Below are 53618 nucleotides of genomic sequence, written 5' to 3'. Positions count from 1 at the left end.
TCCACCAGGTCACGGCCACGTGGAAGCCGTAGTCGGCGGCGGACTTCTCAGCCCAGCCGCGCCATTGCTGGTAGGCCTCCATCAGCGGCTGCTGCGGATTCGGGATCACGAAGTCGATGATGGAGGTGGTGCCGCCCGCAAGGCCCGCCGCCGTGCCGCTGAAGAAGTCGTCCTGCGTGACCGTGCCCATGAAGGGCAGCTGCATGTGGGTGTGCGGGTCGATGCCGCCGGGCAAGAGGTACTGGCCGGAGGCATCGAGCGTCTCACAGCCGGCCGGTGCCTCGGCGAGGGCGCGCGTGCCGAGGGCGGCGATCTTGCCGTCGACACACAGCACATCGCTGACGAATTCCTGGTCGGCATTGACGACGGTGCCGCCGCGTATCAAGAGGGCCTTCGTGCTCATGACGTCACTCCTTGGGTTTCTTCGCCATGGCCGCGTAGTAGACGATGGCGGCAATCGCCAGCCCCACGAACCATGCATAGGTATAGACCTGTTTGAAGACCGCTGCCACCTCGGGGAATGCAGCCGGAAAAGCCGCATTCAGGAAGCCCGGCACATTGGGCAGCACACCCAGCGCGAAGGCGGCCACAGCGGCCCAGTTCCAGCCATTGCTGTAGCGGTAGGCGCCTTGCTCGCGGTAGAGCTCGTCGACCTTCAGCACCGTCTTGCGGAGCAGGTAGTAGTCGACGATCAGGATGCCTGCGACCGGGCCCAGCAGGGCCGAGTAGCCGATCAGCCAGGTGAAGATGTAGCCCTGGGTGGACTCGAGGATCTTCCAGGGCATCATCACGATGGCAATGCCGGCCGTGATGTAGCCACCGGTCTTGTAGCTGATGGCCCTGGGGTTCAGGGCCGAGAAGTCGTAGGCGGGGCCAACGAGGTTGGCCGCGAGATTGACGCTGACCGTGTCGATCAAGAGCACGATCAGGGCGATCAGCACGGCCGCGCCGCTCATGCGGGCGGACAGGTCCACCGGGTCCCAGATCGCCTTGCCGTAGATCACCACGGTGGCCGAGGTCACGAACACCGCGAGGGCTGCCAGCAGGCCCATGGGGCCGGGCAGTCCGATGGCCTGGCCGATCAGCTGGTCCTTCTGCGACTTGGCGAAGCGGGTGAAGTCCGGGATGTTCAGCGCCAGCGTGGCCCAGAAGCCGACCATGGCCGTCAGCGAGGGCCAGAACACGGCGCCGAACTGGCCAGCCTTCTTGCCGCCTTCGACGAATTGCGAGGGTTGGTCGAGGATGGGGCCGAAGCCGCCGGCCTTGTCATAGGCCCACCAGAGCAGCAGGAAGCAGATGAGGATCTTGACCGGCGCCGTGTAGGTCTCGAGCTTGCGGATCGCGTCGATACCGTGGACGACGTAGTAGAACTGGATGGCCCAGAAGGCGAGGAAGCAGCCGAGCTGGCCGAGGTTGATGCCGAGGCCGGGGAGCTTGTCACCCTCCAGCGGATGGCCAATCAGCACGCCCAACAGCGTGTAGATCATCATGCCGCCGAACCAGGTCTGGATGCCGTACCAGCCGCAGGCGACCAGGGCGCGCAGCAGGGCAGGGAGCTTGGCCCCTTGCGTGCCGAACGAGGCGCGCGCCAGCACCGCGTACGGAATGCCGTACTTGGCGCCGGCATGGCCGATCAGCAGCATGGGCACCAGCACGATCAGATTGCCGAGGAACACGGTCAGCACGGCCTGGCCCGCGCTCATGCCCGAGTCGATCAGGCTGGCCGCCAGCGTGTAGGCCGGGATGCACATCACCATGCCCACCCACAGGGCCGCAAAGTGGTACCAACGCCAGGTGCGCTGCGCCGCGCTGGTGGGTGCCAGGTCTTCGTTCCAGAGTTGCTGGCTGGTCTGCTGGGTCATCCGTTCGCTCCTATCGATGGGTCACGAGGCGCTGCAATGTTTGTGCCTGCCGCGTCCATGCGCCATGCGGACTTGCCCGCTCAAGCCTGAATCAGGCATTCGCTCGCATCGGATTGTTCGGATGCGTGGTCCAGTTCGCGTACTCACCTTTGACCGGCTGGCCGGTGCGCAGGTCGATTTCACCGGGCGCGAGCTTGCGCATCGTGATCGTGTCCGGCACCGGGCAGATCGAGACGCAGAGGTTGCAGCCCACGCATTCGGCCTCGTTGATCTCGAAATGGCGCTTGCCATCTTTCACGGCAAAGATGGCCTGATGCGAGGTGTCCTCGCAGACCACGTGGCAGCGGCCGCACTGGATGCAGGAGTCCTGGTTGATCACCGCCTTCTCGGTGTGGTTCAGGTTCAGCTGGTTCCAGTTCTTGACCGTGGGCACGGCCAGGCCGCGCATCTCGGCTATGTTCTTGTAGCCCTTCTCATCCATGAAGTTGGAGAGGCCCGAGCACATGTCCTGCACGATCTTGAAGCCATAGACCATCGCGGCGGTGCACACCTGCACCGTGCCGCAGCCGAGGGCAATGAACTCGGCCGCATCGCGCCAGGTGGTGATGCCGCCGATGCCGGAGATCGGCAGGCCGGCCGTGGCGGCGTCGCGGGCAATCTCGGCCACCATGTTCTGGGCGATGGGCTTCACCGCCGGGCCGCAATAGCCGCCATGCGAGCCCCAGCCGTCGGTGCTGGGGTTCATGATCATGCGGTCCAGGTCCACGCCGATGATGGAGTTGATCGTGTTGATCAGCGAGACCGCATCGGCGCCGCCGGCCTTGGCCGCGCGTGCAGGCATGCGCACATCGGTGATGTTGGGCGTCAGCTTCACGATCACCGGCAGGCGGGTGTACTGCTTGCACCAGGCCGTGACCATCTGGATGTACTCGGGCACCTGGCCCACGGCCGAACCCATGCCGCGCTCGCTCATGCCGTGCGGGCACCCGAAGTTCAGCTCGATGCCGTCGGCACCGGTGTCTTCCACGAGCGGCAGGATGTTCTTCCAGCTCTCTTCATTGCAGGGCACCATCAGCGAGACGATCATGGCCCGGTCCGGCCAGGCCCGCTTCACGCGCTTGATCTCTTCGAGGTTGGTGCGCAGCGGCCGGTCGGTGATCAGCTCGATGTTGTTCAGGCCGATCACGCGGCGGTCCTGGCTCATCAGCGTGGTGTAGCGCGGGCCGCTGACGTTGACGACCGGCGGGTCCTCGCCCAGCGTCTTCCAGACCACGCCGCCCCATCCGGCCTCGAAGGCGCGGGTGACGTTGATTTCCTTGTCGGTCGGTGGGGCTGAGGCCAGCCAGAACGGGTTCGGGCTCTTGATTCCGAGGAAGTTACTGCTGATGTCTGCCATGTTCAGCTCCGCAGGAAGTTGTCGATGGAAATGGCGGCGACCTTGCCGTGCTCGACGGCTTCGACCGTGAGGTCGCGCCCGCCGAAGCGACAGTCGCCGCCGGCCCAGACCTTGGGGTGGTTCGTGCGCCCGGCCTCATCCGTGGCGATGCGGCCGTTCTTCAAGGCGATCTCGGGCACGTCGGCCGGCTCGAAGCTCTGGCCGATGGCTTTCAAGACCATGTCGGCTTCGAGCACGAACTGCTCACCGGTCTCGACCAGCTTGCCTTCGCGTGTCTCGGTCACGGCGAAGCGCACGCCCGTGACCTTGCCGCCGCTGGCGATGATCTCTTTCGGCGCGGCCCAGGTGCGGAGCAGCACGCCGTGCTTGCGCGCCCAGTCCTGCTCGTAGGTCGAAGCGCTCAGCGATTCCTCGCCACGGCGATAGACCATCGTCACCTCACGCGCGCCGAGCAGGCGGCTCTGCACCGAGGCATCGACCGCCGTCATGCCGCCGCCTATCACCACCACCTTGCGGCCCACGGCCACCGTGGCCGGGTCGGACTGGCGCAGCTCCGCGATGAAGTCCACCGCATTGGCCAGGCCCTTGACCGAGGGCTCGTCCACACCGAGTGCGTTGACGCCGGCAAGGCCGAGGCCGAGGAAGACGGCGTCATGGCTTTGCGCCAGGCCGGCCAGCGTCACATCGCGGCCCAGCACGCAGTCACTACGCACCTCGATGCCGCCGATGGACAGCAGCCATTGCACTTCCTTCTGCGCGAAGTCGCCAGTGGTCTTGTAGGTGGCAAGGCCGTACTCGTTCAGGCCACCGAGCTTGAGGTTGGCGTCGATCAGCGTCACGTCATGGCCGCGCCGCGCAAGGCCATGTGCCGCTGCGAGGCCGGCCGGGCCGGCGCCGACGACGGCGACCTTCTTGCCGGTGTTGGCTTCGCGAGTGAACAACGGTGCCCCGTCCTTGGCGAAGAACGCATCGGTCGCATAGCGCTGCAAGAGGCCGATCTCGACCGGCTTGCTCTCGTTGGCGTTGCGCACGCAGCCCTGTTCGCACAGCACCTCGGTCGGGCAGACGCGGGCGCACATGCCACCGAGTGGATTCGCTTCCAGGATGACCTGGGCCGCGCCGCGCGTGTTGTCCTGCGCGATGCGCTGGATGAAGCTGGGGATGTCGATGCCCGTGGGGCAGGCCGTGGTGCAGGGCGCATCGAAGCAGTAGTAGCAGCGCTCGGCCTCGATCAGCGCCTGCGTGCGGTTCAGGGGCGCGTGCGCGTCGCCGAAGTTCTGGGCGTATTGCTCGGCGCACAGGCGCGCGGCATGCAGGCCTGGCTGGTTCTGGTCCATGGGGATCTCCTGGCTGGGCGGGCGGCAGCGATGGCTGCAGACCGTGAATAATTTACTTATCAGTAAAAAATAACCAGTTGGTAAATTCCCGCATGGCGCACCGGCGACCCCGTGTTGAGATCGAGTCCTGGACGCAGCCGGGATAATTCCTGCCATGCCATTGACGAAAAAGAAGACGGCCCCAGCCCCTCGCCCGCCCCGCCAGGCGCGCGTGCGCAAGGAGGCGCTGATCCGGGCCGAGGCCGAGCGCCAGTTCGCCCAATACGGCTTCGAGGGCAGTTCGCTGGAGATGATCGCGGCCGGCCTCGGCCTCAGCCGCCACAACCTGCTGTACTACTACCCGAACAAGGAAGGCCTGTACCGCGCTGTGCTGGACGACGTGCTGGCCGAGTGGCTGCAGCGCATGGAAGGCCTGGTGGCCGGCACCGACCCCGAGGCCGCCGTGTGCGACTATGTGGCCGCCAAGCTGCGCTTCTCGCGCGAGCGCGTGGCCGGCTCCCAGGTGTTTGCCCGCGAGGTGATGGCCGGCGCGCCGCGCTTTCGCGATGCCATCGAGGCCCGCGTGCTGCCGGCGCTCAATGCCGATGTGAAGACCTTCGAGCGCTGGGCCCGCGAGGGCCGCATCGCCACGCTCGACTTCCGGCACCTGATGTTCAGCATCTGGGCCAGCACCCAGGCCTATGCGGACCTCGGCCCGCAGTTCGCCATCCTCCTGGGCAAGCCTGCGCTGGAGGCCGAGGACTTCGCGGCGGCCGAGGAAGTGATCCTGAAACAAGTGCTGGCCGCGTTGCAGCGCTAGAAAGCGCCGGTGGACGGGTACGGCGAGAATCCGCGCATGCAGAACGAAACTGAGAACCGCCCTGAGGGGTTCGTCCGCGTCAGTCAGGCCTTGAGCGGCAAGGGCCATCCCCATGCGCCGCTGTGGCTGGAGGTCGCGGCCCGCACCTCTCAGGAAGCCGCTGACGCGCTCGGCGTGAGCCTGGGCCAGATTGCCAAGTCAGTGGTCTTCAAGCGGAAGTCGGACGATGCCGCGGTACTGGTGATCACCTCGGGCGACCAGCGTGTGGACGAGGCCAAGCTGAAGAGCCACACCGGCCCCCTGGGCCGCGCCGACGCGGACTACGTCAAGGCACGCACCGGTTTCTCCATCGGCGGTGTCTCGCCACTCGGGTTTGCGCCCGTCGATGGTCATGCGGCGCCCCTGCTCTTTGTGGACCGCGAGCTGTTCCGCTTCGACACCATCTGGGCCGCCGCCGGCCATCCGAACGGTGTCTTCAAGATGACGCCGGCCGAGCTGGAGCAACTCACCGGCGCCCCGGTGATCGACGTCGTGCAGGTGAGCGAATGATGAAGCCCTGCCCACCGCCCGTGGCGATCGGGGTCGCCTCGCCCTGCATCAACATCTGCCGCATGCATGGGCCCACCGGCCTGTGCGAGGGCTGCGCCCGCACCATCGACGAGATCGCCGCCTGGTCGCGGATGGCAGACGAAGGCAAGCGCGCCGTCTGGGCGCTGCTGCCGGCGCGCCGCGAGCGCCTGATTGACCAAGGCGTGTTCACCGCCGCCACCGACGAGGACATGCCATGAAGACCCTGCGTTTCTATTTCGACCCGATCTCGCCCTATGCCGCCTTGGCTTTCGAGCACCTGCCCGAGGCGCTGGCCGACTGCGGCAGCTACCAGGTGGAGTACGTGCCCATCCTGTTTGCCGGTCTCCTGATGGCCCATGGCCAGAAGGGCCCGGCCGAGATCGAGAGCAAGCGCCGCTGGACCTTCCGCCAGATCGCCTGGCAAGCCCACAAGCTCGGCATCCCCATGCAGACGCCGGCCCAGCATCCGTTCAACCCGCTGCCGCTCCTGCGCCTGGCCTGGGCCTGCGGGGCGCCGGGCAGCACGCCCAACCGCCATCAGGTCGAGACCATCCTGCGCCATGTCTGGCGCGGCGAGGGCGCCAATGCGGTTGATCCGCAGCGCCTGGCAAAGCTGACGCAAGACCTGACCCCGCAGCAGGATCCGGCCAGCGAGGCGATCAAGGTGCAGCTGCGTGAAGCCACCGAAGCGGCCCTCCTGAAAGGCGTGTTCGGCGTGCCCACCATCGAGCTGGACGGCCGGCTGTTCTGGGGCCTCGATTCGCTGGAGATGGTGGCTGCCGCCCTGCGCGGCGATGCCTGGTTCGAAGGACCCGATTGGGAGGCTGCGGGAGCAGCGCGCCCGGGCATCCAACGTCATTGATCTGAAGAGAAACGGGCGCCTGGGACAAACCCGCGCCCGGCACTATTTCTCACATTGAGAAACAAAACCCTAGGGTTGCTGCGGAGTTTGTCAGCCAGCGTTCAGCTGCGTGTCAGAGATCGGTCAGAGCCGGCGCCCATCATCGCGCCGTGGAATCACCGGGCGGTGGTTCACCTACAAAAGCTTCACCGGAGACAAACATGGCAACTGCAGCTGCGGTTTCCACCAACACGCCGATGACCGCCGAGGAAAAGAAGGTCATCTTCGCCTCCTCGTTGGGCACCGTGTTCGAGTGGTACGACTTCTATCTGTACGGTTCGCTGGCACCGATCATCGCCAAGCAGTTCTTCACGGCCCTGGATCCCCAGGCCGCCTTCATCGCCTCGCTGCTGGCTTTTGCCGCCGGCTTCATCGTGCGCCCCTTCGGCGCGCTGGTGTTCGGCCGCCTCGGCGACATGATCGGCCGCAAGTACACCTTCCTGGTGACCATCCTGATCATGGGCCTGTCGACCTTCATCGTCGGCTGCCTGCCCAATTACGCGACCATAGGCGCGGCCGCGCCGGTCATCCTGATCGGCCTGCGCATGCTGCAGGGCCTGGCCCTCGGCGGTGAGTACGGCGGTGCCGCCACCTATGTGGCCGAGCATGCGCCGCACGGCAAGCGCGGCGCCTACACCTCCTGGATTCAGACCACGGCCACGCTGGGCCTGTTCCTGTCGCTGATGGTCATCCTCGGTACCCGCGAGTACCTGGGCGCCAACGAGGCGACCTGGGGCAAGGGCGCCTTCGAAGCCTGGGGCTGGCGCGTGCCGTTCCTGGTCTCCGTGCTGCTGCTCGGCATCAGCGTGTGGATCCGCCTGTCGATGAACGAGTCGCCCGCCTTCAAGAAGATGAAGTCGGAAGGCAAGACCTCCAAGGCTCCGCTGTCCGAGTCTTTCGGCCAGTGGAAGAACCTGAAGATCGTGATCCTGGCGCTGATCGGCCTGACCGCCGGCCAGGCCGTGGTCTGGTATTCGGGCCAGTTCTACGCGCTGTTCTTCATCGCCAACGTGCTGAAGGTCGAGGCCTCGACGGCCAACATCCTGGTCGCCGTTTCGCTGATCATCGGCACGCCGTTCTTCGTGATCTTCGGGACGCTGTCCGACAAGATCGGCCGCAAGCCCATCATCATGGGCGGCCTGCTGCTGGCCATCGTCACCTATTTCCCGATCTTCAAGGCGCTGACCGAAGCGGCCAACCCCAAGCTCGCCGCCGCTCAGGCCACGGCCGAGATCGTGGTGACCGTGGACCCCAAGCAATGCTCCTTCCAGGGCAGCCCGATCTCGCGTGACGTGGACTTCACCTCGCCCTGCGACATCGCCAAGCGCTCGCTGGCCCAGGCTTCGGCCAGCTACAAGACGGTGGAACTGGCCGGTGCCCCGGGCACGGTGAAGATTGGCGACAAGGAAATCGCTGCTCCCACCGCCACCACCATCGCCGGCGGCAACAAGTTCTCGGAAGACAGCGCCAAGGCCATCGCCGCCTTCAAGAAGGACGTGGGCGAGGCCATGAAGGCTGCCGGCTATCCGGCCAAGGCCGACCCGATTCCGTTCGGCTCGGCGGCTTGGTGGAAGATCGTGGCACTGCTGAGCATCCTGGTCATCTACGTGACCATGGTCTACGGCCCGATCGCCGCCATGCTGGTGGAGCTGTTCCCGACCCGCATCCGCTACACCTCGATGAGCCTGCCGTACCACATCGGCAATGGCTGGTTCGGTGGCCTGATGCCCACGATCGCCTTCGCGATGGTGGCCCAGAACGGCAACATCTATCACGGCCTCTGGTACCCGATCACGATCGCCGCCATCACCCTGGTGATCGGCACGCTGTTCGTCAAGGAAACCAAGGACGTGGATATTTACGCTGGTGACTGAGTCCGGACATCGTTGAGTCCACTGCGGACTTGACGATGCCTGACCAGGGCCCGGGTGCTTGCAAGCGCCTGGGCTGAACGCAAACAGATCTGACGAAGTTTGAGGCGGCCTGCGGGCCGCCTCTTTTTTTCCTGGGCTGCCCGCTAAGTTCGGTGTCAGCCAGGCGTCGCAAAATGCCGTAACTTTTCTTGATCTTCGAAGGGGTTGATTGCCATGTGGAAGCTGCTTGTTGGTTTCGTCGTCTTTGCTGCCCTCGCCTTGTTCATCCTGTCGCGCGGCGGCGATATCGACATGGGCGGTGAGAAGCATGACGTGGCTGCTGGCCATGCTGAACCGGCTGCCTCGGCCGCTTCGGCCGCAGCCTCAGCCCCCGAGGCTGCAGCCAGCGCCGCCGCCTCGGCTGCGTCGAACTGAGGACGCATAGCGCACACACTATCGATATAGTGGAGCGCCTGGGCCCAGCCGCCACCTGACGCAGATTCGGGGGCGACATCCCTCGGGTCCGTGAAGGGGAGCTCCACATGTTGCTAGATGCCTTGTTCGCGCGCGTGCCCAGCGTGCGAGCCCGTCTTTTTCTGCTCACCGCCATCCTCAGCCTGCTGATGGCGGTCCTGGCTCTCTACAGCTTGCGCTTGCTGCAGAGCTCCAACGAAGCCTTGCGCACGGTCTATGACGACCGTGTCGTGCCGCTGCAGCAGCTCAAAGCCGCCTCCGACCTCTACGCGGTCAACATCGTCGACACCACGCACAAGCTGCGCATGAAGCAGCTCACGCCGGAGCAGGCCCGCGGCCTCATCGATGCAGCCGGCAGCCAGGTCGGCCAGGTCTGGCGGGCCTACACCGCGACCTACCTGGTGGCCGAGGAGAAAGTCCTGGTGGCCGAGGTCCAGCCGCTGATGACGGCGGCCGAGCTGCTGCGCCAGGACCTGCTCCTTGCGCTCGGCAACGAAGCCCAGCTTGAGCGCCTGGCTCGCGAGCGGCTCTACCAGACCATAGACCCGCTGACCGACAAGCTCGGCGCCTTGGTCGACCTGCAGCTCAATGTGGCCAAGCAGGAGTACGAGAGCGGCCTGCAGCGTTATGCCGAGGCGCGCCTGGCCACCTGGCTGGGCCTGCTCGCCGCCATCGGCCTGGGCCTGGCCGTGGCCCTCCTGATCACCGGCCGCATCATGCGTTCACTCGGTGCCGAGCCCAGCGCCGTGCGCGACATCGCCGAGGGCATTGCCGGTGGCGCCCTGAACCAGCGCGTGGTGCTGCGTCAGGGCGACCAGAGCAGCGTGATGGCCTTCATGGGCAGCATGCAGCGCGGCCTGGCCGGCCTGGTCGGCGAGGTGCGCGCCAATGTGGACGAACTCAATGCGGCCTCGGGTCAGATCGCCCAGGGCAACCTCGACCTTTCGGGCCGCACCGAGGAGACCGCCGCCACCACGCAGCGCGCCAGCGCCCGGCTCGATGAGGTGATGCAGCGCCTGCGTTCGCGCATCGGCCATGCGGCCGACGCGCGCGGTCTCGCCGACAGCGCGCGCGAAGTGGCCCGCCAGGCGGGCGGCCAGATGGCCGAGGTGATCACGGCCATGCATGGCATCGACGATTCGGCGCGCCGCATCGTCGACATCATTGCCACCATCGACGGCATCGCTTTCCAGACCAACATCCTCGCGCTCAATGCGGCGGTCGAGGCGGCGCGGGCCGGGGAGTCGGGGCGTGGTTTCGCCGTCGTGGCCTCGGAGGTGCGGGCCCTGGCACAGCGCTCGGCCACGGCCGCGCGCGAGATCAAGAGCCTGATCGCCGACGCCACCGAGCGCACCGCCGGCGGCTCGCAGCAGGTCGATGCCACCGGCCAGACGCTCCAGCAGATGGTCAGCGAGATCGAGCACCTGGGCGCCCTGATGCTGAGCCTCGATGAAAGCTCGGGCCGTGACAACGAAGACATCTCGGAGCTGCAACTGCAGGTGCGCGAGCTGGACCGCGTGGCCCAGCAGAACGCTGCCTTGGTCGAAGAGATGGCCGCCTCCAGCGAGCAGCTGAAAGACCAGGCCGGGCGCCTCGCCCTGGCCGTGCAGGTCTTCAGCGTCTGAGCGAAGGCCTACCTACTTGAGCTGGGCGCCGGTCGAGTCGTAGACGCTCACCGTCACCGGGATGCCGGCGGCCACGCTGCGGGTCACGGTGCAGTAATCCTCGAACGAGGCCAGCACCCGGTCCAGGTGCTGCAGCGAGGCAGCCGGCACGCCGAGACGCAGCTCGGCCTGGATGCCGAGCACACGCACGCGGTTCTCGGGGTTGCGCCCGACCTCGGCCGTGATGCGCGAGCTCAGCGGCTCGGGCGATTGCTTGTACTTGCGCAGCGCAAACAGCAGCGAGTTGGACATGCAATTCCCCACCGCCGCAGCGAGCAGCTGCACCGGCGAAGGCCCGCCGCCCTGGCCGAGCGGCGGCGGTTCATCGGCCAGCAGCGGCGCCACGCCGTTGCCGAATTCGGCCTGGAACTGGTAGTCCTGCTGCTGGCGCAGCTCGATGCTGACGGTGGATTCGCTCATCGCGTTTGTCCTTCCTGTGTTCAAGAGTCTTTCGGGCCGAGCGCTGGGCCGCTCCCGAGCCGGCCCGGGTTGGCGACATGCTTGCCGGTCGAGCCGGCAAGTGTCGCCGTCCCCTCGGGGGACCGACCGAGGTAGTCCTCGGGCGAGGGGCTTCAGTTGCCGGCCTTGAAGCCGATTCGGCGCAGTATCGTCTCCATCAGGCACCAGCGGCTGACGCCGCTCTGCAGCAGATTCACGCCGACGAAGGCAGTGAACGCCAGCCACCATGGGCTGACGAAGATCGGGCTGCCGGGGATGCCGAGGGCCAGCGAGACGAGGATGAAGCTGCCGGCGATCACACGCACGAGTTGCCATGAGGTCATTGAAGTTCTCCTTGGGTTGATTGAAGCAGTTCGGTGCGATGCCGGTAGGCCGTGTAGTACAGGGTCGGAATCACCACCAGGGTCAGCACGGTCGAGACCAGGATGCCGAAGATCAGCGAGATCGCGAGCCCGTTGAAGATCGGGTCGTCGAGGATGAAGAAGGCGCCCATCATGGCGGCCAGGCCGGTCAGCAAAATGGGCTGGGCGCGCGTGATGGCGGAGCTGACGATGGCCTCTTCGAATCCCATGCCGGCGCGCAGCTGCAGCTTGATGAAGTCCACCAGCAGGATGGAGTTGCGCACGATGATGCCGGCCAGCGCGATCATGCCGATCATCGAGGTGGCGGTGAACTGCGCGCCCAGCAGCGCATGGCCCGGCATCACGCCGATCACGGTCAGCGGTATCGGCGCCATGATGATCAGCGGCGTGAGGTAGGAGCCGAACTGCGCCACCACCAGCAGGTAGATCAGCACCAGGCCCACGGCATAGGCCAGGCCCATGTCGCGGAAGGTCTCAAAGGTGATCTGCCATTCACCGTCCCACTTGACCGCATAGCTGCGCAGCGCGTCATCGGGCTGGCGGATGAAACGCTCGTCCAGCACGCCGCCGTCGGGGATGCGCAGTTCGGCCAGCTGCTTGCGCATGCCGAACATGCCGTAGAGCGGGCTGTCCACGGCGCCGGCCATGTCGGCCGTCACGTAGTTCACCGGCAGCAGGTCCTTGTGGTGGATGGGCTGCTCGCGCAGCGAATCGCTGGGCCTCACCAGCTCGCGCACCGGCACCAGCTTGCCGGCAGCCGTGCGCACGCCGAGGGAGAGCAGGCTGTCCAGGTCGCCCTGCGCCTCGGGCGGCAGCTGGATCACGGCGGCGGCCGGGTACTTGCTCTGGTCGTGCAGGTAGGTCGCCGCGCTGCCCGAGAGCCCGGTGCGCAGCGTGGCCACGATGGCCTGCTGCGAGACGCCCAGCAGCGCGGCCTTGGGGCGGTCCACCAGCAGCAGCTGGCGCGGCGCGGCGGCGATGCTGGAGTCGTCGATGTCCACCAGGCCGGCAGTCTTGGCGAAGAGCGCGCGCAGCTGCTTGGCCACTTGCTGGCGGCCTTCGGCCTCGGGGCCGTAGACCTCGGCGACGATGGGCGAAAGCACCGGCGGGCCCGGCGGCACTTCCACCACCTTGACGTTGGCGCCATGGCGCTGGGCGATGGCCTTCAGCTGCTGGCGCACACGCGTGGCAATCGCATGGCTCTTGTCCTTGCGCTCATGCTTGTCCACGAGGTTGACCTGCAGGTCGCCTTGCTCGGGCAGGCTGCGCAGGTAGTACTGGCGCACCAGGCCGTTGAAGTTGATCGGCGCGGCCGTGCCGGCATAGGCTTGGTAGTTCAGCACCTCGGGCACGGTGGCCAGCTCGGCGCCCAGCTCGTGCAGCACGGCGGCGGTCTTCTCCAGTGGCGTGCCGGCCGGCATGTCGACCACGACCTGGAACTCCGACTTGTTGTCGAAGGGCAGCATCTTGAGCATCACGAGACCCGCCGCCGGCAGGGCCAGCGAGACGGCAATCAGGGCAGCTATACCGAGGCCCAGCAGCTTGCGATTGCGGCCGCCGGCCTGGGCGTCAAGCAGCGGCGTGAAGACGCGGCGGAACAGCGGCGCGAGCTTGGCCGAGAGGCCGTGCAGGGCCTCGGGGTCATGGTCGCTGCCGGCCGGCAGGGCCTTCATCCACAAGCGGGCCAGCCAGGGCGTGACCACGAAGGCGATGGCCAGCGACAACAGCATGCCCATCGAGGCATTGATCGGGATGGGGCTCATGTAGGGGCCCATCAGGCCGCTGACGAAGGCCATGGGCAGCAGGGCCGCGATCACGGTCAGCGTGGCCAGGATGGTGGGGCCGCCGACCTCGTCCACCGCGCCGGGGATCAGCTTCCACAGCGGCTCGCCCGGATGGAGCTGCTGATGGCGATGGATGTTCTCCACGACCACGATGGCGTCGTCCACCAGGATGCCAATCGAGAAGATCAGTGCGAACAGCGAGACCCGGTTCAGGGTGAAGCCCCAGGCCCAGGACGCGAACAGGGTGACGGTCAGCGTCAAGAGCACGGCCAAGCCCACGATGGCGGCCTCGCGGCGGCCGAGGGCGAGGAAGACCAGGGCCACAACCGAGGCGGTGGCGAACAGCAGCTTCTGGATCAGCTTGCCGGCCTTGTCATTGGCCGTGGCGCCGTAGTTGCGCGTCTCCTCGACGCTGATGCCGTCCGGGATCACCGTGTTGTGCAGCTGGGCCACGCGCTTCATCACGTTCTCGGCCACATCAATCGCGTTCTCGCCGGCCTTCTTGGTGATGGCGATGGAGACGGCCGGGTACTCGCGGCCCTTCTCGCCATGCCAGACATAGCGGGCCGGCGTCGGTGCGCCATCCTCGACGCGGGCCACCTCGCGCAGGTGGACCGGGCGACCGGCACGCACGCCGACCACCAGCTCCTCCACGTCGCGAGCCGAGGCCAGGAAGGGGCCTGCCTCCAGCTGCACCGCCCGGTTGCCGGCCAGCAGCTCGCCGAGCGGCAGGCCGGCATTGGCCGATTGCAGCGCCTGGTTCAGTTCCAGCACCGTGAGGCCGCTGGCATTGAGCCGTTCGGCGTCCACCAGCACGCGCAGCTGCCGGCCGGGGCCGCCGAGCGTCGTCACCTCGCGGGTGCCCTTCACGCGCTTGAGCTCCAGCTCCAGACTGTGCGCCACGCGCTCCAGGTCGTAGGCACCAGCACCGCCCTTGCGGTCGAACAAGGTGAGCGTGACGATGGGCACATCGTCGATGCCCTTGGGCTTGATCAGCGGGGCGCCCACGCCGAGGCCCTGTGGCAGCCAGTCGGCGTTGGACTGGAGGGTGTCGTGAAGCCGCACCAGCGCCTCGGTGCGTGGCACGCCGACCTTGAACTGCACGGTCAGCACCGCGATGCCAGGCCGCGAGAGCGACATCACATGCTCGACACCGACGATCTGCGCCAGCACCTGCTCGGCCGGGCCGGCCACCATCTGCTCCACGTCCCGCGCACCGGCACCGGGGAAGGGGATCAGCACATTGGCCATGGTCACGTTGATCTGCGGCTCTTCCTCGCGCGGCGTCACCAGCACGGCGAAGACGCCGAGCAGCAGGGCCACGAGGGCCAGCAGCGGCGTGATTTGCGCGCTCTGGAAGAAGGCGGCGATGCGGCCCGAGGCCCCAAGTTGGCGGGTCATGGCGGATCTCACTTCGAAAGGCGGGTCGCGAACTGCGGCTCGGCCACCACGGACTCACCGGCGGACAGGCCACTCAGCACCTCGACCTGCTCGCCCCGGCGCGCGCCCAGGCGCACCTGGCGCAGCAGCGGCCGCCCCTTGGCGTCGAGCACATAGAGCGCATCGAGCTCGGCCCGGCGCACCAGGGCGCTGGCCGGCACGATGAGGGCGCTGCTGGCGCTCGATGCGGCGGTCGTTGCGATGGTCCGGGTTGCCACGCGAGTGGTCACACGCGCGAACTGCCCGGGCACCAGACCGGCGAGCCGGGCCGGCAGGTCCAGGCGCAGTTCCTGGGTCATGGAGCCGGCGTCCACCACAGGCAGCAGCTGGCTGCGCGCCGGCTGGATGGACGCGCCTCCAGCAAGGCCGGGGATCTCTATTTGCCAGGCCGGGTCGGCGGGCAGGGCGGCGGCGGCGCTCTGCGGCAGGGCAGCCGTGACACGCAGCGCCGTGGGGTCGTAGACGGTCAGAAGCGGCCGGCCCGGCATGGCCATGTCGCCGAGCATCACCGAGAGCTCGGAAACGATGCCGTCGTAAGGGCTGCGCACCAGGTACTGGCCGCTCACCGTGCGGGCGGCTGCGGCCTGGGCGATCTGGGCATTCAGCTGGGCGCGCGTGGCCTTGAACTGGGCCTCGGCCTGGTCCAGCGCGGCCTGGCTGATGAAGCCCTTGGCGAACAGCTGCTGCTGGCGCGCGAACTCTCGCTCGGCCAGCTGGAGGCCGGCCTTGGCTGCGGCGGCCTGGGCCTCGCTGGCGCTGGCACCTTGCTCGGCGCTGCGCGCATCAATCTGCAGCAGCAGCTGGCCGGCCCGCACGTGATCGCCGGCCTTGACCTGCAGTTGCACGATGGCGCCCGGCACCTGGGCCGAGAGCACGGTCTGGCGCAGCGCCTCGACGCGGCCTTCGAAGCGAGCGCCCTGCAGCGCCGAGGTGGGGCCGGCCACGAAGCTTTTGAGTGCCGGCTCGGCCGCCGGGCTCGCGCTGGCCAGCAGCAGCCCCAGCATGGCGGCAAGCAGCGGATGCGGGCGGAGAGGGGTCTTGCTCATGTTGTAGGTTCCGGCGTTGAATTGTTGATCTATTATTTAACCAATCATGCAAATAAGCAAGTAAGCAAGATAGAATCACTTCAAGCAAGCCGGCCTCTGGCGCGGCAAAGTGCTCGACCAAATCGCCTGAAAGCGTCCAAAAGCGTTCCATGGAGTCGCCCGCATGCCCAAGAACATGATCAGCCCAGCCGCCGTGATGGAAGAGATGCCGCTGCCGGCACTCGAGAAGGTGGCCGCCTATTTCCAGGCCCTGGCTGAGCCCACGCGCCTGCGTCTCCTGAACCTGCTGCGCGGCGGCGAACGCAATGTTGGCGAGCTGGCCCAGTTGTGCGGCTACACCGCGGCCAATGTGTCTCGCCACCTGAGCCAGCTTCAGCAGCAAGGCCTGGTCGAACGCGAGAGCCGTGGCACCAGCGCCTACTACCGGATCGCCGATGTGGCGGTCTACGAACTCTGCGATCTGGTCTGCGGCCAGATCGCCCGTCAGTCCGAACGCCAGGCCGACGTGCGGGCTGCCTTCATGCCACCGCCGCCGGCCGCTGCCGCCTCCCGATCCAAACGCTGAACTGGGTGTCCACCATGCATGTCCATGACCTGAACCTCGACCCGCCCACCGCCCTGCAACTGCTGGAGCAGGGCCAGACCTGGCTGATCGACGTGCGCGAGCCCCACGAAGTGGCACGTGCCGCCTACGACCACGCGCGCGTGGTGTGTCTGCCGCTCAGCCAGCTGGAGCGCCGCCATGCCGAACTGCCGCGCGACGCCGACCTCGTGATGGCCTGTGCAGCCGGCGGCCGCAGCCAGCAGGCCATGCAGTACCTGCTGCACCAGGGCCATCAGCGTGTGCGCAACCTGGCAGGCGGCATGGGCGCCTGGCGCGCCCATGGCCTGCCGGTGAAGCTGGGCGAATGAAGGTCGAGCAGCGTCTCGTTCTGCAGCGCTGCCTTGCCGACGTGACCCAAGGCGCGCCCCCGGAAGGGCATCACCTGCTGCTCGATGGCCGCGCCATTGGTTGGCTGACGCCCGCCCGGGCCGCGCTGCTTCAGCAGCTCTGGCCGGTGCTGCAAGCCGAAGGCTCGGCCCTGCATTGGCACTCCCTGGGGCGCCCGGCCGAGGCCTTGTCGGATGAGATCGGCGCCATTGCGGAGTCTCTGCGCGCGCGCGGCGCGATCAGCGGCTGGCGCAACGAGCGTTACCGCTGCGAGGCCGATGCCCGCAGTGCCGCGCGTGGCCCTGCCTTGTTCCGGCTCGAGCGCGCAGCCTTCCGCTTCTTCGGCCTGCGCAGCCGCGCGGTGCACTTGAATGGCTGGACGACGGAGGGCCGCCTCGTCTGTGGCCGTCGTGCGCTGAGCAAGGCCACCGACCCCGGCGCGCTGGACAACCTGGCGGCTGGCGGCCTCCCGGCCGACGAGGCCGTGCTGGCCTGCGCGCGGCGTGAGCTGTGGGAGGAGGCGGGGCTTGCCCGCGCGCACAGTCGCCATCTGCAATGGCGCGGCCTGATCCATGCCCGCCGGTTGGAGGCCGAAGGCCTGCACGACGAGTTGCTGCACGTCTACACGCTGCAACTGCCCGCCGGCTTCGAGCCCCGCAATCGCGATGGCGAGGTCAGCGAGTTCCTGCGGCTCTCACCCGAGCAGCTGTGCCAGCGCCTCGCCGAGTTCAGCCCCGATGCGGCGGCCGTGGTCGCGCTGGAGCTGCTATTGCAGGGGCGCTGACGAGGCCTGCTGGCGCGCGAGGGCGTCCAGGGCCAGCAGGTGGTCCTCGATGAAGTCCTTCTCCACGCGTTCGCGCTGCATCAGCTGCACCTGTTCGGCCAGTTGCTGGCGCAGCCGTTCCAGCTCGCCGCGGGCGGCCTGGCCGTCGCGCTCGGCGATCTCGGCGCGCTGGTCGGCATGCCTCAGCATGTTCTTGCAATCGGCCAGCAGCGACTGGCACTGGGCCAGCTGATCCTGCAGCGTCTTGACCTGGCTGCGCTGCTGCAGGCCCTGCTCGGCGCGCGAGCGGCCGGCCTGCCGCTCGGCCTCGTCGGCGCGCTTGCGCGCGGACTCCAGCTCGGTGAGCAGGCGGCGGCGCTGCGTGAGCAGGCGCTCCAGCTCCACCTCCTGCAGGCGGCGCCATTCCTCGTAGCCTTCGGCGCTGACGCCGTCCAGCGATTCGAGCGCGCGCAGCCGGGCAGCGTCGGGCTCGGGCTCGTCGAGTTCGAAGGTCGGCGCCTGAGCCTGGGCTTGTAACGGCTGGCGCTGCCAGGCCACGGCCCGCTCGGCCCGTTCGATCATGCGCATCAGCTCGTGGGCCACGCCCTTGAGCTGCAGGCCGGCTTCGCGCGAATCGGCCAGGGCATGGGCGATGTACTGCTGGCGGCGCAGCTCGTGCGCGTTCATCTTCAGGTAGCCGGCCACGGCAATCACCATGAAGCAGCCGTTGGCGGCCAGCACGCCGACGCTGGCAAGGCTTTCGAGATTCATTGCGTGCTCCCTCAGGTCAGGAAGATGCTGATGCGGCCTTCGCCGATGCCCGGCAGGCGCAGTTCAAAGTCGCTGCGGCCGTTGTTGCGCGCGATCACGGCGGCCAGCTTGTCGAAGGGCTGGCTGCTGAGCTTCGCGGCGTTGAAGGTCGGTATGTCGGTGGCCGTGCGCTTGCGCAGCTGACCGGCCAGGGCCAGCATGAAGCGCTTGGCATGCTCCACATGGGGTTGGCTCGGCTGGCCGCGGGCCAGCGACTTGCGGATCTCGTCCGGCGCATGGCCGGCTGCCATGCCGCCAATCAGGCAGACGGCCGAGGCGTCCAGCAGCCCGAGCGCATAGGCGCCTTTGCGACCGGCGCTGCTGTACAGCGCGACCAGTTGCGGGCATTGCTCGACCCAGGGCGCTTCGTCGAAGCGCTTGTTCAGCTCGTAGCTGCGCGTGCCCAGATGCATGAAGAACAGCTGCTGCAGCTGTGCCACCGACTCGACAGCGGCTGCGCGCGCCGGCCCGGCGGCGGGCGAGGGCGAAGGCGCGGTTCCTGGGGCAGGCGTCGCCTCGCCGCGCAGGCATCGGGCCACGGCATTGCGCAGCATGCGGTCCTCGAAGGGCTTGTGCAGGATGAAGGCCGCGCCATTGCTGCGCGCCTGGCTGAGGCAGTCGGGCGCGGTCTCGGTGGTGACAAAGCCGACCGCCATGTCGGTGTGCCCCATCTGCCGCAAGGCCTGCAGCATCTCGATGCCGCTGACGCCCGGCATGTGCCAGTCTGACAGCACGAGCTCGGGTCGGAAGCTGTCGACCTGGTCCAGCGCCTCGGCACCATTGCTGGCCGTGCGCACCTGGACCGGCTCCATGTCCCCCGATTCAAGAATGCGCCGGATGATGGCCTGGATGGCCCGGCTGTCGTCGACGACGAGCACGCGCCGTGGCGCTGTCTCCGCGCCTGTGTTCTGCACCATGTTCTTTTCGCTCCAGTTCCCGCGGGCTTGTGGCCCAGGGGCTAGTCCAATTCGGAGCTCCCTGACGTCCTGGTGGCCGGCGGCTGCATGGCCGCGCGGTCTCACCGAGCTCAACAATCCTCAACGCCTGCTTTTCTAGTGATGTCGGCCGCTGGTACTGCACGGTCGGGGCGTTGTGGGAGCGGAGTGTGTGGCGAACGCAAGCCCGTGGGGCTAGGGAAAACGGTGCGTTTCGCGCACATGCCGATGTTCCTGGCCGGAAGCGTGCGTTTTGCGCACATCAAAAGCCGGGTCGCCGTTGCTTTGCGACTACGGCTGACGCTGCCAGCGGCCGTCCAGCAGCATCTCGTGCGGGCGGAAGAAGGACTTGTAGGCCATCTTCTGGCTCTCGGCGATCCAGTAGCCCAGGTAGAGGTGCGAAAGGCCCAGCTCCTGGGCCTGGGCGATCTGCCACAGCACGTTGTAAGTGCCGTAGCTGGCTTCGTCCTCGGGGGCGTAGAAGGTGTAGACGGCCGAGAGCCCGTCGCTCAGCACATCGAGGATGGAGACCATCTTCAGCACACCGAGGCCACCGCGCTCGCAAGGCTCGCGGAACTCCACCAGGCGCGAATTGATGCGGCTTTGCAGCAGGAACTGGGTGTACTGGTCCACGCTGTCCTGGTCCATGCCGCCGCCCGAGTGGCGGCCGGCCTGGTAGCGCAGGTAGAGCTCGTAATGCTCGGGCAGGAAGGAGAGCGCCATCACGCGGGCCACCAGGCCCTGGTGGGCCTTCCAGGCGCGGCGCTGGCTGCGCGAGGGGCTGAAGTCGGCCACCGGCAGGCGCAGCGGCACACAGGCGCGGCAGCCGTCGCAATGCGGCCGGTAGGTGAACATGCCGCTGCGCCGGAAGCCCGCCGCCACCAGGCCCGAATAGGCATCGGCATGGATCAAATGGCTGGGCGTGGCCACCTGGGAGCGCGCCAGCCGGCCCGGCAGATAGCTGCAGGGATAGGGCGCGGTGGCATAGAACTGCAGCTGCGCCAGCGGTAGTTCCTTGGGCTTGCTCACGGGTGGTCGGTACGGCGGCTCATGCTGCCCCGATTCTGGCATCGAGCAGGGCCCAGTCGGCCGGGCGGAAACGCCAATCCGCGGGGCTCACCTGGCCCACGCTGCGCGCCAGGTGGGCCTCGAACTCGGCGCGCGGCCGCTCATGGGCTCCGAGCGAAGCCAGGTGGCCGGTGTTCTGCTGGCAGTCGATCCAGCGGATGCCATGGCGGCGGCACAGGCAGACCAGGGCTGCCAGCGCGATCTTGGAGGCATCGGTGCGGCGCATGAACATCGATTCGCCATAGAACATCAGGCCGAGGTTGATGCCGTAGAGGCCACCGACCAGCTCGCCGCCGACCCAGGTCTCGATGCTGTGCAGCACGCCTTCGCCGGCCAGGCGCAAATACGCCGCCTGCATCTCGGGCAGTATCCAGGTGCCGTTCTGGCCTTCACGCGGGCTGCTGGCGCAGGCCGCGAGCACGGCGGGCGTGGCGCTGTCGACGCGGATCTCGCAAGCAGCATCCAGCGCGAAATGCTGCAGCGTCTTGCGCAGCGAACGCGAAAGCTTGAACTCGTCGACCTGCAGCACCATGCGCGGGTCGGTGCTCCACCAGAGGATGGGCTGGCCCTCGCCATACCAGGGGAAGATGCCGCGCGAGTAGGCCAGCTTCAGCCGCTCGGGAGAGAGGTCGCCACCCGCAGCCAGCAGGCCCGGCGCGTCGCTCTCCGGGCCGAGGGCCATCGAGGTGGGAGGGAAGTCGAGGTCGCGCTCGTCCAGCCAGGGAATCATGGGCGCCGATGGTAACGTTCGCACCACCATGACGATCACCCTCTACGGCATTCCCAATTGCGACACGGTCAAGCGCGCCCGCCAGTGGCTGGACGCGGCCGGCCTGGCCTACCAGTTCCATGATTTCAAGAAGGCCGGCGTGCCGGCGCCCGAGCTGCAGCGCTGGCTGGCCGAGCTCGGCTGGGAGAAGGTGATCAACCGCAGCGGCACCAGCTGGCGCAAGCTGGACGACGGGCAGAAGGCCGCCGTGATCGATGCGGCCAGCGCTGCGGCGATTGCCCACGAGCAGCCCAGCGTCATCAAACGGCCGGTCGTGCAATGGGCCGACGGCCGGCTCAGCATCGGCTTCAACGAGGCGCTGTTCGACGCCCACCGCTGAGGCGGCATTCGCCTTGTTGGTGCGTTTTTCGCACCGCGATGCGTCGTTGTGCCTTGCCTTGGTGCGTCTGGTCTCGCGAACCCATGCCCCAAGCTGGGCACCGTTCTTGCTGAGTTGGTGCGTCCGTTCACGCGTGCGGTGCATGAGGCATCGCGGTGGTGGGCGGCTGCAGCGAGAGCCCCCATGGAGAACTTCAAGCACAGCGCCGACGCGCTGTTCATCCTGCTCGGCGCCATCATGGTGCTGGCCATGCATGCCGGATTCGCCTTCCTCGAACTGGGCACGGTGCGCAAGAAGAACCAGGTCAATGCCCTGGTCAAGATCCTGGTGGACTTCGCGGTCTCCACGGTCGCCTACTTCCTGTGCGGCTACACCGTGGCCTACGGCGTGCACTTCTTTACCGGTGCCGAAGCGCTGGCCGCGAGGAACGGCTACGAGCTGGTCAAGTTCTTCTTCCTGCTGACCTTCGCGGCGGCCATCCCGGCCATCGTGTCAGGTGGCATCGCCGAGCGGGCCCGCTTCGGCCCGCAGCTGATGGCCACGGCCGTCATCGTCGGCCTGATCTACCCGCTGTTCGAAGGCGTGGCCTGGAACCAGGCCTTCGGCATCCAGCCCTGGCTGAAGGCGACGTTCGGCGCCGAGTTCCACGACTTCGCCGGCTCGGTGGTCGTGCATGCGGTGGGCGGCTGGATCGGCCTTGCGGCCGTGCTGCTGCTCGGCCCGCGCGCCAACCGCTATCGCAAGGACGGCGCTATCAGCGCCCATCCGCCGTCCAGCATTCCCTTCCTGGCACTCGGTGCCTGGGTGCTGGCCGTGGGCTGGTTTGGCTTCAACGTGATGAGCGCGCAGACGCTGGACAAGATCTCCGGCCTGGTGGCCGTCAACTCGCTGATGGCCATGGTGGGCGGCACGCTGTCGGCCGTGCTGATGGGGCGCAATGACCCGGGCTTTGCCTACAACGGCCCGCTGGCCGGCCTGGTGGCCGTGTGTGCCGGTTCGGATGTGATGCATCCGCAGGGAGCGCTGGTCGTGGGCGCCGTGGCCGGCGCGATCTTCGTCAAGATGTTCACGCTGACGCAGAACCGCTGGAAGATCGACGACGTGCTGGGCGTCTGGCCGCTGCACGGCCTGTGCGGTGCCTGGGGCGGCATTGCCTGCGGCATCTTCGGCAGCACGGCCGGCGGTGGCATCGGTGGCGTCAGCTTCATGTCGCAGCTGCTGGGCACGCTGCTGGGCGTGGCCTGGGCCCTGGCCGGCGGCTTCGCCGTGTATGGCGCGATCAAGCTCTTCTTCGGCCTGCGGCTCTCGGCCGAGGAGGAGTTCGAGGGCGCCGACCTCAGCATCCACAAGATCGGCTCGACGCCGGATCGCGAGGTCAGCTGGTAAGCTTTGCCGCCCCAGTTTCCAGAGCTTTCGCATCCATGTTCACCGGCATCGTCCAGGGTCTCGCCAGCGTTTCTTCCATCACCGAGCGCCCCGGTCTGCGCAGCTTCACGCTGCAGTTCCCGCCCGGCTTTTGCGAGGGCCTTGAGATCGGCGCCAGCGTCTCGTCCGACGGCGTCTGCCTCACGGTCACGCAGTTGCACGACGGTGACCGTGCCGACTTCGATGTGATGCAGCAGAGCCTGAACCTGACGACCCTGTCCGGCCTGACGCAGGGCAGCCGCCTCAACGTGGAGCGCGCCGCGCGCGACGGCGCCGAGATCGGCGGGCATCCGCTGTCCGGCCATGTGGACTTCATGGCCCGCGTCGAGAGCATCCGCCGGCCCGAGAACAACCATGTGCTGCGCATCGCCGTGCCCGCGCCCTGGATGCGCTACATCTTCGCCAAGGGCTATATCGCGGTGAACGGCGCCAGCCTCACCGTGGCAGAGGCCGGCCGCAACGCCGACGGCTCGGGCTGGTTCGAGGTCTGGCTGATCCCCGAGACGCTGCGGATGACCACCTTCGGCGACAAGGCCGAGGGCGCCGCGCTCAACATCGAGATCGAGCGCCAGACTCAGGTGCTGGTGGACACCGTGCGCGCCACCGTGGAGGAGCGCCTCGGCCCCTTGCTGCCGGCGCTGGAAAAGCTGCTGGCCGAGCAGGGCTTGGGCCTGGGCTGATCCATCCACAGGCTTCAGTCGTTGGCGCGCAGCACGCGGTTCAGGGCCTGCGCATCGACCTCCGGGGCGGCCGCCTGCACCCGCTGCACGAAGTCCTCAATGCCGCGAGCCTGCTCGGCCGCCCGCTTGACCACCACCTTGGCGATGGGCCCGAGCTGGCGGCTCAGGTGCTGGACGGCGCGCTGCCGCAGTTCCTCGCTGAGCGGCTCGCCCTGCGCCGGGTCGAGCAGACGGGTCGGTGAGGCGGGCGACAGCGTGGTCGGCCGGGCCTGCGAGCCGCCGGTCACGGCACTGATGAACTGCGCGCGCTTGGCCGGCGCGTCGATGTGCAAGGCCAGCTCCTGCGCGAGGCTGGAGAGGTCGGGGCAGTGGCGGGCGGCATCACGCACCATCACCTTGGCCATGGGCCCGACATGGCTGGCCAGCGAGCGTTCGATGCGCGAGAGGGCCTGCGAGTCCCAGTAACTCGCATTGCCGACGCTGCTGGCACCGGTGTGCGCCGCCGCCTCGCGCGCGGCCGCGGCCTCGACGCTGCGCCGCCATTCAGCGGCCGGCACGATGGCCGTGGCCTCGTCGCCGCCGAACAGCGCCGTCAGCGCGGCGCGGAACTCGGCCGCCGAGGCAAAGCGCTCGTCGGGCCGCTTGGCCATCGCGCGCTGCAGCAGGCCGTCGTAGGCCAGCTTGCGGTCCAGTTGCTGCTCGTGGATCAGCTGGCTCGCGGCGGGCGGCTGCTCATGCAGGATCTTGAACATCACCTGCTCATGCGTGCCGCTGAAGGCTGCCTTGCCGGTGAGGAGGCGATAGAGCAGCACGCCGGTGGCGAAGAGGTCGGTGCGCTGGTCGATGGCCTCGCCCATGTATTGTTCGGGCGCCATATAGCCCGGCGTGCCTATCAGTGCCACGGCGCGGGTCAGGCCCTGGTTCTCGATGCGGGCGATGCCGAAGTCGCTGAGCTTGACCACGCCGCTCGTGCCGATCAGCAGGTTGGCCGGCTTGATGTCGCGGTGCCAGACGCGCTGGCCATGGGCCGCCTCCAGTGCGGCGAGCAACTGGTCCATGATGTTGAGCACCTGTGGCTCGGGCAGGTGGGGTGTGCCGTGCAGCACATGGTCGAGGCTGCGGCCTTCGACGTATTCCATGGCGATGAAGCTGAAGTCACGCTCCTGGCCGAACTCGTAGATCGCCACCACGCCCGGATGGGCGATGCGCCCCACGGCCTGCGCCTCGTTGCGAAAACGCGCGGCAATGTCCTCGACGGCCGCCGCATCGCCGAGCTGGCTGCGGTGCAGGGTCTTGATCGCCACGGGCCGCTGGATGACGGGATCGAAGGCCTTGTAGACCACGCCCATGGCGCCCTGGCCGAGCAGACCACGGACCTCGTACTTGCCGATTCTCTCGGGCAGGGCCATCGGATCAGGCTTCCAGCATTCTCATTGCATGGGCCAGGCTCTTGCGCATGCGCCCGAAGGACTCGGCCAGCACGGCGATCTCGTCCTTGCCCTTGACCGCGAACTCGGGGGCATCGAGGTCGCCGAGGCTCACCTGGTCGGCGAGTCCCGAGAGCCGGCTGACCGGCTGAATCACCAGCTTCCAGAGCATGAAGTTCAAGGTCGCACCGATCAGCAGGAAGACGCCGGCCAGCACGCCGACCACGACCAGCAAGGCCTGGTCGGCGCGCTGCAGCGGCACGGCCATGGGCACGGAAACGAGCTGTACGCCCAGGGTCTCGTCCAACTTCCAGCCGAAGCCGTTGGAGGGGCCGTAGCGTTCGACCAGCGTCGCGGGCGCGGCATCGGGCGTGCTGTGGCAGGTCAGGCAGGCCGGGTTCGTGATGCGGATCGGCCGGGCGATGTAGAGCGAGGTGCCGCTCGGGGTTTCGCGCTGGCCGATGAACTCCTTCAGCTCGGGCTGGTTCTTGAACTGGGCGATCACGTCGGCCTCCCATTCCACCGCCCGGTCGCGCGGGTTGGTCGGGTTCAGCATCGCCGACTTGAAGCTGTAGGCCGGGTAGGACTTCTGCAGCGCATTGATCACCTCGGTGGCCGAGTAGGCCGGTACCGATTGCGGCAGGAAGCTGTACTTCATCTGCGTCTCGAGCAGCGGCCGGATCTGGTTGGCCGTGTAGCTGCTGACCACGCTGGCCTTTTCCATCAGGAGTCGTGCCCGCTCCGCCACGTCTTCACGGGCGGCGCGCTGCAGGAGGTCTCGCGCCACCAGGGTGGAGCCCGCGAGGCCCAGCAGGAACACGAGCAGGAAGATCAGGTTGAACTTGAGCAGCAGCTTCATGGCGGTCCTTGTCAGTGCTTGGGTGCGGCAGAGGCGTGGCCGAGTATCCGTTCGAGCTCGGGGTACTGGCGCAGCGCGGCGCGGAACTCGCTCTGCTGGGCCAGGGCGCGCCAGCGCGGCAACAGGGCCTGGCGGAGCAGCGGGTCGCTCGCCTCCATCCAGGGCAGCAGATCGGCCGGGGTGAGCTCGCCGCTTCGCTTGGGTTCGCGCTCCTTGCCGGCAAAGCGGGCGGCACGCGCCGGCAGGCTGACCTGGAACTCGCGCGGCAGCTGCCGCAGGAACTCGGGTGCGGGGCGGGCGACGGGCCGGGCTTTCTCGGAGGCGGCAGCAGCCACGAACTCGCCAGGCTTGAGCTTCAAGGGCGGGGCCGAGGCGCGCCGCAACAGCAACTCGCCGGCCTCGGCAAAGGCGCGCTCACCAGCCACGGCGATGACGGCATGGCCGCTGGTGCCGGCATCAAAACCCGACAAGGCCAGCAGGGCCTGGCCCTTGGGCGGCGCATCGAGCTTGGCCCAGCCCTGCAGCAGGTAGGCCAGCGGTTCGCCGGCGAGGCGCGGCAGTATCAAGGCCCGGCTGCCTGGGGCCAGCGCGAGGGCGCTGCCGTCCGAGAATTCGATGCGCAGGAGGCCAGCTTGCGGTGGCAGTTCGATGAGGTCGTCCGCCTGCAGCTTCACGCCCTCGGCGAGCAGGTAGCGGCCGGTGTCGCGCAGCAGCAGGGCGGGGCCGTCGGCAATGGTGACCAGCGGCGGTGCAGCGATGGTCGTGCCCGCGAGCAGCAGGATCAGCAGGGCGACGAGAGCTCGGGCCATCGGCGGATTATGAGCAGGCGCCGGCTGCGAATCGAGTCCACCGTTCAGGCGGCAAGATAGGGAAAAGCCCGCGCTCGGCGGGCTTCTGTTCGGGGCAGATGCCGCTTACTTGCCAGGTGTGTAGATCTGGTCGAACACGCCGCCGTCGTCGAAGTGGGCCTTCTGGGCGGTGCGCCAGCCACCGAACAGCTCGTCGATGGTGAACAACTTCACCGAGGCGAACTGCTTGCCGAACTTGGCTGCCACCTTGGCATCACGCGGGCGGTAGTAGTTCTTGGCGGCGATCTCCTGGCCTTCAGCGCTGTAGAGATAGTCCAGGTAGGCCTGGGCCTGCTTGCGCGTGCCGTGCTTGTCGACGTTCTTGTCGACCACGGCGACCGGCGGTTCGGCCAGGATGGACAGGCTCGGGGTCACGATCTCGAACTTGTCCGGTCCCAGTTCCTTGACCGCCAGGTAGGCCTCGTTCTCCCAGGCGATCAGCACGTCGCCGATCCCGCGCTCCACAAAGGTCGTGGTGGAGCCGCGGGCGCCGGAGTCCAGCACCTTGGTGTTGGCATAGATGCGCTTCACGAAGGCCTTGGCCGAATCGGCATTGCCGCCCGGCTGCTTCAGCGCATAGCCCCAGGCCGCCAGGTAGTTCCAGCGGGCGCCGCCCGAGGTCTTGGGGTTCGGGGTGATCACCTCGACGCCGCTGCGCGCCAGGTCCGGCCAGTTGGTGATGCCCTTGGGGTTGCCCTTGCGCACCAGGAACACGATGGTGGAGGTGTAGGGGCTGGCATTGTTCGGCAGGCGCTTCTGCCAGTCGGCCGGGATCAGCTTGCCGTTGTCGTGCAGGGCGTCGATGTCATAGGCCAGGGCCAGGGTCACGACGTCGGCTTCCAGGCCGTCGATCACCGAGCGGGCCTGCTTGCCGGAGCCGCCATGCGACTGCTTGACCGAAATGTCTTCGCCGGTCTTGGCCTTCCATTGCTTGGCGAAGGCGCTGTTGAAGTCCTGGTAGAGCTCGCGGGTCGGGTCGTAGGAGACGTTGAGCAGGGCGCTGCCGGCATGGGCGGCAGCAGAGAACAGGGCGGTGGCGGCGAGCAGGCCGGCAATCAGGGAACGTTTGGCTTTCATGGTTCTCGTCAGCAGGTTTTGGAAGGAATGAACGGACTGTAGAAATCGTGGTGCGCGGCGTGAACCAAGAAGTTCTGCTTTGCTTATCGATGCACTTTGCTTAGCGGGCTTCGTCCACGGCGCGGCGGTTCAAGGGCGGCGCGAAGGTCTCGATGAAGCGGTAGGCGTAGTCGCGCAGATAGGCGTCGCGGCGCAGGGCCAGGCGGGTCAGGTTGTCGGCGAACAGGTGGCGGGCATCGATGGCATGCAGATGACGGTCGCGCTCCTCGTCGTAGGCGATCGAGGCCACGATGCCGACGCCCAGGCCCAGCTCCACATAGGTCTTGATCACGTCGGCATCCATGGCCGAGAGCACCACCTTCAGCGGCAGGGCAGCTGCGGCAAAGGCAGTGTCGATGTGGGCGCGGCCGGTATAGCCGGTCTCGTAGGTGATCACCGGATAAGCCGAGAGTCGCTCCAGCGTCAGCGGTCCGACCGAGAGTTCATGGCCCAGCGGCAGCACCACACTGTGCGTCCAGCGATAGCAGGGCAGGGCCAGCAGCTCCTCGTGCTGGGCCAGGGCCTCGGTGGCGATGCCGATGTCGGCTTCGCCCTCCAGCAGCAGGCGCGCTACCTGCTGGGGCGAGCCCTGCTGCAATTGAAGCTCCACCTCGGGATGCTGGGCGCGGAAGTCGCGCACCACCGGTGGCAGTGCGTAACGGGCCTGGCTGTGAGTGGCGGCGATGCGCAAGGTGCCGCTGCCAGAGCGCGCGAAGTCGGCACCGGCGCGCCGCAGGTTCTCGGCCTGCAAGAGCAGTTGCTCGACGATGGGCAAGACCTGGCGCCCCGGTTCGGTCAGGCCGGTGAGGCGCTTGCCGCTGCGGTGGAAGATCGCGATGCCGAGCTCCTCCTCGAGTTCGCGGATCTGGCGGCTGACGCCGGGCTGCGAGGTGTGCAGGGCCTCGGCCACATCGGTCAGGTTGAAGCCGCGACGCTGGGTCTCGCGGACGGATCTGAGTTGCTGGAAATTCATCGGGGGCTCGTTGGCTTATTCGTTTTTAATTCTTGCCAACGGCCCCGGACCTGTCCTCCAAGAAAATCTGCTGAGCTCTGCAGTCAGAGGGCGAATTGCCATTCACGAAATTCGGCATGCAGCGGCCTCTGCTCACGCGCGGCACGGGAGCGCGCCGCCTCCACCCAGCGCTTGGCCAGCGGGAAGGGGCCGAAGCCTGATTCGCTGTTGATGTGGCCCACGTCGCCGAGGTTGCTGTAGTTGGCGCCCCAGCGCGTGGCCCAGCGCAGGGCGCTCGCAGCGCTCATCCAGGGGTCGGTCTGGCTGGCGATCACGCTGAGCGAGCGGCCGAGGCGACCATGGGGCAGTGCCTCGGCCAGGCCGAAGCGGTCCGGCTCGGCCGGCGCCACCAAGAGGGCGCTGCGGATTGGCGAATCGGGCTGATCGGCCAGGTGGCGTGCCAGGGCCAGGCAACCGAAGCTGTGGGCCACGGCAACCCATTCCTGATCTTCGCCGGCGTGCTCCAGCGTGCGCTGGATGCGCTCGGACCAGCGCTCCAGGTCGGGCGTGCTGAAGTCGCGCTGCTGCACGCGGCGGGCGTCGCGGTACTGCTGCTGCAGCCAGCTCTGCCAATGGGTGGGGCCGCTGTCGCGCAGGCCCGGAATGATCAACAGGCGGGGCGTCTTCATGATGGCAGCCTCAGAGCGTGGCGATGGAAACCTCGGTCGACTTGACCAGGGCCACCACGTCCTTGCCGGGGACCAGGCCCAGTTCCTTGACCGAGCGGGTGGTGATGACCGAGGTGACGATCAGCCCGGACGGCGTCTGCACGTCGACCTCGGAGACCACCGGCCCCTCGATGATTTCCTTGATCGTGCCGCGGAACTGGTTGCGGACGTTGATGGCGGTGATGCTCATGGCGACTCCTGACTCGCTGGTGGCTGAAGAACAAGCCTCTAGCGTAGGAGTGGCGCGTCTTGCGAGGAAGGACGCGTTTCGCGCCGGCTTAGTCGGGGAGCGAATATGCAGGGCTCAGCGTCAGGCCTCGCCGCCCAGCGCCTCGCGCACCGCATCCTCGGTCAACTCGGCCACGCATTCCTGCAGGAAGCGATAGGCATAGCCGCGCAGATAGTGGCCGCGCTTGAGCGCGATGCGCGTGGTGTTCGAGGGGAACAGATGGCCGGCGTCCAGCAGCTCGAGCCCGGCATCGCGCAGCGGCTCGAAAGCCATCGAGGCCACGATGCCCACGCCCAGCCCCACCTGCACATAGGTCTTGATCACGTCGGCATCGAGGGCCGACATCACGATGTCTGGCGCGAGACCGGCAGCGGCAAAGCTGGCGTCAATGCGACCTCGTCCGGTATAGCCCTCGTGGTAGGTGATCAGGGGCTGCTCGGCCAGCAGCTCCAGGGTCAGGTCTTGCCCGGCCAAGGCATGCCCGGCCGGCACCACGACCGCGTGCTGCCAGTCGTAGAAGGGGAAGGTCACAAAGCCGGCGTTCTGGTCCAGGGCCTCGGTGGCGATGCCGATGTCGGCCTGGCCCGATTGCAGGAGCTCGACGATCTCGGCCGGATTGGCTTGCAAGAGCACCAGGTGCACCTTGGGGAAGGCGGCCTTGAAGCGCGCCACCACCTGCGGCAGCGCATAGCGGGCTTGCGTGTGCGTGGTGGCGATGGTCAGTTGGCCCACCTCGGCATCGGCGAACTGGTCGGCGAGGCGCTTGATGTTCCTGGCGTCGAGCAGCATGCGCTCGACAATGACCGCCAGCTCCTTGCCCGGTGCGGTGAGTCCGAGCAGGCGCTTGCCGCGCCGCACGAACAGCTCCACGCCCAGCTCGTCCTCCAGGTCCTTGATGTGCTTGGACACACCGGACTGCGAGGTGAACAGCGCGTTCGCCACCTCGGTCAGGTTGAAGTTCTGCTGCACCGCCTCGCGGATGATGCGGAGTTGCTGGAAGTTCATACCGTCCTCACGCTGCTGCGGCTTCGAAGACGCTCAGGCGCGAAGTGTTCAAGCGAACCAATTGACCACTCTGAAGATTCAGCGCCAGCGCCTGTTCGCGGCTCAGCTCCGCTTCCAGGGGCTGGCCATCGCGGCCGGTCAGTTCCACGCGCGCGGCAGCGCCGAAGCTCAGCACGCGCTCTACCGTCGCCAGCAGGCCGTCGGCCGTCGGGTCGGTGTGGATCTGGATCTCATGCGGCCGGGCGTAGGCCTGCACCGCGCCGCTGGCGATCTGGCCGGGGCCGCTCGCCAACTGCTGGTCGCCCACATGGATGATGCCGCCCTCGGCACGGCCCTCGAAGCGGTTCACCGCGCCGAGGAAGCCGTAGACGAAGGGCGTGGCCGGCTGCTCGTAGACCTCCTGCGGCGAGCCCACCTGCTCGACTTTGCCGTGGTCCATCAGCACCACGCGGTCGGCCACTTCCAGCGCCTCTTCCTGGTCATGCGTGACGAAGATGCTGGTGATGTGCAGCTCGTCATGCAGGCGGCGCAGCCAGCGGCGGAGTTCCTTGCGCACCTTGGCGTCGAGCGCACCGAAGGGCTCGTCCAGCAGCAACACGCGCGGCTCCACGGCCAGGGCGCGTGCGAGGGCGATGCGCTGGCGCTGGCCGCCCGAGAGCTGCGGCGGATAGCGGTCGGCCAGCCAATCGAGCTGCACCAGCTTCAGGAGGTCGTGCACCTTGCGGCGGATCTCGGTCTCTGACGGCCGCTGGCCACGCGGCTTGACGCGCAGGCCGAAGGCCACGTTTTCGAACACCGTCATGTGGCGGAACAGCGCGTAATGCTGGAACACGAAGCCGACCTGGCGCTCGCGCACATGGGTGTCGGAGGCGTCCTCGCCATCGAGCAAGACCTGGCCCCGGTCGGCCGTTTCCAGGCCGGCAATGATGCGCAGCAGCGTGGTCTTGCCGCAGCCCGAGGGGCCGAGCAGGGCGACCAGTTCGCCGGTCGGAAAATCGAGCGAGACGTCGCCGAGCGCGGTGAAGGCGCCGAAGCTCTTGTGGATGTTCTTGACCTGGATGCTCATGGCGCTTCCTTCACTTGGGCGTGGGCACGCCACTCGACAAACTGTTTGAGAACGAGGGTCACCAAGGCCAGCAAGGCCAGCAGCGAAGCCACGGCGAACGCAGCCGCGAACTGGTACTCGTTGTAGAGAATTTCCACGTGCAAGGGCAGCGTGTTGGTCTGGCCACGGATATGGCCCGACACGACGGATACCGCGCCGAACTCGCCCATGGCGCGCGCGTTGCAGAGGATCACGCCGTAGAGCAGGCCCCATTTCACGTTGGGCAGCGTCACGCGCCAGAAGGTCTGCCAGCCGGAGGCGCCCAGCACCGTGGCCGCTTCTTCCTCGTCGCGGCCTTGCGCCTGCATCAGCGGAATCAGCTCGCGGGCGATGAAGGGGAAGGTCACGAACACGGTGGCCAGCACGATGCCGGGCACGGCGAACACGATCTTCCAGTCATGCTCTTGCAGCCAGGGCCCGAACCAGCCTTGCGCGCCAAAGAGCAGCACGTAGACCAAGCCGGCCACCACGGGCGAGACCGAGAAGGGCAGGTCGATCAGCGTGATCAAGAGCTGCTTGCCACGGAAGTCGTGCTTGGCGATGGCCCAGGCGGCGCTGACGCCGAACACCAGGTTCACCGGCACCGAGATGGCGGCGGCAATCAGGGTCAGCTTCATGGCTGAGACCGCGTCGGCCTCGACGAGGGCGGCGAAGTAGACGTCCCAGCCCTTGCGCAGCGCCTCGCTGAACACGGCGATCAGCGGCAGCAAGAGGAAGAGGGCGAAGAACGAGAGGCCGAGGCCCAGCAGTGTCCAGCGAACCCAGGGCTGCTCGCGCGTGGCCGGGTTGCTCTGGTAACGGCCCTGGGGCCGCGCGGTGATGGTGAGAGCGGTAGACATGGCTTACTTGCGGCCTTCCTGCCCGTTGCGCTTGGAGGCCCAGGCCTGCAGGCCGTTGATGCCGAGCAGCAGGGTGAACGAGAACACCAGCATCACGGCGGCGATGGCGGTGGCGCCCACGTAGTCGTACTGTTCCAGCTTGGAGATGATCATCAGCGGCGTGATCTCGCTGACCAGGGGCAGATTGCCAGCGATGAAGATCACCGAGCCGTACTCGCCGACGGCACGGGCGAAGGCGAGGGCAAAGCCGGTCAAGAGCGCCGGGGTCAGCGTGGGCAGAACGACGAGGCGGAAGGTCTGCCAGCGGTGCGCGCCCAGCGAGGCGGCGGCTTCTTCGAGTTCGGTCTCCATGTCTTCGAGCACCGGCTGGACCGTGCGCACGATGAAGGGCAGGCCGATGAAGATCAGGGCCACGAGGATGCCCAGCGGCGTGAATGCCACCTTGATGCCGAGCGGCTCCAGCCACTGACCCATCCAGCCGTTCTTCGCGTACAGCGCGGTCAGCGCAATGCCGGCCACGGCGGTGGGCAGGGCGAAGGGCAGGTCGATCAGCGCGTCCACCAGCTTCTTGCCCGGGAACTCGTAGCGCACCAGGCTCCAGGCCAGGATCAGGCCGAAGATCAGGTTGATGAAGGCAGCCAGCAGCGAGGCACCAAAGCTGAGCTTGTAGGACGCCAGTACCCGCGGCGCGGTGGCGGCGGCCCAGAAGGCGTCGAAGCCATGGCCGGCCGACTTGATGAAGACCGCCGACAGCGGGATCAGCACCAAGAGCGACAGGTAGAACAGCGTGAAGCCCATGGTCGGGCCGAAGCCCGGCAGCACGCGGCGGCGCTTGCGCTTCGGGGCGGATGGCGCCAGCGGCGCTGTGAGCACGGCGGTGTTCATGTCAGCGCTTGATGCCTGCCACGATCTGGTCGTACAGCCCGCCATCGGCGAAGTGCTGCTTGCTCACCTTGGCCCAGCCGCCGAGCAACTGGTCCACGCTGAACAGCTTGATGTCGGCAAAGCGCCGGGCATGGCGCTTGAACACCACCGGGTCGCGCGGGCGGAAGTTGTTCTTGGCGATCAGCTCCTGGGCTTCCGGCGTGTAGAGGAAGTCGAGATAAGCCTTGGCGGCAGCCGTCGTGCCCTTCTTGGCGGCGACCTTGTCCACCAGGGCCACCGGCGCATCAGCCTCGATGGAGACCGATGGGTTGACCACATCGAACAGGCCCTTGCCGAATTCGTTCTCGATCAGTTCGGCCTCGGATTCAAAGGTCAGCAGCACGTCGCCGATGGCGCGTTGGGTGAAAGTGGTGGTGGCGCCGCGGCCGCCGCCGTCCAGCACCGGCACGTTGGCCAGGATCTTGGCCACCAGTTCGCGGGCCTGGGCTTCGCTACCGCCATGGGCGATCACGCTGCCCCAGGCAGCCAGGTAGCTGTAGCGGCCATTGCCCGAGGTCTTGGGGTTGGGAATGATGACGCTGGTGCCCGGCTTGGCCAGGTCGGTCCAGTCCTTGATGCTCTTGGGATTGCCCTTGCGCACCAGGAACAGGATGGTGGAGCTGTAGGGCGCCGCGCCGTTCGGGAAGCGCTTGCGCCAGTCGGCCGGGGTCAGGCCCTTCTCGGCCAGGGCGTCGATGTCGGTGGCCTGGTTCATGGTCACCACATCGGCTTCCAGGCCGCCGATCACGGCGCCGATCTGTTTGCTGGAGCCGCCGTGCGACTGGTTGATCGCGAGCTGCTGGCCGGTCTTGGCCTTCCAGGCGGCGGCAAAGGCCGGATTGACCTGCTTGTAGAGCTCGCGGCTGACGTCGTAGGAGGCGTTCAGCAGTGTCGCTTCGGCGTTCTGGGCCGAGGCAGCGCTGAAGGTGCCGGAGGCCAGCAGGCCGGCGAGGGCAAGAATCGAGGTGCGAAGCATGGTGGGCAGGCGTGGGCTTGAGAAGGCCCGCATCCTGCCCGCCGTTGCTTATTCAGCGAACGACAGTTTTTGTATTTGCTTATCCGGAATAAGCAAATGCTCCAGCGTGGAATGGGCGGCGATCAGGCGGCCTTGGCCGCGCGGCGCAGGGCCACGGCATCAGGCATTTCTCGCAGGCCACGCTGGCGGTCTCGCACATCGAGCGTGAACACCTTGACCGAGTCGGCCAGGATCTGCGCCCGCTCGCGGCTGGCGCCGGCCGAGGCCGCCAGCTGCTCCACCATGGCGGCATTCTGCTGGGTCAGGCTGTCGAGCTGGGCCACGGCCTCGTTGACCTGCGTGATGCCCGTGAGTTGCTCGCGCGAGGCGCCGCTGATGCCGTTGATCAGCTGCGAGACCTCGCCCACATGGCCCACCGTGCGGGCAATGATGTCGGCCACCTGGCCGGACTGACGCACGCCGGCGGCGATGGTGGCGTCGGAGTTCTCGACCAGCGCGCGGATCTCCTTGGCGGCCGTCGTGGTGCGCTGGGCCAGGGCCCGCACCTCGGCGGCCACGACAGCAAAGCCCCGGCCCGATTCGCCGGCACGCGCGGCCTCGACCGCTGCGTTCAGCGCGAGGATATTGGTCTGGAAGGAGATGCTGTCGATCACGCCGGTGATCTCGCCGATGCGGCGCGAGGCGTCGCGGATGGTCTGCATGGTGTCGCTCATCTCGCGCACCGCCTGGGCGCCGCGCTCGGTTTCGCTGGCGGTCTGGGTGGCCAGGCGGGCGGCCTGCTCGGCACCCTCGGCGTTGTTGCGCACGGTGCCGGTGATCTGTTCCATCGAGGCAGCTGTCTGCTGCAGGCTGCTGGCCTGCGATTCGGTGCGGCCCGACATCTCCACATTGCCTGTGGCGATCTCGTTGATCGAGAGATCGATCTGCTGCACCTCGCGCCGGGCATCGCCGACGATGGACTGCAGGTTGACGTTGAGCTGGTTCAGTGCGATCTCGAGCGAGCCTATGGCGTCGCTGCGGTGCGAGTGGAGACTCTGCGTCAGGTCGCCGGCCGCCATGCGGTTGGCAAACACCACCAGCGGCTCCAGCGGGCCCATCACCAGCCGGGCCAGCAACTGGTGGGCCGCGAGGGCCAGCACCAGCACCACGGCCCAGCCCCACCATTGCGAGCCGACACCGCTGCCGAGGCCATAGGCGCCCAGGGCCACGGCCAGCGGCAGCAGGGCCAGTCGGTTGCGGGAGAGGGCGACAGCGACGCGTTGCAGCTGGCCGCGCCAGCCGTTCTGTACCAGCGCACCATGCTGCAGATGCTGGCTCAGCGGCTGCTTGGACTGCTCCTGGCCGCGCAGCTGGCGGTACAGCGCCTGGGCGCCGTCCACCTCATCGCGGCTGGGCTTGGTGCGCACCGACATGTAGCCCACCGGCCGGCCGTCTTCCAGCAGTGGCGTGACATTGGCCTTGACCCAGTAATGCCCGCCGTCCTTGCGGCGGTTCACCACGATGCCGGTCCAGGGCTGGCCGGCGGCCACCGTGTCCCAGAGGTCGCGGAAGGCTTCCTCAGGCATGTCGGGGTGGCGTATCAGGTTGTGGGGCTGGCCGAGCAGTTCCTCGCGGTTGAAGCCGCTCACGTCGACGAAGGCGCTGTTGCAATGGAGGATGCGGCCCTTCAGGTCGGTGGTCGAGACGAGGGTCATGCCCTCGGGGAACTGGTGCTCGATGCCGGTGGTATTGCCGTTGTGTCGCATGGTGTGGGTGGTCCTTCCTGTTGATGGCCGATGCTGACGCTCTGGTTCTTGTTGAGTTTTACGGCCAGTTCAGAGTCTGGGCAAGGTGTTGTACTGGGTGCTTGACGCCAATCAAATTGAAGACCGCTCGTGCGTTGCTCCATTACCATCGCCCGCCATGCGTCACACATTGACCGGCCCACAGGTACGCGACCTCATCGTTGGCCTGCTGAAGGACAGCAGCCTGTGGCAGCTCCCTTTTCCGGATGCTGCGCGGCAGTTGCTGAACGTCGCGGTTCAGCATGCGGGTCTCAGCGTCGCTTCGCTGTGGCTGCGCGAGTTGGGTGGGTCTACCAACCTGCGCTGTGTGGCCGCTGTGGATGCCGATCAGCCCGGCCCGTCGCTCGATGGCCTGCTCATCCAGGGCAACAGTTGCCCCGCCTACATTGCGGCCCTGAGCCAGCACCGCGTGCTGCCGGTCAACGATGTGAGACAGCATCCGGACTGCCTGGAGTTGTTGGAGAGCTATTTCGAGCCGCAGGGCATCGCCTCCCTGCTGGACGCCACGCTGCGGCACAAGGGCGAGCTGGCCGGCGTGCTGTGCCTGGAGCAGCGCGGCCAGCGGCGTGAATGGACCGAGACCGAGATCGGCTTTGCCGCCGACCTCGTTGACCTGATAGGCCAGCTCTGGCTGTTCAGCGAGCTGCGGCGGCGCGGCGAGCTGCAGGCCCTGCTGCTCAGCATCGCGCCCGAGCTGGGGCGTGACCATTCGGTGGAGCAACTGGCGCGGCTGGCGCTCTCCAAGCTGCTGCTGTTTTACCCGGGCATGCGGGCGGCTTTCTTCACCTACGACGCGGCGGCGCAATGCGTGGACCTTGTGGCCTATGACGGCGAAGGCCTGGAGCAGGTCTTCACGCCCGAGCGGCGACGGCTGCCGGTGGCCGGCACGGTCTCGGGCGCGGCGATCGCCGCGGGTCACATCGTGCAGATCGCCAACTTCGAGCAATCGAATCAGGCTCGGTCAGCCACCGGCAAGGTGGCCGCCGGACGAGGCGTGCGCTGTGCCGTGGGCATACCACTGATCCACGACGGCCAGGCCATAGGCACGGTCACGCTGTGGCTGCGCGACCGCAATGCGCTGCGCGACGAAGACCTGGAAGCTTTCGAGCTGATCGCCACCACCTTCTCGGTGGCCCTGGCCAATGCCCATCATGTGAGCGAGCTGCGGCACCGCACGCTGCACGACGCGCTGACCGGCCTTCCCAATCGCCACAAGCTGCTGCTGGATCTGCAGGATCTGATGGACCAGCGCAAGGGGGCTGCACCCGAGCAGGCTCAGATCGTGGGGCTGATGCTGCTGAAGCTGCGCCAGCTGGAACAGGTCCATCATGCGCTGGGCCGCGCCAATGGCGACCGGCTGGTGCAATTGCTTGCAGACAAGGCCGCTGCAGGGGCGGCAGCCCTGGGCTGCCAGACCTACCGCTTGAGTGAGGACGAGCTGGCCATCGTCAACCCCGGTCATCTGGCACCAGGCACGGTGCGCCAGGCCTCCGAGCGCATGCAGGATGCGTTGCAGGAGCCGGTGGAGTTGGGAGGGCTGACGCTGATCATGCGCACCCGTGCGGGATTCGCTCAATATCCAGACCATGCCCAAAGTGCTGGCGAACTGCTTCGATGTGCCGACCTCGCCTTGCAGAAGGCCGTCGAGACCCAGGTCAGGAGCGCTCTGTACAGCCCCGAGATGCAGGGCGCCGGCCCCAAGTCCATGGAGCTGCTGGCCGACCTGAGCAGGGCGCTGGAAGGCGAGGAACTGCAGCTGTGGCTGCAACCCAAGCTGAACCTGGCCACCGGCCGGCTCAGCGGCTGCGAGGCGCTGCTGCGCTGGCCCCATCCACTCCATGGCTGGATCTCGCCGGAGCGCATCGTCCAGGTGGCCGAGAACGGTGACCTGATCGGCCGGTTGACGCTGTGGGTGGCGCGCCGAGCCATTGGCAAGCTGGCGCATTTTTCCAAGGCCGGCCTCGACATCAGCATCAGCATCAATGTGTCCACGCACAACCTGATGGACATGCAGTTCCCCGACAAGCTGCAGCACCTGCTCACCGCGCATGGCGTGGGTGCGCAACAGCTGCGCCTCGAGATCACCGAAACGGCGCTGATGAGCGACCCCGGCCGGGCCGGCGAGGTGGTGGAGCGCTTGGCCGCGCTGGGCCTCGCTGTTGAGGTGGACGACTTCGGCACCGGCTATTCATCGATGGCCTATCTGCGCCGCCTGCCGCTGGCGGCGATCAAGATCGACCGCACCTTCGTGGCCGAGATGGTGTCCAGCGAGGAAGACCGCCTGATCACGCAGGCCATGATCCGCCTCGCTCATGGCCTGCGGCTCTCGGTGGTGGCCGAGGGTATAGAAGACGAGGCCACGGCCGCGCTGCTGCACGAGGCTGGCTGCGACGAAGGCCAGGGCTGGCTCTATGGCAAGGCCATGCCGCTGCCGCAGTTCCTGGCCTGGGCGGCGGCGCGCCGGCTTCTTCAGTAGTGCGGCGGTAGTTCGTCGCGCAGGCTGCGTGCGGCGCCCGGGCCGGCCTCGGGCTGCTGCTGGCGCAGCTGCAGGATCTCGCGCACCAGCAGCTCGATCTGCTGCTGCTGGCGGGCCACGGTGGCGTTCAGGTGGTCGAGCAGGTCTTCCGTATAGCTGGCCTTGATCTCCAGCTCGGTGATGCGCTCTTCGAGGCGTGCGGTATCCATGGCGCTATTGGACCTCATCAGCCGCGCCGGGCCGGGCGGTAGCTCCATCGCGGCATCCACAGCAGCACGGCCACGGTGCCGATGGCCGTGAGGCCGGTCAGCCAGACCGAGATCGAGTCCCAGCTGAAGAAGCCCGGATGGATGCGCCACAGCGCCCCGAGGCCCAGCGCATTGGAGGAGCCGACCAGCAGCGCCGCGCTGTAGTCGTGGAAGCGCCGCGCGCGGTTGGCACCGTCGGCCCAGCTGGGGTCGGTGTTGTAGCTGGGCAGTTCGAGGTGGGCCTCACCCAACCGCTCCAGCGCGGCCAGGAAGTTGCGCAGGTTGGTCAGCGCCAGCTCGGTCTTGTAGTTCAGGAACACGAGGCACAGCGAGGCGACTGGGAAGCCCATGATCAGCCATTCGATGGGCACGCGCGGGCCGCCCGTCTCAGGCCGGAAGGCCACCAGCGCGGCCAAGAGGCCCAGCACCAGGGTGGTGTAGAGCGCCAGCAGCTGTTGGCGCTGGGCGATGCGCACGTTCAGCTCGTTGGCTGCAGCGATGTAGCGGTAGTTGGCGTCGACCTTGGATGTCATGGAATCAATCCCGGGGGCGTGCGTTGAGCCGGTTCTCGAGCGCATAGGCGATGCGAGAGAGCCCGAAGCAGAGGATGAAGTAGCTGAGCGCCAGCGTGCCGAAGATCTCGGCCGGCTTGACCAGCACTTGCGCATTGATCTGGTTGGCGATGTAGCTGAGCTCCGAGAGGCCAATGATGGTGCCCAGCGAGGTCTGCTTGATCGTCGAGACGAACTGGTTCACGAGGGAGGGCAGCATGTGGCGCAGCGCCTGTGGCAAGAGCACCAGGCGCATGGCCTGCGCATAGCTGAGGCCGAGCGAGCGGGCGGCCTGCATCTGCCCGCCCGGCAGGGCCTGCAAGCCGGCGCGCACGATCTCGGCGAGATACGCGGCATCGAACAGCACCAGGGCCGCCAGCATGGTGTTGAACTGGTTGGTCTTGGTGCCGGTGATCACCGGCAGGAAAAAGTAGGCCCAGAACACCACCATCAGGAGCGGCGTGCCGCGCACGACGAACACGAGGCCCGAAACCGGCAAGCGCACCCAGGGCAGGGGGCTCACGCGGCCGAGGCCGAGCAGGATGCCCAGCGGCAGTGCGAGCAGCAGGCCGAGGCTGGCCAGCACCAGGGTGAGCGCGAGGCCGCCCAGCGGCCCGTTCGGATACTGGCCCACGAGGAAGTAGAGCCAGTAGGTGTCGATCAACTCCATCATTATGTGAGCACCCTTGACGCTTCGCGTCGTCCCGCCAGGCGGGAGCATGAGCCCTTGGGGCGGCCCTGCGGGCTCATCGCGCCACCCTTACCGGATAGCGCTGCTGGAAGCCCCAGGCCAAGGCGGTGATGAAGAGGCTGATGGCCAGGTAGGCCACAGTCACGATGGCAAAGGTCTCGAAGCCGCGGAAGCTGGCGGTCTCGACGCGCTGGGCCTGGTACATCAATTCAGCCGCACCGATGACGGTGGCAATGCTGGTGTTCTTCCAGAGGTTCAAGGTCTGCGAGATCAACGGCGGCACCGTGATGCGCAGGGCCTGGGGCAGCACCACGAAGCGCATGCCGCCGAGGAAGGACAGGCCCAGCGCCCGCGCGGCCTGCAACTGCCCGGCCGGCACGGCGCGCAGGCCGGAGCGGATGTCCTCGGCCATGTAGGCGGCGGTGTAGAGCGTCAGTGCGATCAGGGCGGCCACGGCCTCGATGTTGCCGGCATAGAGCCAGGCCTTGAGGCCATCGGGCAGGATCTCGGGCGCGCCGAAGTACCAGAACAGCATGTGGACCAGCAGCGGGATGTTGCGTATCGCCTCGACGAAGCCGAAGCCCGCGGCGCGCGCCGCTTTCGACGGCGCCAGCCTCAACAGCGCCACGGACACGGCCAGCGGCAGTGCGAACACCAGGGTCAGGCCGGTCAGCTGCAGCGAGAACAGAAAGCCGGCGCGCAGCCATTCCAGGTATTCACCTTGGAGCAGGGCGCTGAAATCGAGATGGGGCATGGGGCGCAACGATAAGCCAGAACGCGAACGCCGCCTGAAACGACAAGACGCCCCACGAACGGGGCGCCTTGCGTTTGCATTGGTTGGTTTCCTGGTTCGCGTCTCTCGATATCAGCCCTCCACCTTGTCCGAATCGATCTTGAAGGTCCGGCGCGGGAACTTCAGCTTGCTTTCCGGGCCGTACCACTTGTTGAACAGCTTCTCGGCCTCGCCGCTCTTCTCCAGCTCGCGCAGCAGGCCGTCGACCTGGGCCTTGAGCTTGGCCTCGCCCTTCTTGATGCCGATGGCCAGCGGCTCGACGCTCAGGTTCTGGTCGAGGATCTGGTACTGCGGCTGCAAGGGGCCGAGCTTGGCGAACTGGTCCAGCAGCGAGACCTCGTCGTTCACGAGGGCGAGGCCCTTGCCCTGCTGCAGCGCCTGGAAGGCCTGCGGGCCGGTCTCGAAGGTCACCACGTCCACCTGGGGCACGGCCTTGCGGATGTTGGGCTCCTGGGTGCCCCCCTTGACCGTCACCACCTTCTTGCCGGCCAGCTGGGGCACGGCGGTGATGCCGCTCGTCTTCTTGACCATCACCTTCTGGCCGGTGACGAAGGTGGTGAGCGAGAAGTCGATCACCGCCTCGCGCTCCTTGGTGTGCGTGAGGGACGCCGCCAGCAGGTCCACATGGCCTTGCTGCAGCTCGGGGATGCGCGCGGCCACGGCCAGCTGCTTCAGCTTCAGCTTCACGCCCAGCTTGGCGGCCAGCGCCTTGGCCAGGTCAACCTCGTAGCCGACGAACTCGCGCGTCTTGGCATCGATGAAGCTGTTGGGCTCGTCGGTGCCCAGCACGCCGACGACCAGCTCGCCTTTTTTCTTCACATCGTCGAGCTGGTCGGCGTGGGCGCTTTGCAGGCCGAATAGCGTGGCGGAGAGGGCGATCACGGCGCTGGCGGTGGCGCTACGTCGGGTCAGGCTCATGAGGTTCCTTGTGAGAGTCGATGGCCCGAAGCTTAACCAAGCGCGCGGCGCGAGCGAACCTCGCGCGGCGAGGAACGAACATCAGTTCGCGAGCAAGGCCTGTGCTAGGGCCTGGTACAGCGGGATGCCCACCAGCAGGTTGAAGGGGAAGGTGATCCCCAGCGACAGCCCGATGTACAGAGCCGGCCGCGCCTCCGGCACCGCATGGCGCAAGACGGCCGGCACGGCGATGTAGGAGGCGCTGGCCGCCAGCACGGCGAGCAGTGTGGCGTCCGGCACCGTCAGCTGCAGCAGCGAAGCGAGCAGAAGGGCCAGAGCGGCATGCACCAGCGGTGCCGCCAGGGCATAGGCAAACATGCGGCGCGGCATTTCGCGCAGGCCGGGCAATTGGCGCGCGGTCAGCAGGCCCATGTCCAGCAGGAAGAAGGCGAGCAAGCCCTTGAACAGATCGCCGGTGAAGGGCTTCATCGCAGCGGCCCCGGGCGCACCGGTCAGCAGGCCCACGGCCAGGGCGCCCAGCAACAGCACGGTGCCGCCATCGGTCAGCGCCTCGCGCAAATGTGGGCCCAGCGTGCTGAAGCCGGCGGGGCGTGAGAGCACCGCTGCCGAGCCTGCCGGCAGCACCGCGCCGGCACTGCGCACGCCGTTGGCCATGACGATGCCGAGTATCAGCGCGGGCGATTCCATCAGGGCCATGGCCGCCGCCATGTGGCCGCCGGCCGGCGTGCCCTGCGACTCCAGCACATGGGTCGCGGTCACGAAGGTCACGGCGCTGACGCTGCCATAGGTCGCGGCCACGCCCACGGCGTCCATCGGCGGCAGCACGCGCTTGAGCCATTGCCAGTCCAGCAGCGGAACGGCCACGGCCAGCAGCACGGCGGCGCCGAGTGCGGTCGCCACGCCCGAGGTGAGGCCCGAGGCCGCCAGCGCGAAGCCGCCTTTCAGGCCCAGGGCCATCAGCAGATAGAGCGAAAGAAAGCGCGAAAGCGCTGGCGGAATCTCGAGGTTGGATTTGATCAGTCCGGCCCCCAGGCCGAGGACGAAGAAGAGCAGGGCAGGGTCGAGGAGCGGATTCATGCCCTGAATGCTAGGGAAAGTGGACAATCAGGAAAAATCAATAGTTCTGATGCCATCCATCGAGCAAACATGATTCGAGCCACGTTTCGCCAACTGCAGCTGTTGACAGCCCTCGCCGAGACCGGCTCGGTCACGGCCGCCGCGCGCGCCTGCCATGTGACCCAGCCCAGCGTCTCGATGCAGTTGCGGGAACTGAGCGAGGCCGTGGGCCTGCCGCTCTACGAACAAGTCGGCAAGCGCGTGTTCCTGACCGACGCCGGGCGCCTGGTGGTCGAGAGCAGCCGGCTGATGTTTGCCGAGTGGGAGGCGCTGGAGCAGCGCATTGCCGAGCATCGGGGGCTCAGCCATGGCCGGCTGCGGCTCTCGGTGGCCAGCACGGCCAAGTACTTCATCCCGCGCATGCTGGGCCGCTTCTGCGAAACGCATCCGCAGCTGGACATTTCGTTGCAGGTGCTCAACCGCGACGGCGTGGTGAACCGGATGCGCGGCAATGAGGACGATCTCTACATCCTGTCGGCGCCGCCAAGCGAGCTGGCCCATGAGCGCCTGCATGTGCTGGCCAACCCGCTGGTGGTGATCGCTTCGCTGCAGCATCCGCTCGCAGCGCGCCGTCGCATCGCTCCGGCGCGCCTGCAGAGCGAGGCCTTCATCCTGCGCGAGCTCGGTTCCGGCACGCGCATGGCCGGTGACCAGCATTTCGCGCGGCTGGGCTTGAGCCCGCGCGTGCGGCTGGAGTTGGGCAGCAACGAGGCGGTCAAGCAGTCGGTGGCCGGTGGCCTCGGGCTCGGCCTGATCTCGCGCCACGCGCTGGTGGAGCAGCCGGCGCAGGAGGGCCTCGCCATCCTGCCGGTGCAGCAGTTCCCGGTGCCTTCGGCCTGGTCCGTGCTGTGGCTCAAGGGCCGGCGGCTGTCACCGCTGGCCCAGGCCTTCGTGGAGCATCTGCAGGAGCTGGCAGGCAGCTGGGAGACGCATTCCTGAGGCCTCGCCAGCATGTTTGGCGCATAAGCATGCGCGCCAATCTGCGTTCTTCGGCGCGAGCTGCATGTCTAGAGTGGGTGGCAGTTCGCATTCCAGAGAAGAAGCTCACCATGCCCCGTGTCCTCACCCTTCCCGATTCGCAGCACCAGGTGCTGTCGATACGCGCCAAGGCCCTCGTGTTCAACGATCCTGGCTCGCAGGCCCTGCTGGCGCAAGCCGAGCGCGTGGCGGCCAGCGATGCCACCGTGCTGATCATTGGCGAGACCGGCACCGGCAAGGAGCTGATCGCCCGCCATGTGCACCAGCAGAGCGGCCGCAGCGGCCCCTTCGTGGCGGTGAACTGCGGCGCTTTCAGCGAGACCCTGGTGGTGGCCGAGCTGTTCGGCCACGAGGCCGGCGCCTACACCGGCGCCAGCGGCTCGCGGGCCGGCTGGTTCGAGGCGGCGCAGCACGGCACGCTGTTCCTGGACGAGGTGGGCGACCTGCCGCTCTCGCTGCAGGTCAAGCTCTTGCGCGTGCTGCAAGAACGCCAGGTCGTGCGCCTGGGCTCACGCCGCCCGATCGACGTGGATGTGCGACTGATAGCTGCCACCAACGTGAAGCTGGAAGAGGCCGTGGCCGCCGGGCATTTCCGCGCCGACCTATATTACCGGCTCAACGTGGCCGCCTTGCAGCTCGCGCCACTGGCGCAAAGGCCGGGCGACATCATTGCGCTGGCCGAGCACTTCATCGCCGTCTACAGCCGGCGACTGGAGCTGCAGGACGTGCGCCTCGGCGTCGATGCCCGCGCGGCCCTGCTGGCCTATTCCTGGCCGGGCAATATCCGCGAGCTGGAGAACGTCATCCACTACGCCCTGATCGTCAACCGCGACGGCGTGCTGGCCGCGCGCGACCTCAAGCTCAGCGCGGCCACAGCGCCGCTGCGTGCGCGTCAGGTGCTGAACGATGCCGAGCCCGAGCCGGAGCCCGAGCCCGCGGTGGCGGACGATGCGCTGAGCCGCCTTGAGGCGCTGTTTACCGAACTTTACGAGGCCAACCCGCCCCAGCTGTTTGACAGCATCGAGCGAGTGCTCATACAAAGCGCCTTCGCGCATTGCCAGCGCAACCAGGTGCACACGGCCGAGCTGCTCGGCATCACCCGCAATGTCTTGCGCACGCAGCTGCAGCGCCTGGGCCTGCTGCTACGCCGCCGGGCGAGCTTCGCACCGTCCATTGCCTCACTTCCACGCGACAGGAGTTTCGATGAATCGTTTGACCGCCCAAGACTTCCAGCCTGAGGTGCTGAAGCTGTTCGACCAGTTCGTGCATGGCGACATCAGCCGCCGCGCCTTCATCGACCGTGCCGCCGGCATCGCCGGCAGCACCGCCGCCGCCACGGCCCTGCTCACGAGCTTGACGCCGCAGTTCGCACAGGCGCAGCAGGTCAAGCCGGATGACGCCCGCATCGTCACCCGCAAGCAGAGCTTCGAATCGCCGCAGGGCACGGGCCAGGTCACGGGCTACCTGGCCAAGCCGGCCAAGGCGGTCAACGGGAATGGCAAGCTGCCTGTGGTGCTGGTGGTGCACGAGAACCGCGGCCTCAATCCGCACATCGAGGACATTGCCCGCCGCCTGGCGCTCGATGGCTTCCTGGCCTTCGCACCTGACGCGCTGGCGCCGCTGGGTGGCTATCCGGGTGATGAGGACAAGGCCCGCGAGCTGTTCGGCAAGCTGGACCAGGGCAAGACCCGCCTCGACTTCATTGCCGCCGTGCGCGCCTTGCAGGCCCTGCCCGAAGGCAATGGCAAGGTTGGCGTGGTCGGCTTCTGCTACGGCGGCGGCGTGGCCAACTACCTGGCCACCCAGGTGAGCGACCTGGCGGCGGCCGTGCCTTTCTATGGTGGCCAGCCCCAGGCTGCCGATGCAGCCAGGATCAAGGCGCCGCTCTTGATCCATTACGCCGGCACCGATGAGCGCATCAACGCCGGCTGGCCCAAGTACGAGGAAGCGCTGAAGGCGGCCGGCGTCAGCTATGAGGCGTTCACCTACGCCGGCACCCAGCATGGCTTCAATAACGACACGACGCCGCGCTTCGACGCTGCCGCCGCCAAGCTGGCCTGGGATCGCACGATTGCCCACTTCAGGAAGCATCTCGCCTGATTGAGGAGGCGCCTGAGGCCGTACAGTCGGGGTCCTTCGCACCCCGACTGCCCCTGGCACGATGCTGATCGATCAACTCAAGGCCGAGAACCAGGCGCTCAAGCGCCAGCTCGACGCGCTCTTGCAAGCGGCGCGGGCCAATGAAGAGAAGATGCGCCGCTTTGACCAGCTGGAAAACCAGCTGATCGGCGCGGGCTCCCTGCTGGAGCTGCTGCGCCTGCTGCTGGGCGAGTACCGCGCGGCCTTCGGTGTGGAGCAGATCGGCCTGGCCCTGGTCGATGGCGAGGGCGAGACCCGCCGCCTGCTGGAGCAAGAGCAGCCGTCCGATCCCTTGCTGAAGTCCGGCCTGCGCCTGCTGGATGCGGCCGCGCCGCTGCAGGCCCTGCATGCCTTGCCCTGGAAGCCCTGGCTCGGCCGCTTCGACCCGGCCCGCCATGCCGAACTCTTCGGTGCCATGCCGGTGGGCCTGCTGCGCTCGGTGGCCTTGCTGCCCCTGAGCCGCCATGGCCAGCTGATCGGCAGCCTGCATTTCGGCAGCACCGACCCGGCGCGCTACGAGGCGGGCACCGGTACACAGTTCCTGGAGCGGCTCAGCGCCATCGTCTCGGTCTGCCTGGAGAGCGCGCTGAACCAGGAGCGCGTCAAGCGCGCGGGCCTTACCGACGCGCTGACCGGCGTGCACAACCGCCGCTACTTCGAGCACCGCCAGCTGATCGAGATCAGCCTCAGCATCCGCTACCGCCAGCCCCTGGCCTGTATGTTCCTGGACATCGACCACTTCAAGCGCATCAACGACGGCCATGGCCATGGTGCCGGCGACGCCGTGCTGCGCCAGGTCGGGCAGCTGATCCAGGGGCAGCTGCGCATGGGCGACACCATCGCACGCTGGGGCGGCGAGGAATTCGTCGTGCTGCTGCCGCGCACCAATGGCGCCCAGGCCGTCGAGATCGCCGAGCGCATCCGCGAGGCCATCGCGAGGCAGGGCCTGCCGCTGCCGGGTGGTGGCGAGCTGCCGGTCACCACCTCGATCGGCGTGGCCATGCTGCGCCTGGATCCGGCCGTGCGCGAGCCGCGCGCCATTGCCGAGGCCCTGATCAAGAACGCCGACCAGGCGCTTTATGCGGCCAAGGAGGGCGGGCGCAATCGCGTGGTGTCCAGCCCGGAGGCCGGCTCTTTCGAGAACGGTGGCGCCTGATCGGCGAGACGTGGTCGTCCTGAGGATAGACTGGCCTTCACTCGAATGGTTAGAACACTCATGCGCCGATTCAACGTCACTGCGTTCACTGCATTGGTAGGCCTCTTGTGCGCTCCTGTGTTTGCCCAACAGCCTGCTGCCAACCCGGTGCTGGCCGAGCTCAAGGCCCAGGACCAGGCGGCGCGGTCCGGTGCGATCAAGGACATCGACTGGAAGAAAATCTCCGCCGAGGACGCGGCGCGGCGAGTCAAGGTGCTGGACCTGATCAAGCAGGGTGGCGTCCGGAGCGCAGAGGACTACTGCAATGCGGCGCTGATCTTCCAGCATGGCGAGACCGTCGACGAGATCCGCCTGGCCTACTCGCTGGCGACCACCTCCCGCGCCCTGGACCCGGCTGACAAGCGCTGCCGCTGGCTGAGCGCTGCGGCCTGGGACCGCTTGCTGATGCGGCTGAACAAGCCGCAGTGGTACGGCACCCAGTTCACCAAATCGTCGACGGGCCCCTGGGAGCTCTACCTCGTGGACGAGACGGCCGTCAGCGACGCCGAACGCGCTGAGCTCGGTGTTCCGCCGCTGGCTGAAGCCAGAGCCCGTGCGGCGAAGATTCAATAGCGACCTGACCGGCCGGCCGCACCCAATCTTCTTCCCCCTCAAGACTCGGGACACCGTGATCAGCCTCGACACCCGGCTTACGACGGCCGCTGCCTTCAAGGCGCTCTACGACACCACCGGCTGGGGGCCGCCCGAGCGCGATACCGACTACTACGCCCGAGCGCTGGCGGGATCATGGTTCAGCGTCAGTGCCTACGCAGGCGATGAGCTGGTCGGCTTTGCGCGTGTGATCTCCGATGGGCATTTGCATGCCTTCATCACCGAGATGATCGTGGCGCCGGCGTTTCAGGCCCAATGCCTGGGATCGCAGCTTCTCGACGCAGCCTTGGCCGCCTGCCACGCCGCCAGCATCACCGACGTGCAGCTGTTCTGCGCTCGGGGCAAGCAGGGCTTCTACGAGAAACACGGGTTCCTGCCGCGCCCGCAAGATGGGCCGGGCATGCAGCTGGTGACGGGGGTCTAGTGCCGGTCCCGGCGCTGGTCGGCCCTTCGCTGCCGATTCGCTTGATGGCGGGTTTGCTCGCGCTGCTGATGGTGCTTGCCTTGGCCTGGCTCTTGCGCGGTGTCCGTCCGCAGGCGATGGAGGCCCAGGTGCGGCGGGTCGTCGTACTGACGCTGCAGCCGATGCGGCAGAGGCCGCGGCAAGGCGAGCTCCCTATCGCCCAGCAGCGAAGATCAGCGCCGGTGCAGCCTGCCGGGCAGGAGCAGCCTCCCGGTGCCTACTTGGATGTGCCGGCTCATCCAGCGCGACCTGCCGACGCGCCCACGGTCAGCGCAGCGGCGGGCCTGCCCGACGCAGCCGCCTCCGCGCCCGCCCGGTCGCTCGACCTGGGCGCCGGCACGGTCCGGTCGGCCATGTCACTAAGCACCGGTGCGGTCCAGCGCTTGGCCAATGCCAGCAGCCAGGCCCTGCACAGCCCCAGGATGTCTGAGAGCGAGCGGCTCCGCGCCTCGGTGGCGGACGCTGGCGTGCCAGGCTGCCTGCGGGCCGATGCCCTCAAACATGACCCGCCCGCCATCGGCCGCATCGGGGTGCAGGGCATACTCGTCGCGCCCTTCATGGTCCATGCGGCACTGACGGGCAAATGCAAGACCTGAGCCTGAACAGCAGCCTGCCATGCCCCTGAGCTTCTCCAACCCACCCACGGTCCACGCCCCGCTGGGCCTTTACAGCCATGCTGTCACGGTGCCGGCTGGCGCCGAGCTGATCTACCTCTCGGGCCAACTGGGCGTGCGACCCGATGGCTCGACGCCGGACAACATCGCCGAGCAGGCCGACCAGGTCTTCGCCAACATCCTGGCCTTGCTGAAGGCCCACGGGCTGGCGCCCGAGCACATCGTCAAGCTGACCACCTTCATGGTGGCCGGCCAGGATGGCGACGCGGTGCGCGCCGCGCGCCTCAAGCACCTGGGTGCGCACCGGCCAGCGTCGACGGCAATCTTCGTGTCGCAGCTGGTCGATCCGGCCTGGTTCGTCGAGGTAGACGCGGTGGCGGCGAGACTGCCGGATGGTGCCTGAGTCATGGGTTCGATCACTGCACGCGAGCTGCCAGCTGAAGCGCTGCTGAATAAATACCGCGAGCAGGGCGCCTACACCGATTGCTATGCCACCGAGATGGCGCTGCCCATCTCACACGCAGACTTCGTCGAGGCTTTCTACACCACGCCCTTGTTCAAGCTGGAGCGCTTGATCCTGGCGCTCTTGCTGGGCCGGCCGGCGAGCGATGCGCAGGCCCGCGAGTTGGCCAAGGGGCGGCTGGACAGGTTCGCTGCCTGGACGGTCGAAGGGCGCGCTGAGAACCAGCTGCTGCTCTGCGATTTTCAGAGCCGCACCCGCTCCTGGTTGATGGTCGAGGCGGCGGCCGATGGCCGCTCCACGCGCCTGTTTTTCGGCTCGGCCGTCGTGCCCAAACTGGACCGCCGCAGTGGCGAGCGCCGCATGGGTGCGGCCTTTGTGGCGCTGCTGGGCTTTCACAAGCTTTACTCACGGCTGCTCTTGCGAGCAGCGGTGGCCAGGTTGGGCTGAGGTCGTTCAGCCCTTGGCGTACTTGACCGAGCAGCCATAGGGCTTGGTGTTGGCCGGATTGGGCTTGCGGCCCGCTGCCACCTCGGCCAGCGCCAGCTTCACATAGGGCTCGGCGCGGGCCAGGTCTTCAACCTTGTTGGTAGCGATGCTGTCGATGCCGCCCTTGTAGACCAGCTGGCCCTCGGCATTGACGATGTAGATGTGCGGCGTGGTCTGGGCGCCGTAGAGCTTGCCGAGCTGGCCCGTGGGGTCGAGCAGGGTGTTGGTCGGCGTCGCGCCGCGCTTGCCGTTCAGCTCGATGGCTTGTGCGCCTTCCACGTAGCCCTGTTCACCGGGCGCCGACGAGATCACCTGCAGCCAGACCACGCCCTTGCCGGTGGCGTCCTTCTGCAGCGCGGGGATGTTGCCGCTGCTGTAGTGCTTCTTCACGTAGGGGCAGTCGTGGTTGGTCCATTCCAGCACCACGGTCTTGCCCTTGAAGCTGGCGAGGTCCAGGGCCTTGCCGTCGGCCGTGCGGGCGCTGAAGGCAGGGGCGGCCTGGTCGAGTTGGGCTTGAGCTTGAGCGAGGCCGGCCGTGACCAGCAAGGCGGTGGCGAGCAGCAGATGGCGGCGGGTGTGCTTCATCGTCATCATCGGAATCTCCTGGATCAGGTGGTGGGTGAAGGGGAGGAAGAGGCAGGCGGCTTGGCCTCGCGCAGCGCGTCAAGCACGATGCCAGGCGTCAGCAGCTGGGGCAAGACCTGGGCCTCGGCCCCGGGCGCATAGAAGAGATAGAGCGGCACGCCGCTGCGGCCATGCTCGGCCAGCAGGGCGCTGATCTTGGGGTCCTGGTGGGTCCAGTCGCCCTTCAGATAGTTGATGCCCTGCTCGGCAAAGGCGGTGCGCACCTCGGTGGACGACAAGGCCACGCGCTCGTTCACCAGGCAGCTGATGCACCAGGCGGCCGTCAGATTGATGAACACCGGCTTGCCCTCGCCGCGCAGTGCGGCCAAGCGCTCGGGCGTGTAGGGCTCGAAGTGCTGCTTGGCTGCCGTCTCGCCGGCTTGTGCAGGCTGGGTCTGCAGGTTGCTGGCCAGCACAGCAGCCAGGGCCAGCGAGGCGAGGGCGGAGACCCCGCCCACCAGCTTCCAGCGCGGCGCGGCCGCCCGGCTGATGCCATGCAACCAGGCCGCCAGCGCGATCAGGGCCATGCCCGAGAGCGCCAGCAGCACGCCCTGCGGCCCCTGCTGCTGGGCCAGCACCCAGGTCAGCCAGATGGCCGCGCCATACATCGGGAAGGCAAGGCCCTGCTTCAGCACGTTCATCCAGGCGCCGGGCCGGGGCATCAGGCGCTGCAGGGCCGGCCACCAGCTGAGCAGCAGATAGGGCAGGGCGAGGCCGAGTCCGAGGCTCAGGAACACGGCGAGCAGCTCGGCCGCCGGCTGGGCCAACGCGAACGCGATGGCGGCGCCCATGAAAGGCGCGGTGCAGGGCGTGGCGACCACGGCCGCCAATACGCCGCTGAAGAAGCTGCCGGCGAGGCCGGCCTTGGAGGCAAGACCTGACCCCAGGCCGCCCAGGCCTGCGCCGATGTCGAGCAGGCCCGACAGCGACAGCCCGAGTCCGAACAGCAACCAGGCCACGCCCAGCACGAACAGCGGCGACTGGAACTGCAGGCCCCAGCCGATCTCGCCACCGGCCGCGCGCAAGGCCACGAGCACGCCGGCCAGCACAGCAAAGCTGGCCAGCACGCCGGCCGTGTAGGCCAGGCCATGCTGGCGCGCCTCGCGTGCTTCGCCGTGAGCCTGCTGCACCAGGCTGAAGGCCTTGATCGAGAGCACCGGGAACACGCAGGGCATCAGGTTCAGCACCAGGCCACCGAGCAAGGCCAGCAGAATCGCCGGCAGCAGGCCGAGGCCGGCCTCGCCGCTGGCGGAGCCCGCTGGTGGCGCGGCCGCGAGCACGCTGCTCAGCTGATAGCCGCGCCGCTCGGCGCCGTCGCCCAGCACCAGCAGGCCTTCAAGGCGCTCGCCGAGCTTGAGCGGCGTCTCGCCCGGCTTGACCAGCAAGCGCCATTGCGAACCCTCGCGCTGCAAGGCCTGCGCGCTGGCATGGCGCACCTGGCCCCAGGCACCGGCGAAGAACTGCGCCACCGGTTTCTGATCGGCCTCGACCGGCCAGCTGATGAGCAGGCCCTCGTTCGATTGCACGACCTGCACCGGCCAGGGCGCGGCCGCCGGCAAGGCCGCCTTGGCCTGCTCGATCAGTGGTGCGTCGGCCGAAGCCGCCGCTTCGGCGGCAACCGGCAGGCTCAGGGCCAGCTCGGCCTCCTGCGGAATGCAAACATCCTTGCAGACCAGCCAGCTGACGCTGGCCGACAGCCGGGCTGTGCTGCCGGGCTTGAGGTCGGCCGGCAGCTGCACCTCGCTGAGCAGCAGCACCTGCTCGCTGTAGCCGTAGTTGCTCAGCGGGCCGATGTCGATGCGCTCCGGCGTCGGCCATTGGATGGGCCCGGCCTTGGCGCCGGCGGGCAGCGACCAGTCGATGCTGGTGGCCTGGCCCGAGTCGCCTGGGTTGATCCAGTAGGTGTGCCAGTGCGGCGCGATGCGCTGCTCCAGCGCCAGCAAGAGCTTCTGGCCCGGCTGCACGCTGCTCGCCGGGCTGATCAAGCGGACCTTCACCTCGGCCGTGGCCGCGTGGTCGGTTTGGGCGATGGTGCCGGTGGCAAGCAGGAGGCCGGTGGCGGCCGTGAGCAGGGTCTTCATCAACATGGCGCAGATCCTAGTGGCAGTTTGTAAAGGTGCTGTTGCCTCTGAGTCCCTGCTCCCTGGCGCTGCGGATGAGCGCTGTGGCGTCTCGTGTGCCCTGTGCGCAGCTCGTGCGATAGCAGTGGAACCACTTGTGCCGCTCTTGATCACGGTCATGCACCATGGGCTTGCTTGCGGATTCAATGACGGGATTGCAAGAACTTGGGGCGAGGTACGCGGTGGCAACAAGCTGGGACTGGCTGAGACAACGGCATGGGATGCGCCTGCTGGCGCTGGCAGGGCTGCTTGTGCTTGCCGCGTCGGGGTGGCGCCTGTGGCAAGGGCCGCCGGTGGAGGCGCTGGAAGTGCGCCGCCAGGACCTGGTGCAGACCGTGGTCGTCAGCGGCCATGTCGAGACGCCGCACCGCGCCGACATCGCAGCCCAGATCACCGGCACGGTGCTGGAGGTGCCGGTGCGCGAAGGCCAGTCGGTGAAGGCGGGCGACTTGCTCGTGGCGCTCAATCCCGCCGAGGCACAGGCCGCGCTGGCCCAGGCCGACGCGGCCCTGGTGCAGGCCCGGGCTCAGCGTCGGCAACTGGAGGAATTGCAGCGGCCCCAGGCGGAGCTCGCGCTGCGCCAGTCGGCCGCGACGCTGGAGACCACGCGTGCCAGTGCCGCGCGTGCCGAAACCCTGTTTGCCCAGGGCTTCATCGGCCAGGCGGCGCGT

57 protein-coding genes (2 of these 57 running past the window's edge) are annotated in these 53618 nt (G+C 67.6%); 24 read left to right on the top strand and 33 right to left on the bottom strand.

Going from position 1 to position 53618, the window contains the following annotated elements:
* From hydA to J7U46_RS11085, 4 genes are all read right to left on the bottom strand, one after another.
* Positions 1 to 403 carry the start of a dihydropyrimidinase gene (hydA, locus tag J7U46_RS11100; protein ID WP_282825742.1) on the bottom strand. Its footprint begins 1052 nt before the window's first position, so only the first 403 of its 1455 coding nucleotides appear in the window; its start codon is at positions 401 to 403; its stop codon lies off the left edge, out of view.
* Between the two features lie 4 nt (positions 404 to 407).
* On the bottom strand, positions 408 to 1862 hold the full coding sequence (locus J7U46_RS11095) for an NCS1 family nucleobase:cation symporter-1 (protein ID WP_282825740.1): 1455 nt from the start codon (positions 1860 to 1862) through the stop codon (positions 408 to 410).
* 91 nt (positions 1863 to 1953) lie between these two features.
* A complete protein-coding gene (preA, locus tag J7U46_RS11090) occupies positions 1954 to 3258 on the bottom strand; it encodes an NAD-dependent dihydropyrimidine dehydrogenase subunit PreA (RefSeq protein WP_282825738.1) in 1305 nt (434 codons plus the stop codon).
* Between the two features lie 2 nt (positions 3259 to 3260).
* On the bottom strand, positions 3261 to 4595 hold the full coding sequence (locus tag J7U46_RS11085) for an NAD(P)-dependent oxidoreductase (protein ID WP_282825736.1): 1335 nt from the start codon (positions 4593 to 4595) through the stop codon (positions 3261 to 3263).
* A 154-nt stretch (positions 4596 to 4749) separates the two neighbouring features.
* Between J7U46_RS11085 and J7U46_RS11080 the strand changes: the two genes are divergently transcribed.
* The 7 genes from J7U46_RS11080 to J7U46_RS11050 all read left to right on the top strand — a co-directional run bounded on the left by J7U46_RS11080 (position 4750) and on the right by J7U46_RS11050 (position 10817).
* Positions 4750 to 5394 carry a TetR family transcriptional regulator C-terminal domain-containing protein gene (locus J7U46_RS11080; protein WP_282825734.1) on the top strand — a complete coding sequence of 215 codons (645 nt, stop codon included), beginning with the start codon at positions 4750 to 4752 and terminating at the stop codon, positions 5392 to 5394.
* 36 nt (positions 5395 to 5430) lie between these two features.
* Positions 5431 to 5943, top strand: a complete 513-nt coding sequence (locus tag J7U46_RS11075; RefSeq protein ID WP_282825732.1) for a YbaK/EbsC family protein — start codon at positions 5431 to 5433, stop codon at positions 5941 to 5943.
* Positions 5940 to 6182, top strand: a complete 243-nt coding sequence (locus J7U46_RS11070; RefSeq protein WP_282825730.1) for a DUF1289 domain-containing protein — start codon at positions 5940 to 5942, stop codon at positions 6180 to 6182. Before J7U46_RS11075 ends, J7U46_RS11070 begins: the two co-directional genes overlap by 4 nt.
* Complete coding sequence (locus tag J7U46_RS11065; RefSeq protein ID WP_282825728.1) at positions 6179 to 6826, top strand: 2-hydroxychromene-2-carboxylate isomerase; 648 nt, start codon at positions 6179 to 6181, stop codon at positions 6824 to 6826. The genes J7U46_RS11070 and J7U46_RS11065 overlap by 4 nt, the downstream gene beginning before the upstream one ends.
* Positions 6827 to 7026: 200 nt before the next feature.
* A complete protein-coding gene (locus J7U46_RS11060) occupies positions 7027 to 8739 on the top strand; it encodes an MFS transporter (RefSeq protein WP_282825726.1) in 1713 nt (570 codons plus the stop codon).
* Between the two features lie 213 nt (positions 8740 to 8952).
* Positions 8953 to 9153: a hypothetical protein gene (locus J7U46_RS11055; RefSeq protein ID WP_282825724.1), complete on the top strand. Its 201-nt coding sequence runs from the start codon at positions 8953 to 8955 to the stop codon at positions 9151 to 9153.
* A gap of 107 nt (positions 9154 to 9260) precedes the next feature.
* Entirely contained in the window at positions 9261 to 10817 is a 1557-nt protein-coding gene (locus J7U46_RS11050) for a methyl-accepting chemotaxis protein (RefSeq protein ID WP_282825722.1), read from the top strand.
* Between the two features lie 12 nt (positions 10818 to 10829).
* Here J7U46_RS11050 and J7U46_RS11045 read toward each other — a convergent pair whose 3' ends face one another.
* The 4 genes from J7U46_RS11045 to J7U46_RS11030 all read right to left on the bottom strand — a co-directional run bounded on the left by J7U46_RS11045 (position 10830) and on the right by J7U46_RS11030 (position 15947).
* A complete protein-coding gene (locus tag J7U46_RS11045) occupies positions 10830 to 11276 on the bottom strand; it encodes an OsmC family protein (protein WP_282825721.1) in 447 nt (148 codons plus the stop codon).
* Positions 11277 to 11428: 152 nt separating this feature from the next.
* Positions 11429 to 11638 carry a DUF2892 domain-containing protein gene (locus J7U46_RS11040; protein WP_282825719.1) on the bottom strand — a complete coding sequence of 70 codons (210 nt, stop codon included), beginning with the start codon at positions 11636 to 11638 and terminating at the stop codon, positions 11429 to 11431.
* A complete protein-coding gene (locus tag J7U46_RS11035; protein WP_282825717.1) occupies positions 11635 to 14862 on the bottom strand; it encodes an efflux RND transporter permease subunit in 3228 nt (1075 codons plus the stop codon). Before J7U46_RS11035 ends, J7U46_RS11040 begins: the two co-directional genes overlap by 4 nt.
* An 8-nt stretch (positions 14863 to 14870) precedes the next feature.
* Positions 14871 to 15947 carry an efflux RND transporter periplasmic adaptor subunit gene (locus tag J7U46_RS11030; RefSeq protein WP_282825715.1) on the bottom strand — a complete coding sequence of 359 codons (1077 nt, stop codon included), beginning with the start codon at positions 15945 to 15947 and terminating at the stop codon, positions 14871 to 14873.
* Positions 15948 to 16143: 196 nt separating this feature from the next.
* Here J7U46_RS11030 and J7U46_RS11025 point away from each other — a divergent pair, with 196 nt between their 5' ends.
* Genes J7U46_RS11025 through J7U46_RS11015 form a run of 3 tightly spaced genes read left to right on the top strand, consistent with a single transcriptional unit; the run spans position 16144 to position 17662 of the window.
* Complete coding sequence (locus tag J7U46_RS11025; protein ID WP_282826208.1) at positions 16144 to 16512, top strand: metalloregulator ArsR/SmtB family transcription factor; 369 nt, start codon at positions 16144 to 16146, stop codon at positions 16510 to 16512.
* A gap of 14 nt (positions 16513 to 16526) precedes the next feature.
* Positions 16527 to 16859: a rhodanese-like domain-containing protein gene (locus J7U46_RS11020; protein ID WP_282825714.1), complete on the top strand. Its 333-nt coding sequence runs from the start codon at positions 16527 to 16529 to the stop codon at positions 16857 to 16859.
* Positions 16856 to 17662, top strand: coding sequence for a DUF4743 domain-containing protein (locus tag J7U46_RS11015; RefSeq protein ID WP_282825713.1), 807 nt, complete (start codon positions 16856 to 16858; stop codon positions 17660 to 17662). Before J7U46_RS11020 ends, J7U46_RS11015 begins: the two co-directional genes overlap by 4 nt.
* Here J7U46_RS11015 and J7U46_RS11010 read toward each other — a convergent pair.
* The 4 genes from J7U46_RS11010 to aat all read right to left on the bottom strand — a co-directional run bounded on the left by J7U46_RS11010 (position 17645) and on the right by aat (position 21184).
* Positions 17645 to 18412 (bottom strand): hypothetical protein, encoded by a 768-nt coding sequence (locus J7U46_RS11010; RefSeq protein ID WP_282825712.1) that lies wholly within the window; start codon positions 18410 to 18412, stop codon positions 17645 to 17647. The two genes, J7U46_RS11015 and J7U46_RS11010, sit on opposite strands and share 18 nt — an antisense overlap.
* 11 nt (positions 18413 to 18423) lie before the next feature.
* Positions 18424 to 19368 (bottom strand): response regulator, encoded by a 945-nt coding sequence (locus tag J7U46_RS11005; protein ID WP_282825710.1) that lies wholly within the window; start codon positions 19366 to 19368, stop codon positions 18424 to 18426.
* Between the two features lie 309 nt (positions 19369 to 19677).
* Positions 19678 to 20415: an arginyltransferase gene (locus tag J7U46_RS11000; RefSeq protein ID WP_282825709.1), complete on the bottom strand. Its 738-nt coding sequence runs from the start codon at positions 20413 to 20415 to the stop codon at positions 19678 to 19680.
* Positions 20416 to 20434: 19 nt separating this feature from the next.
* Positions 20435 to 21184, bottom strand: coding sequence for a leucyl/phenylalanyl-tRNA--protein transferase (gene aat, locus J7U46_RS10995; RefSeq protein ID WP_282825708.1), 750 nt, complete (start codon positions 21182 to 21184; stop codon positions 20435 to 20437).
* A 28-nt stretch (positions 21185 to 21212) separates the two neighbouring features.
* Here aat and J7U46_RS10990 point away from each other — a divergent pair, with 28 nt between their 5' ends.
* From J7U46_RS10990 to J7U46_RS10980, 3 genes are all read left to right on the top strand, one after another.
* A complete protein-coding gene (locus J7U46_RS10990) occupies positions 21213 to 21563 on the top strand; it encodes an ArsC family reductase (protein WP_282825707.1) in 351 nt (116 codons plus the stop codon).
* Between the two features lie 183 nt (positions 21564 to 21746).
* Positions 21747 to 22949, top strand: a complete 1203-nt coding sequence (locus J7U46_RS10985) for an ammonium transporter (RefSeq protein WP_282825705.1) — start codon at positions 21747 to 21749, stop codon at positions 22947 to 22949.
* A gap of 35 nt (positions 22950 to 22984) precedes the next feature.
* Entirely contained in the window at positions 22985 to 23668 is a 684-nt protein-coding gene (locus J7U46_RS10980; RefSeq protein ID WP_282825703.1) for a riboflavin synthase subunit alpha, read from the top strand.
* 14 nt (positions 23669 to 23682) lie between these two features.
* Here the strand turns inward: J7U46_RS10980 and J7U46_RS10975 are convergent, their stop codons facing one another.
* The 13 genes from J7U46_RS10975 to J7U46_RS10915 all read right to left on the bottom strand — a co-directional run bounded on the left by J7U46_RS10975 (position 23683) and on the right by J7U46_RS10915 (position 36421).
* Positions 23683 to 25077: a serine/threonine-protein kinase gene (locus J7U46_RS10975; protein ID WP_282825701.1), complete on the bottom strand. Its 1395-nt coding sequence runs from the start codon at positions 25075 to 25077 to the stop codon at positions 23683 to 23685.
* A gap of 4 nt (positions 25078 to 25081) precedes the next feature.
* Positions 25082 to 25954 (bottom strand): DUF3365 domain-containing protein, encoded by an 873-nt coding sequence (locus tag J7U46_RS10970; protein ID WP_282825699.1) that lies wholly within the window; start codon positions 25952 to 25954, stop codon positions 25082 to 25084.
* Between the two features lie 11 nt (positions 25955 to 25965).
* Positions 25966 to 26763: a hypothetical protein gene (locus J7U46_RS10965; protein WP_282825697.1), complete on the bottom strand. Its 798-nt coding sequence runs from the start codon at positions 26761 to 26763 to the stop codon at positions 25966 to 25968.
* A gap of 105 nt (positions 26764 to 26868) precedes the next feature.
* Positions 26869 to 27879 carry a sulfate ABC transporter substrate-binding protein gene (locus tag J7U46_RS10960; RefSeq protein WP_282825696.1) on the bottom strand — a complete coding sequence of 337 codons (1011 nt, stop codon included), beginning with the start codon at positions 27877 to 27879 and terminating at the stop codon, positions 26869 to 26871.
* Between the two features lie 100 nt (positions 27880 to 27979).
* Positions 27980 to 28891 (bottom strand): CysB family HTH-type transcriptional regulator, encoded by a 912-nt coding sequence (locus J7U46_RS10955; RefSeq protein WP_282825694.1) that lies wholly within the window; start codon positions 28889 to 28891, stop codon positions 27980 to 27982.
* Between the two features lie 83 nt (positions 28892 to 28974).
* Positions 28975 to 29559 carry an alpha/beta hydrolase gene (locus tag J7U46_RS10950; protein WP_282825692.1) on the bottom strand — a complete coding sequence of 195 codons (585 nt, stop codon included), beginning with the start codon at positions 29557 to 29559 and terminating at the stop codon, positions 28975 to 28977.
* 10 nt (positions 29560 to 29569) lie between these two features.
* Positions 29570 to 29788, bottom strand: coding sequence for a molybdopterin-binding protein (locus J7U46_RS10945; protein WP_282825690.1), 219 nt, complete (start codon positions 29786 to 29788; stop codon positions 29570 to 29572).
* A gap of 120 nt (positions 29789 to 29908) precedes the next feature.
* Positions 29909 to 30832: a CysB family HTH-type transcriptional regulator gene (locus tag J7U46_RS10940; protein ID WP_282825688.1), complete on the bottom strand. Its 924-nt coding sequence runs from the start codon at positions 30830 to 30832 to the stop codon at positions 29909 to 29911.
* Positions 30833 to 30839: 7 nt separating this feature from the next.
* The gene (locus J7U46_RS10935) at positions 30840 to 31898 is read right to left on the bottom strand and encodes a sulfate ABC transporter ATP-binding protein (RefSeq protein WP_282825686.1); all 1059 of its coding nucleotides are present in this window, start codon (positions 31896 to 31898) and stop codon (positions 30840 to 30842) included.
* The gene (gene cysW, locus J7U46_RS10930) at positions 31895 to 32776 is read right to left on the bottom strand and encodes a sulfate ABC transporter permease subunit CysW (protein WP_282825685.1); all 882 of its coding nucleotides are present in this window, start codon (positions 32774 to 32776) and stop codon (positions 31895 to 31897) included. The genes J7U46_RS10935 and cysW overlap by 4 nt, the downstream gene beginning before the upstream one ends.
* A gap of 3 nt (positions 32777 to 32779) precedes the next feature.
* Positions 32780 to 33661 (bottom strand): sulfate ABC transporter permease subunit CysT, encoded by an 882-nt coding sequence (cysT, locus tag J7U46_RS10925; protein ID WP_282825683.1) that lies wholly within the window; start codon positions 33659 to 33661, stop codon positions 32780 to 32782.
* A 1-nt stretch (position 33662) separates the two neighbouring features.
* On the bottom strand, positions 33663 to 34676 hold the full coding sequence (locus tag J7U46_RS10920) for a sulfate ABC transporter substrate-binding protein (protein WP_282825681.1): 1014 nt from the start codon (positions 34674 to 34676) through the stop codon (positions 33663 to 33665).
* A gap of 122 nt (positions 34677 to 34798) precedes the next feature.
* Positions 34799 to 36421 (bottom strand): PAS domain-containing methyl-accepting chemotaxis protein, encoded by a 1623-nt coding sequence (locus J7U46_RS10915; protein WP_282825679.1) that lies wholly within the window; start codon positions 36419 to 36421, stop codon positions 34799 to 34801.
* Between the two features lie 157 nt (positions 36422 to 36578).
* Between J7U46_RS10915 and J7U46_RS10910 the strand changes: the two genes are divergently transcribed.
* Positions 36579 to 38936: an EAL domain-containing protein gene (locus tag J7U46_RS10910; protein ID WP_282825677.1), complete on the top strand. Its 2358-nt coding sequence runs from the start codon at positions 36579 to 36581 to the stop codon at positions 38934 to 38936.
* On the opposite strand, the gene J7U46_RS10905 is transcribed toward J7U46_RS10910, so the two are convergent.
* From J7U46_RS10905 to J7U46_RS10880, 6 genes are all read right to left on the bottom strand, one after another.
* Positions 38930 to 39145 (bottom strand): SlyX family protein, encoded by a 216-nt coding sequence (locus tag J7U46_RS10905; RefSeq protein WP_282825675.1) that lies wholly within the window; start codon positions 39143 to 39145, stop codon positions 38930 to 38932. The genes J7U46_RS10910 and J7U46_RS10905 overlap by 7 nt on opposite strands.
* Before the next feature lie 17 nt (positions 39146 to 39162).
* Positions 39163 to 39717: a hypothetical protein gene (locus tag J7U46_RS10900; RefSeq protein WP_282825673.1), complete on the bottom strand. Its 555-nt coding sequence runs from the start codon at positions 39715 to 39717 to the stop codon at positions 39163 to 39165.
* Positions 39718 to 39721: 4 nt separating this feature from the next.
* Positions 39722 to 40408, bottom strand: coding sequence for an amino acid ABC transporter permease (locus tag J7U46_RS10895; RefSeq protein ID WP_282825671.1), 687 nt, complete (start codon positions 40406 to 40408; stop codon positions 39722 to 39724).
* Positions 40409 to 40481: 73 nt separating this feature from the next.
* Positions 40482 to 41180, bottom strand: a complete 699-nt coding sequence (locus J7U46_RS10890; RefSeq protein ID WP_282825669.1) for an amino acid ABC transporter permease — start codon at positions 41178 to 41180, stop codon at positions 40482 to 40484.
* A 111-nt stretch (positions 41181 to 41291) separates the two neighbouring features.
* A complete protein-coding gene (locus J7U46_RS10885) occupies positions 41292 to 42137 on the bottom strand; it encodes an ABC transporter substrate-binding protein (RefSeq protein WP_282825667.1) in 846 nt (281 codons plus the stop codon).
* Positions 42138 to 42218: 81 nt separating this feature from the next.
* Positions 42219 to 43214, bottom strand: a complete 996-nt coding sequence (locus J7U46_RS10880; RefSeq protein WP_282825665.1) for a sodium-dependent bicarbonate transport family permease — start codon at positions 43212 to 43214, stop codon at positions 42219 to 42221.
* Between the two features lie 69 nt (positions 43215 to 43283).
* Between J7U46_RS10880 and J7U46_RS10875 the strand changes: the two genes are divergently transcribed.
* From J7U46_RS10875 to J7U46_RS10835, 9 genes are all read left to right on the top strand, one after another.
* The gene (locus J7U46_RS10875; protein ID WP_349239487.1) at positions 43284 to 44192 is read left to right on the top strand and encodes a LysR family transcriptional regulator; all 909 of its coding nucleotides are present in this window, start codon (positions 43284 to 43286) and stop codon (positions 44190 to 44192) included.
* A gap of 110 nt (positions 44193 to 44302) precedes the next feature.
* On the top strand, positions 44303 to 45469 hold the full coding sequence (locus J7U46_RS10870) for a sigma-54 dependent transcriptional regulator (protein ID WP_282825663.1): 1167 nt from the start codon (positions 44303 to 44305) through the stop codon (positions 45467 to 45469).
* Positions 45435 to 46331, top strand: a complete 897-nt coding sequence (locus tag J7U46_RS10865; protein ID WP_282825661.1) for a dienelactone hydrolase family protein — start codon at positions 45435 to 45437, stop codon at positions 46329 to 46331. Before J7U46_RS10870 ends, J7U46_RS10865 begins: the two co-directional genes overlap by 35 nt.
* Positions 46332 to 46392: 61 nt before the next feature.
* Complete coding sequence (locus tag J7U46_RS10860; protein ID WP_282825658.1) at positions 46393 to 47526, top strand: sensor domain-containing diguanylate cyclase; 1134 nt, start codon at positions 46393 to 46395, stop codon at positions 47524 to 47526.
* 60 nt (positions 47527 to 47586) lie between these two features.
* Positions 47587 to 48138 (top strand): hypothetical protein, encoded by a 552-nt coding sequence (locus J7U46_RS10855; protein ID WP_282825656.1) that lies wholly within the window; start codon positions 47587 to 47589, stop codon positions 48136 to 48138.
* 55 nt (positions 48139 to 48193) lie between these two features.
* Complete coding sequence (locus J7U46_RS10850) at positions 48194 to 48601, top strand: GNAT family N-acetyltransferase (protein WP_282825654.1); 408 nt, start codon at positions 48194 to 48196, stop codon at positions 48599 to 48601.
* A gap of 44 nt (positions 48602 to 48645) precedes the next feature.
* Complete coding sequence (locus tag J7U46_RS10845) at positions 48646 to 49236, top strand: hypothetical protein (RefSeq protein WP_282825652.1); 591 nt, start codon at positions 48646 to 48648, stop codon at positions 49234 to 49236.
* Between the two features lie 19 nt (positions 49237 to 49255).
* The gene (locus tag J7U46_RS10840; protein ID WP_282825651.1) at positions 49256 to 49657 is read left to right on the top strand and encodes a RidA family protein; all 402 of its coding nucleotides are present in this window, start codon (positions 49256 to 49258) and stop codon (positions 49655 to 49657) included.
* 3 nt (positions 49658 to 49660) lie between these two features.
* Positions 49661 to 50164: a hypothetical protein gene (locus J7U46_RS10835; protein ID WP_282825650.1), complete on the top strand. Its 504-nt coding sequence runs from the start codon at positions 49661 to 49663 to the stop codon at positions 50162 to 50164.
* Between the two features lie 6 nt (positions 50165 to 50170).
* Here J7U46_RS10835 and J7U46_RS10830 read toward each other — a convergent pair whose 3' ends face one another.
* Together J7U46_RS10830 and J7U46_RS10825 are read right to left on the bottom strand one after the other, a co-directional pair.
* Positions 50171 to 50797 (bottom strand): redoxin domain-containing protein, encoded by a 627-nt coding sequence (locus J7U46_RS10830; protein ID WP_349239486.1) that lies wholly within the window; start codon positions 50795 to 50797, stop codon positions 50171 to 50173.
* A gap of 14 nt (positions 50798 to 50811) precedes the next feature.
* Positions 50812 to 52914, bottom strand: coding sequence for a protein-disulfide reductase DsbD domain-containing protein (locus tag J7U46_RS10825; RefSeq protein ID WP_282825648.1), 2103 nt, complete (start codon positions 52912 to 52914; stop codon positions 50812 to 50814).
* 254 nt (positions 52915 to 53168) lie between these two features.
* Between J7U46_RS10825 and J7U46_RS10820 the strand changes: the two genes are divergently transcribed.
* Positions 53169 to 53618 carry the 5' end (the start) of an efflux RND transporter periplasmic adaptor subunit gene (locus J7U46_RS10820; protein WP_282825646.1) on the top strand. It continues 732 nt past the right edge of the window, so 450 of the gene's 1182 nt are visible here — the first part of the coding sequence; the start codon lies at positions 53169 to 53171; its stop codon lies off the right edge, out of view.

The sequence above is a fragment of the Pelomonas sp. V22 genome (genome assembly GCF_030014915.1).
Taxonomy (GTDB): Bacteria; Pseudomonadota; Gammaproteobacteria; order Burkholderiales; family Burkholderiaceae_C; genus JAUASW01.
The sequence above is the reverse complement of the archived record's forward strand: the minus strand, read 5'-3'. Positions and strand labels throughout refer to the sequence as shown.

Excerpts from the sequence above, each read along its gene's own strand:
- J7U46_RS10870 (WP_282825663.1), top strand. The coding sequence starts at position 44,303 with ATGCCCCGTGTCCTCACCCTTCCCGATTCGCAGCACCAGGTGCTGTCG.
- J7U46_RS10890 (WP_282825669.1), bottom strand. The coding sequence starts at position 41,180 with ATGCCCCATCTCGATTTCAGCGCCCTGCTCCAAGGTGAATACCTGGAA.
- J7U46_RS10835 (WP_282825650.1), top strand. The coding sequence starts at position 49,661 with ATGGGTTCGATCACTGCACGCGAGCTGCCAGCTGAAGCGCTGCTGAAT.
- aat (WP_282825708.1), bottom strand. The coding sequence starts at position 21,184 with ATGATTCCCTGGCTGGACGAGCGCGACCTCGACTTCCCTCCCACCTCG.
- J7U46_RS10955 (WP_282825694.1), bottom strand. The coding sequence starts at position 28,891 with ATGAATTTCCAGCAACTCAGATCCGTCCGCGAGACCCAGCGTCGCGGC.
- J7U46_RS11070 (WP_282825730.1), top strand. The coding sequence starts at position 5,940 with ATGATGAAGCCCTGCCCACCGCCCGTGGCGATCGGGGTCGCCTCGCCC.
- preA (WP_282825738.1), bottom strand. The coding sequence starts at position 3,258 with ATGGCAGACATCAGCAGTAACTTCCTCGGAATCAAGAGCCCGAACCCG.
- J7U46_RS10980 (WP_282825703.1), top strand. The coding sequence starts at position 22,985 with ATGTTCACCGGCATCGTCCAGGGTCTCGCCAGCGTTTCTTCCATCACC.
- J7U46_RS11045 (WP_282825721.1), bottom strand. The coding sequence starts at position 11,276 with ATGAGCGAATCCACCGTCAGCATCGAGCTGCGCCAGCAGCAGGACTAC.
- J7U46_RS10920 (WP_282825681.1), bottom strand. The coding sequence starts at position 34,676 with ATGCTTCGCACCTCGATTCTTGCCCTCGCCGGCCTGCTGGCCTCCGGC.
- J7U46_RS10875 (WP_349239487.1), top strand. The coding sequence starts at position 43,284 with ATGATTCGAGCCACGTTTCGCCAACTGCAGCTGTTGACAGCCCTCGCC.
- J7U46_RS11060 (WP_282825726.1), top strand. The coding sequence starts at position 7,027 with ATGGCAACTGCAGCTGCGGTTTCCACCAACACGCCGATGACCGCCGAG.
- J7U46_RS10855 (WP_282825656.1), top strand. The coding sequence starts at position 47,587 with ATGCGCCGATTCAACGTCACTGCGTTCACTGCATTGGTAGGCCTCTTG.
- J7U46_RS10840 (WP_282825651.1), top strand. The coding sequence starts at position 49,256 with ATGCCCCTGAGCTTCTCCAACCCACCCACGGTCCACGCCCCGCTGGGC.
- J7U46_RS10935 (WP_282825686.1), bottom strand. The coding sequence starts at position 31,898 with ATGAGCATCCAGGTCAAGAACATCCACAAGAGCTTCGGCGCCTTCACC.
- J7U46_RS11085 (WP_282825736.1), bottom strand. The coding sequence starts at position 4,595 with ATGGACCAGAACCAGCCAGGCCTGCATGCCGCGCGCCTGTGCGCCGAG.
- J7U46_RS10885 (WP_282825667.1), bottom strand. The coding sequence starts at position 42,137 with ATGAGCCTGACCCGACGTAGCGCCACCGCCAGCGCCGTGATCGCCCTC.
- J7U46_RS10970 (WP_282825699.1), bottom strand. The coding sequence starts at position 25,954 with ATGAAGCTGCTGCTCAAGTTCAACCTGATCTTCCTGCTCGTGTTCCTG.
- J7U46_RS11065 (WP_282825728.1), top strand. The coding sequence starts at position 6,179 with ATGAAGACCCTGCGTTTCTATTTCGACCCGATCTCGCCCTATGCCGCC.
- J7U46_RS11010 (WP_282825712.1), bottom strand. The coding sequence starts at position 18,412 with ATGAATCTCGAAAGCCTTGCCAGCGTCGGCGTGCTGGCCGCCAACGGC.
- J7U46_RS10940 (WP_282825688.1), bottom strand. The coding sequence starts at position 30,832 with ATGAACTTCCAGCAACTCCGCATCATCCGCGAGGCGGTGCAGCAGAAC.
- J7U46_RS10825 (WP_282825648.1), bottom strand. The coding sequence starts at position 52,914 with ATGTTGATGAAGACCCTGCTCACGGCCGCCACCGGCCTCCTGCTTGCC.
- cysT (WP_282825683.1), bottom strand. The coding sequence starts at position 33,661 with ATGAACACCGCCGTGCTCACAGCGCCGCTGGCGCCATCCGCCCCGAAG.
- J7U46_RS10985 (WP_282825705.1), top strand. The coding sequence starts at position 21,747 with ATGGAGAACTTCAAGCACAGCGCCGACGCGCTGTTCATCCTGCTCGGC.
- J7U46_RS10905 (WP_282825675.1), bottom strand. The coding sequence starts at position 39,145 with ATGGATACCGCACGCCTCGAAGAGCGCATCACCGAGCTGGAGATCAAG.
- J7U46_RS11020 (WP_282825714.1), top strand. The coding sequence starts at position 16,527 with ATGCATGTCCATGACCTGAACCTCGACCCGCCCACCGCCCTGCAACTG.
- J7U46_RS10965 (WP_282825697.1), bottom strand. The coding sequence starts at position 26,763 with ATGGCCCGAGCTCTCGTCGCCCTGCTGATCCTGCTGCTCGCGGGCACG.
- J7U46_RS10880 (WP_282825665.1), bottom strand. The coding sequence starts at position 43,214 with ATGAATCCGCTCCTCGACCCTGCCCTGCTCTTCTTCGTCCTCGGCCTG.
- J7U46_RS11055 (WP_282825724.1), top strand. The coding sequence starts at position 8,953 with ATGTGGAAGCTGCTTGTTGGTTTCGTCGTCTTTGCTGCCCTCGCCTTG.
- J7U46_RS11005 (WP_282825710.1), bottom strand. The coding sequence starts at position 19,368 with ATGGTGCAGAACACAGGCGCGGAGACAGCGCCACGGCGCGTGCTCGTC.
- J7U46_RS10945 (WP_282825690.1), bottom strand. The coding sequence starts at position 29,788 with ATGAGCATCACCGCCATCAACGTCCGCAACCAGTTCCGCGGCACGATC.
- J7U46_RS10865 (WP_282825661.1), top strand. The coding sequence starts at position 45,435 with ATGAATCGTTTGACCGCCCAAGACTTCCAGCCTGAGGTGCTGAAGCTG.
- J7U46_RS10900 (WP_282825673.1), bottom strand. The coding sequence starts at position 39,717 with ATGACATCCAAGGTCGACGCCAACTACCGCTACATCGCTGCAGCCAAC.
- J7U46_RS10910 (WP_282825677.1), top strand. The coding sequence starts at position 36,579 with ATGCGTCACACATTGACCGGCCCACAGGTACGCGACCTCATCGTTGGC.
- J7U46_RS11080 (WP_282825734.1), top strand. The coding sequence starts at position 4,750 with ATGCCATTGACGAAAAAGAAGACGGCCCCAGCCCCTCGCCCGCCCCGC.
- J7U46_RS11035 (WP_282825717.1), bottom strand. The coding sequence starts at position 14,862 with ATGACCCGCCAACTTGGGGCCTCGGGCCGCATCGCCGCCTTCTTCCAG.
- J7U46_RS10860 (WP_282825658.1), top strand. The coding sequence starts at position 46,393 with ATGCTGATCGATCAACTCAAGGCCGAGAACCAGGCGCTCAAGCGCCAG.
- J7U46_RS11075 (WP_282825732.1), top strand. The coding sequence starts at position 5,431 with ATGCAGAACGAAACTGAGAACCGCCCTGAGGGGTTCGTCCGCGTCAGT.
- cysW (WP_282825685.1), bottom strand. The coding sequence starts at position 32,776 with ATGTCTACCGCTCTCACCATCACCGCGCGGCCCCAGGGCCGTTACCAG.
- J7U46_RS11030 (WP_282825715.1), bottom strand. The coding sequence starts at position 15,947 with ATGAGCAAGACCCCTCTCCGCCCGCATCCGCTGCTTGCCGCCATGCTG.
- J7U46_RS10975 (WP_282825701.1), bottom strand. The coding sequence starts at position 25,077 with ATGGCCCTGCCCGAGAGAATCGGCAAGTACGAGGTCCGTGGTCTGCTC.
- J7U46_RS11025 (WP_282826208.1), top strand. The coding sequence starts at position 16,144 with ATGGAAGAGATGCCGCTGCCGGCACTCGAGAAGGTGGCCGCCTATTTC.
- J7U46_RS10845 (WP_282825652.1), top strand. The coding sequence starts at position 48,646 with ATGGCGGGTTTGCTCGCGCTGCTGATGGTGCTTGCCTTGGCCTGGCTC.
- J7U46_RS10830 (WP_349239486.1), bottom strand. The coding sequence starts at position 50,797 with ATGATGACGATGAAGCACACCCGCCGCCATCTGCTGCTCGCCACCGCC.
- J7U46_RS11050 (WP_282825722.1), top strand. The coding sequence starts at position 9,261 with ATGTTGCTAGATGCCTTGTTCGCGCGCGTGCCCAGCGTGCGAGCCCGT.
- J7U46_RS11095 (WP_282825740.1), bottom strand. The coding sequence starts at position 1,862 with ATGACCCAGCAGACCAGCCAGCAACTCTGGAACGAAGACCTGGCACCC.
- J7U46_RS11015 (WP_282825713.1), top strand. The coding sequence starts at position 16,856 with ATGAAGGTCGAGCAGCGTCTCGTTCTGCAGCGCTGCCTTGCCGACGTG.
- J7U46_RS11040 (WP_282825719.1), bottom strand. The coding sequence starts at position 11,638 with ATGACCTCATGGCAACTCGTGCGTGTGATCGCCGGCAGCTTCATCCTC.
- J7U46_RS10990 (WP_282825707.1), top strand. The coding sequence starts at position 21,213 with ATGACGATCACCCTCTACGGCATTCCCAATTGCGACACGGTCAAGCGC.
- J7U46_RS10960 (WP_282825696.1), bottom strand. The coding sequence starts at position 27,879 with ATGAAAGCCAAACGTTCCCTGATTGCCGGCCTGCTCGCCGCCACCGCC.
- J7U46_RS10915 (WP_282825679.1), bottom strand. The coding sequence starts at position 36,421 with ATGCGACACAACGGCAATACCACCGGCATCGAGCACCAGTTCCCCGAG.
- J7U46_RS10895 (WP_282825671.1), bottom strand. The coding sequence starts at position 40,408 with ATGATGGAGTTGATCGACACCTACTGGCTCTACTTCCTCGTGGGCCAG.
- J7U46_RS10950 (WP_282825692.1), bottom strand. The coding sequence starts at position 29,559 with ATGAAGACGCCCCGCCTGTTGATCATTCCGGGCCTGCGCGACAGCGGC.